44 protein-coding genes (2 of these 44 running past the window's edge) are annotated in these 57,671 nt (G+C 48.0%); 11 read left to right on the top strand and 33 right to left on the bottom strand.

The annotated features are described in order from the left end of the window. The 10 genes from INR79_RS00760 to fdhD all read right to left on the bottom strand — a co-directional run. Positions 1 to 3,763: the 5' portion of a non-ribosomal peptide synthetase gene (locus INR79_RS00760; RefSeq protein ID WP_223095557.1), read on the bottom strand. It extends 1,865 nt beyond the left edge of the window; 3,763 of the gene's 5,628 nt are visible here — the first part of the coding sequence; it begins with the start codon at positions 3,761 to 3,763; the stop codon falls past the left edge of the window. A 2-nt stretch (positions 3,764 to 3,765) separates the two neighbouring features. Beyond that, complete coding sequence (locus tag INR79_RS00755; RefSeq protein ID WP_223095555.1) at positions 3,766 to 7,140, bottom strand: non-ribosomal peptide synthetase; 3,375 nt, start codon at positions 7,138 to 7,140, stop codon at positions 3,766 to 3,768. 3 nt (positions 7,141 to 7,143) lie between these two features. Next, entirely contained in the window at positions 7,144 to 16,134 is an 8,991-nt protein-coding gene (locus INR79_RS00750; RefSeq protein ID WP_223095552.1) for a non-ribosomal peptide synthetase, read from the bottom strand. A gap of 56 nt (positions 16,135 to 16,190) precedes the next feature. Then, positions 16,191 to 18,041 (bottom strand): non-ribosomal peptide synthetase, encoded by a 1,851-nt coding sequence (locus INR79_RS00745; RefSeq protein WP_262415366.1) that lies wholly within the window; start codon positions 18,039 to 18,041, stop codon positions 16,191 to 16,193. An 80-nt stretch (positions 18,042 to 18,121) separates the two neighbouring features. Beyond that, on the bottom strand, positions 18,122 to 19,447 hold the full coding sequence (locus tag INR79_RS00740) for a glycosyltransferase (RefSeq protein WP_223095548.1): 1,326 nt from the start codon (positions 19,445 to 19,447) through the stop codon (positions 18,122 to 18,124). Positions 19,448 to 19,810: 363 nt separating this feature from the next. Beyond that, entirely contained in the window at positions 19,811 to 21,901 is a 2,091-nt protein-coding gene (gene recG / locus INR79_RS00735; protein ID WP_223095546.1) for an ATP-dependent DNA helicase RecG, read from the bottom strand. A 128-nt stretch (positions 21,902 to 22,029) separates the two neighbouring features. After that, the gene (gene envZ / locus INR79_RS00730; protein ID WP_004405152.1) at positions 22,030 to 23,337 is read right to left on the bottom strand and encodes a two-component system sensor histidine kinase EnvZ; all 1,308 of its coding nucleotides are present in this window, start codon (positions 23,335 to 23,337) and stop codon (positions 22,030 to 22,032) included. 124 nt (positions 23,338 to 23,461) lie between these two features. Continuing rightward, positions 23,462 to 24,181 (bottom strand): two-component system response regulator OmpR, encoded by a 720-nt coding sequence (ompR, locus tag INR79_RS00725; RefSeq protein ID WP_004405153.1) that lies wholly within the window; start codon positions 24,179 to 24,181, stop codon positions 23,462 to 23,464. A 199-nt stretch (positions 24,182 to 24,380) separates the two neighbouring features. Further along, positions 24,381 to 26,666 (bottom strand): FdhF/YdeP family oxidoreductase, encoded by a 2,286-nt coding sequence (locus tag INR79_RS00720; protein ID WP_223095544.1) that lies wholly within the window; start codon positions 26,664 to 26,666, stop codon positions 24,381 to 24,383. 38 nt (positions 26,667 to 26,704) lie between these two features. Then, entirely contained in the window at positions 26,705 to 27,589 is an 885-nt protein-coding gene (gene fdhD / locus INR79_RS00715) for a formate dehydrogenase accessory sulfurtransferase FdhD (RefSeq protein ID WP_223095542.1), read from the bottom strand. Between the two features lie 220 nt (positions 27,590 to 27,809). Between fdhD and greB the strand changes: the two genes are divergently transcribed. Together greB and INR79_RS00705 are read left to right on the top strand one after the other, a co-directional pair. Further along, complete coding sequence (gene greB / locus INR79_RS00710) at positions 27,810 to 28,289, top strand: transcription elongation factor GreB (protein WP_223096930.1); 480 nt, start codon at positions 27,810 to 27,812, stop codon at positions 28,287 to 28,289. A gap of 57 nt (positions 28,290 to 28,346) precedes the next feature. Further along, positions 28,347 to 30,671, top strand: coding sequence for a Tex family protein (locus INR79_RS00705; protein WP_223095540.1), 2,325 nt, complete (start codon positions 28,347 to 28,349; stop codon positions 30,669 to 30,671). Between the two features lie 72 nt (positions 30,672 to 30,743). Here the strand turns inward: INR79_RS00705 and INR79_RS00700 are convergent, their stop codons facing one another. Genes INR79_RS00700 through INR79_RS00685 form a run of 4 tightly spaced genes read right to left on the bottom strand, consistent with a single transcriptional unit; the run spans position 30,744 to position 34,687 of the window. After that, the gene (locus INR79_RS00700) at positions 30,744 to 32,510 is read right to left on the bottom strand and encodes a polysaccharide deacetylase family protein (RefSeq protein ID WP_223095538.1); all 1,767 of its coding nucleotides are present in this window, start codon (positions 32,508 to 32,510) and stop codon (positions 30,744 to 30,746) included. Then, complete coding sequence (locus INR79_RS00695) at positions 32,510 to 33,241, bottom strand: 3-deoxy-D-manno-octulosonic acid kinase (RefSeq protein ID WP_223095536.1); 732 nt, start codon at positions 33,239 to 33,241, stop codon at positions 32,510 to 32,512. Before INR79_RS00695 ends, INR79_RS00700 begins: the two co-directional genes overlap by 1 nt. Positions 33,242 to 33,292: 51 nt before the next feature. Beyond that, complete coding sequence (ubiA, locus tag INR79_RS00690) at positions 33,293 to 34,147, bottom strand: 4-hydroxybenzoate octaprenyltransferase (protein WP_223095534.1); 855 nt, start codon at positions 34,145 to 34,147, stop codon at positions 33,293 to 33,295. Next, positions 34,148 to 34,687 carry a chorismate lyase gene (locus tag INR79_RS00685; RefSeq protein WP_022552077.1) on the bottom strand — a complete coding sequence of 180 codons (540 nt, stop codon included), beginning with the start codon at positions 34,685 to 34,687 and terminating at the stop codon, positions 34,148 to 34,150. It abuts the gene before it with no gap. A 131-nt stretch (positions 34,688 to 34,818) separates the two neighbouring features. Here INR79_RS00685 and INR79_RS00680 point away from each other — a divergent pair, with 131 nt between their 5' ends. After that, the gene (locus tag INR79_RS00680) at positions 34,819 to 35,229 is read left to right on the top strand and encodes a flagellar basal body-associated protein FliL (protein ID WP_022552078.1); all 411 of its coding nucleotides are present in this window, start codon (positions 34,819 to 34,821) and stop codon (positions 35,227 to 35,229) included. Between the two features lie 63 nt (positions 35,230 to 35,292). Here INR79_RS00680 and glpG read toward each other — a convergent pair whose 3' ends face one another. From glpG to ftsY, 6 genes are all read right to left on the bottom strand, one after another. After that, the gene (gene glpG, locus INR79_RS00675; RefSeq protein ID WP_223095532.1) at positions 35,293 to 36,129 is read right to left on the bottom strand and encodes a rhomboid family intramembrane serine protease GlpG; all 837 of its coding nucleotides are present in this window, start codon (positions 36,127 to 36,129) and stop codon (positions 35,293 to 35,295) included. 8 nt (positions 36,130 to 36,137) lie between these two features. After that, entirely contained in the window at positions 36,138 to 36,458 is a 321-nt protein-coding gene (gene glpE, locus INR79_RS00670) for a thiosulfate sulfurtransferase GlpE (protein ID WP_223095530.1), read from the bottom strand. A gap of 387 nt (positions 36,459 to 36,845) precedes the next feature. Then, the gene (gene rpoH / locus INR79_RS00665) at positions 36,846 to 37,703 is read right to left on the bottom strand and encodes an RNA polymerase sigma factor RpoH (protein WP_004405181.1); all 858 of its coding nucleotides are present in this window, start codon (positions 37,701 to 37,703) and stop codon (positions 36,846 to 36,848) included. Between the two features lie 173 nt (positions 37,704 to 37,876). After that, positions 37,877 to 38,809, bottom strand: a complete 933-nt coding sequence (gene ftsX, locus INR79_RS00660; RefSeq protein ID WP_022552081.1) for a permease-like cell division protein FtsX — start codon at positions 38,807 to 38,809, stop codon at positions 37,877 to 37,879. Then, positions 38,799 to 39,473, bottom strand: coding sequence for a cell division ATP-binding protein FtsE (gene ftsE, locus INR79_RS00655; protein WP_004405186.1), 675 nt, complete (start codon positions 39,471 to 39,473; stop codon positions 38,799 to 38,801). The genes ftsX and ftsE overlap by 11 nt, the downstream gene beginning before the upstream one ends. A 29-nt stretch (positions 39,474 to 39,502) precedes the next feature. Next, on the bottom strand, positions 39,503 to 40,711 hold the full coding sequence (gene ftsY, locus INR79_RS00650; RefSeq protein ID WP_223095528.1) for a signal recognition particle-docking protein FtsY: 1,209 nt from the start codon (positions 40,709 to 40,711) through the stop codon (positions 39,503 to 39,505). Positions 40,712 to 40,792: 81 nt separating this feature from the next. Between ftsY and rsmD the strand changes: the two genes are divergently transcribed. Together rsmD and INR79_RS00640 are read left to right on the top strand one after the other, a co-directional pair. Continuing rightward, positions 40,793 to 41,392 (top strand): 16S rRNA (guanine(966)-N(2))-methyltransferase RsmD, encoded by a 600-nt coding sequence (gene rsmD, locus INR79_RS00645; RefSeq protein ID WP_223095527.1) that lies wholly within the window; start codon positions 40,793 to 40,795, stop codon positions 41,390 to 41,392. Continuing rightward, on the top strand, positions 41,389 to 41,655 hold the full coding sequence (locus tag INR79_RS00640) for a DUF1145 domain-containing protein (RefSeq protein ID WP_004405193.1): 267 nt from the start codon (positions 41,389 to 41,391) through the stop codon (positions 41,653 to 41,655). Before rsmD ends, INR79_RS00640 begins: the two co-directional genes overlap by 4 nt. 57 nt (positions 41,656 to 41,712) lie before the next feature. On the opposite strand, the gene INR79_RS00635 is transcribed toward INR79_RS00640, so the two are convergent. The 4 genes from INR79_RS00635 to INR79_RS00620 all read right to left on the bottom strand — a co-directional run bounded on the left by INR79_RS00635 (position 41,713) and on the right by INR79_RS00620 (position 44,828). Then, positions 41,713 to 42,303, bottom strand: a complete 591-nt coding sequence (locus tag INR79_RS00635; RefSeq protein WP_038123591.1) for a YhgN family NAAT transporter — start codon at positions 42,301 to 42,303, stop codon at positions 41,713 to 41,715. 332 nt (positions 42,304 to 42,635) lie between these two features. Further along, entirely contained in the window at positions 42,636 to 42,872 is a 237-nt protein-coding gene (locus tag INR79_RS00630; RefSeq protein WP_004405195.1) for a YecH family metal-binding protein, read from the bottom strand. A gap of 48 nt (positions 42,873 to 42,920) precedes the next feature. Next, complete coding sequence (locus INR79_RS00625) at positions 42,921 to 43,541, bottom strand: lysoplasmalogenase (RefSeq protein WP_223095526.1); 621 nt, start codon at positions 43,539 to 43,541, stop codon at positions 42,921 to 42,923. Positions 43,542 to 44,459: 918 nt separating this feature from the next. Next, a complete protein-coding gene (locus INR79_RS00620) occupies positions 44,460 to 44,828 on the bottom strand; it encodes a hypothetical protein (protein ID WP_004405197.1) in 369 nt (122 codons plus the stop codon). A gap of 235 nt (positions 44,829 to 45,063) precedes the next feature. On the opposite strand from INR79_RS00620, the gene INR79_RS00615 reads away from it, so the two are divergent. Next, positions 45,064 to 45,393 carry a DUF2500 domain-containing protein gene (locus INR79_RS00615; protein WP_004405199.1) on the top strand — a complete coding sequence of 110 codons (330 nt, stop codon included), beginning with the start codon at positions 45,064 to 45,066 and terminating at the stop codon, positions 45,391 to 45,393. Here INR79_RS00615 and INR79_RS00610 read toward each other — a convergent pair. Beyond that, entirely contained in the window at positions 45,390 to 46,409 is a 1,020-nt protein-coding gene (locus INR79_RS00610) for an acyltransferase (RefSeq protein ID WP_022590383.1), read from the bottom strand. The genes INR79_RS00615 and INR79_RS00610 overlap by 4 nt on opposite strands. Before the next feature lie 105 nt (positions 46,410 to 46,514). Further along, positions 46,515 to 47,234, bottom strand: a complete 720-nt coding sequence (locus tag INR79_RS00605) for an SDR family oxidoreductase (RefSeq protein WP_223095525.1) — start codon at positions 47,232 to 47,234, stop codon at positions 46,515 to 46,517. Positions 47,235 to 47,361: 127 nt separating this feature from the next. Between INR79_RS00605 and INR79_RS00600 the strand changes: the two genes are divergently transcribed. Both INR79_RS00600 and INR79_RS00595 read left to right on the top strand, forming a co-directional pair. Next, positions 47,362 to 48,192 (top strand): LysR family transcriptional regulator, encoded by an 831-nt coding sequence (locus INR79_RS00600; protein ID WP_223095524.1) that lies wholly within the window; start codon positions 47,362 to 47,364, stop codon positions 48,190 to 48,192. A gap of 122 nt (positions 48,193 to 48,314) precedes the next feature. Further along, entirely contained in the window at positions 48,315 to 48,785 is a 471-nt protein-coding gene (locus INR79_RS00595) for a Dps family protein (RefSeq protein WP_223095523.1), read from the top strand. A gap of 99 nt (positions 48,786 to 48,884) precedes the next feature. On the opposite strand, the gene arsJ is transcribed toward INR79_RS00595, so the two are convergent. The 6 genes from arsJ to rhtB all read right to left on the bottom strand — a co-directional run bounded on the left by arsJ (position 48,885) and on the right by rhtB (position 54,247). Continuing rightward, positions 48,885 to 50,102 (bottom strand): organoarsenical effux MFS transporter ArsJ, encoded by a 1,218-nt coding sequence (gene arsJ, locus INR79_RS00590; protein WP_004405212.1) that lies wholly within the window; start codon positions 50,100 to 50,102, stop codon positions 48,885 to 48,887. 97 nt (positions 50,103 to 50,199) lie between these two features. Then, entirely contained in the window at positions 50,200 to 50,688 is a 489-nt protein-coding gene (locus tag INR79_RS00585; RefSeq protein WP_223095522.1) for a cyclin-dependent kinase inhibitor 3 family protein, read from the bottom strand. 11 nt (positions 50,689 to 50,699) lie between these two features. Continuing rightward, positions 50,700 to 51,701: an ArsJ-associated glyceraldehyde-3-phosphate dehydrogenase gene (locus INR79_RS00580; RefSeq protein WP_223095521.1), complete on the bottom strand. Its 1,002-nt coding sequence runs from the start codon at positions 51,699 to 51,701 to the stop codon at positions 50,700 to 50,702. Positions 51,702 to 51,769: 68 nt separating this feature from the next. After that, complete coding sequence (locus tag INR79_RS00575) at positions 51,770 to 52,102, bottom strand: metalloregulator ArsR/SmtB family transcription factor (RefSeq protein WP_022552093.1); 333 nt, start codon at positions 52,100 to 52,102, stop codon at positions 51,770 to 51,772. A 157-nt stretch (positions 52,103 to 52,259) separates the two neighbouring features. Continuing rightward, positions 52,260 to 53,528 (bottom strand): EAL and HDOD domain-containing protein, encoded by a 1,269-nt coding sequence (locus INR79_RS00570; RefSeq protein ID WP_004405218.1) that lies wholly within the window; start codon positions 53,526 to 53,528, stop codon positions 52,260 to 52,262. Between the two features lie 101 nt (positions 53,529 to 53,629). Beyond that, complete coding sequence (rhtB, locus tag INR79_RS00565; protein ID WP_022590379.1) at positions 53,630 to 54,247, bottom strand: homoserine/homoserine lactone efflux protein; 618 nt, start codon at positions 54,245 to 54,247, stop codon at positions 53,630 to 53,632. A gap of 421 nt (positions 54,248 to 54,668) precedes the next feature. Between rhtB and INR79_RS00560 the strand changes: the two genes are divergently transcribed. Then, on the top strand, positions 54,669 to 55,664 hold the full coding sequence (locus tag INR79_RS00560; RefSeq protein ID WP_223095520.1) for an alpha/beta fold hydrolase: 996 nt from the start codon (positions 54,669 to 54,671) through the stop codon (positions 55,662 to 55,664). Positions 55,665 to 55,773: 109 nt separating this feature from the next. Next, the gene (locus tag INR79_RS00555) at positions 55,774 to 56,604 is read left to right on the top strand and encodes a Cof-type HAD-IIB family hydrolase (protein ID WP_223095519.1); all 831 of its coding nucleotides are present in this window, start codon (positions 55,774 to 55,776) and stop codon (positions 56,602 to 56,604) included. 6 nt (positions 56,605 to 56,610) lie between these two features. On the opposite strand, the gene INR79_RS00550 is transcribed toward INR79_RS00555, so the two are convergent. After that, positions 56,611 to 57,063 (bottom strand): EVE domain-containing protein, encoded by a 453-nt coding sequence (locus INR79_RS00550; protein WP_045967072.1) that lies wholly within the window; start codon positions 57,061 to 57,063, stop codon positions 56,611 to 56,613. Positions 57,064 to 57,106: 43 nt separating this feature from the next. Here INR79_RS00550 and INR79_RS00545 point away from each other — a divergent pair, with 43 nt between their 5' ends. Continuing rightward, positions 57,107 to 57,671 carry the beginning of a hypothetical protein gene (locus INR79_RS00545; protein WP_223095518.1) on the top strand. The gene runs 977 nt beyond the window's last position, so only the first 565 of its 1,542 coding nucleotides appear in the window; it begins with the start codon at positions 57,107 to 57,109; the stop codon falls past the right edge of the window.

The following is a 57,671-nucleotide window of genomic DNA, read 5'->3' as shown; positions in this document are numbered from 1 at the left end:
GAGGGAATGGGAATGTCGCCCCCAGGAACACACCGTGAACCTGTCTTCCCTGAGACTCCAACCTGCGAGCAATCTCCAGCGTCAGAGCGCCTCCGACACAATGACCGAACAGGTATACGTCCCCTTCAATGCCACTCAGGATCTCCTCCACACACAGCTCAGCTATCAGAGGCAATGGCATAAGCGATTCATCGGCTCTTGCGAAGTCGTGCCCAGGAAAGTTTAAGGCGTATAGAGAAAAGTCATCCGGTAGGCAACTGGCAAGTGGCTGATACGCAATCGGGCTTCCACCACCATAAGGGACACAGATCAGCTGTTTTTTCTTGGTTTTGCTGCGTTTTAAGCAGTGAAGTAACCCAGAATGTTCTTCTTCACCCTCACCTTCCAGATACGTCGCCAAGCCAACAATGTTTGGATGCCTGAACAAATCCGTTACGGTTAGTTTTCGAATTTGTTCAAACTCAGCATGTTCAGAGAGCGCCCGATTCAGCATGCTGATCATGCGGATGGCAGCAATGGAGTTACCACCAATATGGAAGAAATTATCCTGCGTGCCGACACGTTCGATACTCAAAACGTCTTGCCATGTGTTCACAAGCAATTGCTCTAGCGGAGAATCTGGCGGTGTATATACATCCACGGACTGCCAAACAGGTTCGGGAAGCGCTTTGCGATCCAATTTGCCATTGGCTGTGAGCGGGACATCCTCAATGGCGGTAAAAGTGGACGGCACCATATATTCTGGCAGTTGTTCTGTAGCGACGGTTTTCAGAGTTTCAAAGTCACACTCGCCATTGCCTTCTGGTACCACATATGCCGCCAGTGTTTTTACACCATTGCGCTCAACATCAATGACTACCGCATGCTTAAGCGATGGTTGCTGACAAAGCAGAGTCTCGATTTCACCCAACTCAACTCGGTACCCTCGGACTTTTACCTGAAAATCTTTGCGCCCTTTGAATTCGATGTACCCATTTTGATTCCAGCTTCCTAAATCACCCGTCCGGTAGAGCCGACCTAACGTTGGATGATCAAAGAACTGCGCCTCACTGCGAACCGGATCTTTGTAATACCCTTTAGCAACCCCTACTCCGCCGATATGGATTTCGCCAGTCGCGCCAACGGGGCAATGCCCACCAAACTCATTCAGTACCCACATCGTCTGGTTAGGCATAGCCAAGCCATAGGGAATGCTTGTCCAGTCGGGTTTCACTTCTTCAATTGGATACCAGATGGACCAGATACTGCCTTCTGTTGCTCCGCCTAGAGAGATAGGAGAGACACCTGGAATGAGGGCTTTAAGCTGATTCGGGAGCTGAAGAGGGATCCAGTCGCCACTCATCAGCACCACTCGAAGGGTACGAAGTTTGTTGGCAGTCAGTTCTGCCTCTTCCACCAGAAGCTGTGCGAGCTGAGGAACGGAGTTCCAGATGGTCACCTGATGTGCCTCAACCAGATCTGCCCAGCGGCTCGGGCTCTGAACCTCCGACTGGTCTGGAAACACAATGGCAGCACCCGCCGCTAAAGTGCCAAACAGATCGTAAACAGACAGATCAAAGCTCAAATCAGACAAGGCCAATACCCGATCGTGCGCCTGAACATTGAAAGTCTGATTCACCGCTTCAATGGTATTCATGGCGCCATCGTGGCTGATCACCACCCCTTTGGGTTTTCCCGTGCTGCCAGAGGTAAAAATAACGTATGCCAGCTCCTCCGGTTGCACGTTGGGAAGTGATTTTTGCCAGTTTTCAGGCGCAGGCTGTGATATCGCGTCATCAACAAGAATAAGCTGGTAAGCGTTCAGCCAATGCGGGTCGGTGCTTTGCTGGGAACCTTCTGCCATTTGAAGCTGATGATATTGCGCCTTTGAGATCACCAGTCGAGATACGCCACCAGCTTGCAATACATCGTGAAGACGAGATGCCGGCCAGGCAACATTAAGCGGCAAATAAGCCGCACCGACAGCCATAATCCCCAGAGTAGACACCACCTGCAGTTCACTCTTCTCGGTCAGAACCCCGATCAGCTCCCCTCTTTGAACACCAGATTGAGTCAATGCATGAGTCAGGGACAACACATGCTGGCTTACTTCCTGATAGCTGTAATCCCCTTCGGATGAGATAACCGCGGTAGCATTGGGATGGTTCTCTGCCTGCTCAAAGAAACCTTCAAACAGATTGCGCGATGGGTAGTCCGCCTCAGTGTTATTCCAGTCATTCAGCAGAGTATCCTTTTCTTCTTCTGAGAGAATATCGATTTGCCCCAGTGCTTGCTGGCTGTTTTCAGCGAACCCGTTCAGCACGCACATGAAGACCTTGATGAAACGGCGGATAGACGCTTCATCAAACAGGCTAGTCGCGAAATTGATGCTACCGTAGATGTCGTCTTCACCGTCATCCAGATACATACTCAAATCGAATTTAGCAGGGTTGGTTTTAGAGCGAACTTCGTCAAACTGAGCTTGCTTAAAAGGCAAAGGGTTCTCTTTCAGCCCTTTCTCACCAAAGCTTTGCACCGCAAACATCACCTGAAAAACAGGATGTCGGGACATATCTCTTTCTACGTTCAGCGCTTCAACCATTTGCTCAAATGGTAGGTCCTGATGCCCTTTGGCATCAAAAACCGTTCGATGAACGTCAGCGATAAAGTCTTTAACACTCTGCGAAAGAGATACATCTGCGCGCAAAGGCAAGGTATTCACAAAGTACCCGATCAGATTTGCTACCTGAGGGTAGTGACGATTGTCAGAAGGAGTACCCACGATAAGACTTTTCTGCCCAGACAACATGGCTAACGTCGTATAAAAGCCACTAAGGAGCACGGTGTACAAGGTAGTGTCTCGTTCGCGAGCGAGCTCTCGTAACTGACGAGACAGCTCTCCTTCAAAGGTAAACACCACATCTTGCCCACGATAATCCACACTGGCGGGTCTCGGGTGATCCGTAGGCAGAGCCAGATTTTCTACATCAGAAAGTTGCCGAGTCCAGTAAGCGAGCTGTTTATCTAAATTGTCACCTTGAAGATGCTGGCGCTGCCACAAAGCATAGTTACTAAAATCCAGCACTGGCTCAGCAAGATCAGGGCGCTGCCCAGAATGATAGGCTTGATAGACAGGTGCCAACTCATCAAGAAATACATCTGTCGACCAGCCATCAAAGGCGATGTGATGCCAAATCACCAGTAAGTAGTTTTTTTCTGCGCCAATATACCGAATCAGCCGCATCGGTGGCTCAGCCGTCAAATCAAACGGCTGGGCAATCTCGGTATCGAATGTCTGTTTTAATGACGCGTCTTCGGGCAGAACCTCCACTTTGATGGAGGCAGCCTCGTTTAAGTGATGCACATACGGCTGATCTTGTTCATCCGACAGATAGACAGAATTCAGTACCGTGTGGCGCTCTGCCATAAACTGAAACGCCTGCTCCAACGCCGACAGGTCAACATCATCATCCAGCTCAAACACGTAAGGAATGTGGTAAGCATCAGTACCCTGTTCAAACTGCTCAATGAAGAGCATTCTTTCCTGAGAAAACGAAAGCACATTGGGCTTTGACGGCAACCTGAGTATCTCTCTCTCCCAGAAATCGTACTTGGAGGCGACTTTATTCAACTGGAGCAACGCCAATAATTCAGGTTTATTGGCTTTGATTTCATCCAGTAATTCAGGGCACGGCTTGTCACCAGAAAACGCCAGCTTAATCGCTTCGTCTTCGACCCAGACCGACATATTGCTGGCTTTGATTCGATTGACTAGCTCATACATATCTAGATACTCATTTCGTTATCTTGTTCTTCCAGGAAGCTATGTTTCTGGTTCTCTTCAATAAACTGAGCCAGCTCACCAATGGTTTTAGTGGTGTATAAATTCACCAGCTCAAGTCGAAGGGAATGCCCGAGATAGCGATTGATCTGGCTGACCACTTTAATGGCGTTGATGGAGTTCCCCCCTACCTGGAAGAAGCTGTCATGAATGCCTATTCGCTCTGCACTCAACACCTCCTGCCAGATACCACACAACACGATTTCCAGTTCGGTTTCCGGTGCAGTGTAGCTGTCGCTGGCTGACCACTCTGGTTCTGGTAAGGCTCGGCGGTCTAATTTGCCGTTCATGGTCAGCGGAATGGCGTCAATCTGAGTGAACGTCGACGGCACCATAAAGTCTGGAAGGGAGACAGACAGGGCTTGCCTGATGCGTTCAACATCCAACACGGTATCGCTGACAATATAGGCTGATAAGTATTTTTCACCCTCTTTCTCTCGGTCGATGATCACCGCCTGCTGCACCGTTGCCTCTTCCAGTAGCACAGCTTCGATTTCACCCAGCTCAATACGGTGACCTCGGATTTTCACCTGAAAGTCATTTCGACCGATGTATTCCAGTTGACCATCGTGACGCCAGCGCACCAGGTCGCCTGTTTTGTACAAGCGCTCTTCGTGCCCTGCTATCGGGCTGGTGATGAAGCGCTCTTGCGTCAGTGCTTCTCGGTTGAGATAACCGCGTGCCAGCCCTACTCCGCCAATGTGCAGTTCTCCAGGCACACCAATTGGGCACAGCTTGCCTTGAGTGGATAGCACATAGCAGCTTTCGTTGTTTAAAGGGGTTCCGATAAGGTTAGCTTTACCTCGTTGGTACTCCGACTGAGTGCTCCAGATACAGGCTTCGGTTGGGCCATAAACCTGAATCACCTTCTGAAAACGCTGAGACAGGCTTTGATACAAGGCTTCAGAGCCGCTTTCTCCGCCGACTATCACAGTGATATGAGATAAATCGGCCGACTCAGGCAAAGCCACTTGCAGCACTGACCACACCGATGGTGTGAGCTGAAGAACATTGGTCTTCAAGGCGTGGCTGGATAGCGTGTCAGGCGCTTGATGAATGTCCGACAGGTAGACTGTGCCGCCCGACAGCAGCGGCAACCCGTATTCCAGCCCGAAGATGTCAAAGGTGTATTGCGTCAGGCTGACCAGGGAAACAGGCTTTGCGCCCAGAGACTGGTGGTATTGATGAATAAAGTCTGCGTACGCAGCGTGCGGCATCATGACGCCTTTCGGCTTTCCAGTGGTACCAGAGGTGTAGATGACGTACGCCAAGTCATTGCCTGAGATAGCTACATCCAGATTATCCGTTGATTGCCCCTCATACGCTGACGGACTGTCCACTGCAACCAGCTCCGGTAGAGCAGAAAGCTCGTTTAGCCAGCTGTCCAGCTCACTCAATTTGCTTTGCTGAGTCAGTACCAAAGGCGCGGCGGTATCTTCAAAAATGAACTGCGCACGCTCTTTCGGGTATTCCGGCGAAACAGGGACATAAGCCCCTCCCGCTTTCAGCACCGCCAGTATGGCAATCAGCATTTCACTGCTGCGCTCCATAAATAGGGCAACGGGCGTATCGGGTTTCAGTTCGGATTGGTAATGCTGCTGATGCGTCTCCCGAAGTGTGTTCGCTAACTGGTTGGCTTTGTCATTCAACGCTTGGTAGGTCAGTACTTCTTCCTGATGCACCAGCGCTACGGCATCTGGCGTTTGTTCAACCTGCGTTTCAAACAGTCGGTGCCACGTAGGTTCAACAGGAAGTTCTGAATCGGTTTGGTTCCAGTCGATAAATAACTGCTTCTCGCTGTCGGTTAATACGTCTAACTCAGCGATGCTTTGCTCAGCATTACGGACAAACCCGGCCAGAATTTGCTGATACAACGCCAGAATGCGTTCAGCAGTAGCCCGCTCAAACAAACTTACCGCATAATCCAGCCCGACTTTCAGAGCCTGATGCCCATCATCAACATGCAAAGTCAGATCAAACTTCGCGGGCGAGTAAAAGCCTTCGTCTCCCAAATCCACCGATTCAAACGGCAATGCGTCCTGACTGAGTTCTTGATGACCAAAGCTTTGCATGCCAAACATCACCTGAAACAGAGGATGACGCGACATATCGCGCTCAACATTTAATACATCAATCAATCGCTCGAATGGCACGTCTTGATTCGCTTTGGCGCTGGTCATGACTTCGTGTACCTGCTTGATGAGGTCAGACACTTTGTTGTCGCTTTTTACCTGAGATCGCAGCACCAGAGAGGTAGCAAAGAATCCAATCAGATCTTGAGTCTGAGGAAGGTGTCGATTGTCCGACGGTGTCCCCACCAAATGATCTTCCTGACCAGACAACGTAGCCAGTGCGACGTAAAACGCACTCAGCATCACCACATACAAGGTTGTGTCGTGTTCGCGCGCTAAGGATTTGAGTTGATTAGACAGCTCAGGGGAAAGTGCCAGCGATACATTGTTCCCGCGATAATCCACTTTTGATGGTCTTGGGAAATCGGTCGGTAGGGCTAAGGTTTCGAAACCAGAAAGTGTGTTTTTCCAATATTCGGTTTGGTTGCCTGTCTCATCACTTTCTAGTTGATGTCGCTGCCAGAATGCATAATCACTATAGTCGATCTCCAGCGCAGGAAATACGGGCTGCTTGCCTGCTTTTAATGCGGTATAGACTTGGGATAGTTCGCGCAGAAATATGTCTGTCGACCAGCCATCAAAGGCGATGTGATGCCACAGCATCAACAGATATTGTTTGTCTCCTACCTTGTACTGGATAAGACGTAACGGTGGCTCTCTATCCAGTTCAAATGGACGTGCAACGTCTTCGGCTAACGCCTGCTTAAATGCATCAAACGAGTCTGCCAATCGCACGGGCATTGCGACAGGCTGAGTGCTTTCATGCAAAGAGAATTGCCCCTCTTCACTCTGCTGATAACAGGACTTGAGTACCGGGTGGCGATCCACGATGTATTGAAACGCCGAGAGCAGTTGAGGTAACTGAATGTCGTCAGATAACTCCACGGTGTAGGGAATATGGTAAGCGTCCGTTCCCTGCTCAAACTGTTCGATGAAGAGCATTCTTTCCTGAGCAAAGGAAAGCGCGCCTTTGCTCTCTGAAACGGAGAAGATCTCTTTACCCCAGAAGTCGTGCTTGGAGAAAATCTGATTGTTTTCTAAAACTTCCAATAACTGAGGCTTACTCGCTTTGATGGCGGCCAGCATCTCTTCGGAAGGTTTATCGGCACCAAACGCGAGTTTGATCGCGCCATCTTCCACCCATACAGACAACTCATTGGTTTTGATTTTATTGATTAGATCTAACATGGCTTAAATACTCATTTCGTTAACTTGCTGATCTAAGAAACCCGAGTCTTGTTGGGCTTGCAGATGCACGTGCAATTCAGCAATGGTTTTCAAATTAAACAGATGAATCAGTTCTAGACGACCTCGAACCAAGGGGTGGCGATTGATCTGGCTGACCACTTTAATGGCGTTGATGGAGTTCCCCCCTACCTGGAAGAAACTGTCATGTATGCCGACTCGTTCTGCACCCAACACCTCCTGCCAGATACCACACAGCGCGATTTCCAGTTTGGTTTCCGGTGCGGTGTAGCTGTCGCTGGCAGACCACTCGGGTTCTGGTAAGGCTCGGCGGTCTAACTTACCGTTCATGGTCAGCGGAATGGCATCAATCTGAGTGAACGTCGACGGCACCATAAAGTCAGGAAGGGAAGCAGACAGGGTTTGCCTGATGCGTTCAACATCCAGCGTGGTGTCGCTGACAATATAGGCTGATAAGTATTTTTCACCCTCTTTCTCTCGGTCGATGATCACCGCCTGCTGCACCGTTGCCTCTTCCAGTAGCACAGCTTCGATTTCACCCAGCTCAATACGGTGACCTCGGATTTTCACCTGAAAGTCATTTCGACCGATGTATTCCAGTTGACCATCGTGACGCCAGCGCACCAGGTCGCCTGTTTTGTACAAGCGCTCTTCGTGCCCTGCTATCGGGCTGGTGATGAAGCGCTCTTGCGTCAGTGCTTCTCGGTTGAGATAACCGCGTGCCAGCCCTACTCCGCCAATGTGCAGTTCTCCAGGCACACCAATTGGGCACAGCTTGCCTTGAGTGGATAGCACATAGCAGCTTTCGTTGTTTAAAGGGGTTCCGATAAGGTTAGCTTTACCTCGTTGGTACTCCGACTGAGTGCTCCAGATACAGGCTTCGGTTGGGCCATAAACCTGAATCACCTTCTGAAAACGCTGAGACAGGCTTTGATACAAGGCTTCAGAGCCGCTTTCTCCGCCGACTATCACAGTGATATGAGATAAATCGGCCGACTCAGGCAAAGCCACTTGCAGCACTGACCACACCGATGGTGTGAGCTGAAGAACATTGGTCTTCAAGGCGTGGCTGGATAGCGTGTCAGGCGCTTGATGAATGTCCGACAGGTAGACTGTGCCGCCCGACAGCAGCGGCAACCCGTATTCCAGCCCAAAAATATCAAAGGTGTATTGCGTCAGGCTGACCAAGGAAACAGGCTTTGCCCCCAGAGACTGGTGATATTGATGGATAAAGTCTGCGTAGGCAGAGTGCGGCATCATGACGCCCTTTGGCTTTCCAGTCGTGCCAGAGGTGTAGATAACGTACGCCAAGTCGTTGCCTGATATGGACAAGTCAAGGTTACCCGTTGATTGCCCCTCATACGCTGACGGGCTGTCCACTGCAATCAATTCAGGCAGCGCAGGTAGCTCGTTGAGCCAGCTGTCCAGCTCACTCAATTTGCTTTGCTGAGTCAGCACCAAAGGCGCGGCGGTATCTTCAAAGATGAACTGCGCCCGCTCTTTCGGGTATTCCGGCGAAACAGGGACATAAGCTCCTCCCGCTTTCAGCACCGCCAGTATGGCAATCAGCATTTCACTGCTTCGCTCCATAAATAGGGCAACGGGGGTATCGGGTTTCAGTTCGGATTGGTAACGTTGCTGATACGTCTCCCGAAGTGTGTTCGCCAACTGGTTGGCTTTTTCATTCAACGCTTGGTAGGTCAGTACTTCTTCCTGATGCACCAGTGCTACGGCATCTGGTGTTTGTTGAGCCTGCGCTTCAAACAGTCGGTGCCAAGTAGGTTCAACAGGAAGTTCTGAATCGGTTTGGTTCCAGTCATTAATCAGGCACTGCGCTTCTTGCTCACTGATCACTGTTATCTGATCATGCAACTGCTGGCTGTCTGCCGCTACCGCGAGCAAGATTGACTCTAGTTGTTCAAGTAATCGAGCAGCCAATCTCTTGTCCAACAAAGTTTTATCAAAACCCAGTTGGATGCTGAGCGCTCCTTCTTTCTCATACGCCATGATGGAGAACGGGTAATCCATCTTATCGCTCCAGCTGCGAGGCACGGTATCCGCTGCCAAACCCGAGGCGGTGTCATCGGCGTAAGATGGGTAGTTTTCGAAAATAAACAGGCTGTGGAACAGACGCTTTCCGTCTTTCTGAAGATCCGCCAGCGGCATGCTGCTGAAACTGTTTAATTCAGCAATGCTTCGATGAATGCTTCTTAGCACTTCGGCGATGGTGGATGACTCTTCCCATGTTACAGCTAAAGGAAGCGTGTTGATGTAGAGCCCGACACTCTCTTCAATTCCGTCGATGGGAATATCGCGCCCCGACACCGTCGTACCCACAATGGTTTGCGAGTCCTGCGTTGTCATTTGAATCAACTTATGCCAGGCAAACTGAAGTGCCACGTTGGTCGTCACGCCTAGCAACTGACACGCCGATTTGAGCGAAGCAAAGTGCCCTCCTTCTAAGCGATGCGTCAGCTCTGCGGGTTCCCGAAGTGAGCGAACCTCATCCAAGTCAGCAGGGTCAGAAAGCAATACGCTTAAGTTATTCGCCGCCTGTAAGTTTCTGGCTTTCTCCTGCCAGTAGCGCTGAGATGTCGAGTACTGCGCCACTTTATGCGCCTGAACACGGTCATAAACCGTATCTTTCTTGATGCTTGCTTCTAAGCCCTGAACCAACGCATCGTAGTGCTGCTGCACCGTTTTCAGCAGGATAGGATTACTCCAACCATCCGTCACACTGTGGTGCGCGGTCTGAATCAAGGTGTATTGGCGCTCTGCCCGCTTAACCAATGCGACTCGGAACAGCCCAGTTTTTGATAAATCGAACGGCTTGCGACGCTCTTGTGCCTGCAAGTCATCGATTCGTATATGGTGTTCGGATTCAGATACCCCAGAGAAGTCATGCAGAGTAAAACGTTCACTCACATTCGCTTTATCACTGATCACCTGAACAATCTCACCATCCCAATGAAACGCCAGACGCAACGCTGGATACTGCTGTGCGGTTAACTCCCAAGCCTGTAGGTAAAGTGAGTGGTCAATGTGTCGTTCATAGTCCACCAGCACCTGAAGGCGATACGCGTCGTCATCGGGGCGGCTGATGTGATGGTAAACAAACCCTTGTTGCAAACTGCTGGCAGGGTATATGGCTTCAAGACGGGCAGATCCGCTTACGCCAGATTGAATGGCTTCAAGTTGTGGCTGGTGGAGGTTTGGACATTGGAAATCACTGGCGGTTTTGATACCCCCGGCTTTTGTCGTTTGCTCACACAGTGCTAAAACACGTTTCAGCGCAGCTTTGAACGAGTCAACAAAACTCGTGGTTTGGTTTTGGGGCAGTTGAGAAAGCACCTCAAATTTCAACCGACCGTTAAAGACCCCACCATTGATGTTCAACCTTGCAGAATCTTGGTTCTGACGACCAATCACCTCACCGGCATCATCATCTGTTACAGTCCAAAGCGCCGTTTGACCTGAGCTGTCCAGTTGCCCGAGATAGTTGAAGTAAACATCAGGCAATGAATGTGATGCCAACATGGGGGCAAATGCGCCGTAACCGATGCCTTTTTCTGGAATGGCACGTAACATCTCTTTAGTGGAGATGAGTGTGTTTGACAGCTCAGAATGCGTACATAGCCTGACCGGATAAGCCGTGGTAAACCAACCTACCGTGTGGGAGATATCCAATGATTCGTCAATCGGTTCTCGTCCATGTCCTTCAAGCGTAATGTGATGAACGGGCTGTTCAAACGTCTCAGTCATCGCATTGCTTAACGCCGTCAACAGCAGATCGTTAATTTCCGTCTGATACCCCTGATTCGCGCTGTGTACAAGCTGATGTGTCTCTTGCTCCGACAGGCTCAATTCCGCTTTGTGCTGAGGTGTTTGAGCATAATCTTCGGGTGAGTAATCGGCGACGACTCGGTTCCAGTATTCCTGCTCTGCAGGGTAGGATTCTGGGTAGCGAGCAACGGCATCTGCCCATTGGCGATAACTACTGGTTTTGTCACCTAATGTCCTGCCGTTTACCAGTGCTTGCAGATCATCCGCCAGAATGCGCCAAGACACCGCATCTATGATCAGATGGTGGAAGGCAAACCACAACCTGGCTTCGCCATTGGAGTACCCTTCTATGTATGCAGCGCGCCACAGAGGTCCTTGGGACAAGTCAAAGTCGCTTTGCCAGCAAGTCAGTTGATCCCTTATTGCGTCTTGCGTCATCGACATGGCGTTCAGCCTGCCAAGTGGCGCTAAAGTTATCTCTTTGTGGTAACTCTCCTCGGGTTTGCTATCAGAAAGATTGAATCGCGCTCTGAGAATGTCATGCTGCTTCGCCAGCTTATGTACGGCATTCTCAAGGGTTTGGTGATCCAAGCCACTGGGTACTGTCAGCATAAACGCCTGATTCCAGTGATGTGGGTTCTCAAGCTTCTTATCAAAGAACCACTGCTGAATAGGCAGCAAAGCACACTCGCCTTCTAGCGTGCCTTGTTCCGCGATGATTTGAGTAACTGGAGCGGCTTCTGACAGACGCTCGCTCAATTGGCGAACGGTCGGGCAGTCAAACATGTCTTTGACCTGAACTGAGAACCCCGCCTGACGAAGTTTGGACACGAGTTGAATGGCAATGATGCTGTCGCCACCGATACGGAAGAAGTTGTCGTTGACCCCAATGCTTTCTACACCCAGCACTTGCTTCCAGATGTGGCAGAGCGCCAATTCCTGCTCATTGTCGGGTGCCACATAGTTATTCTGGTCGACAAATTCAGGCTCTGGGAGCGCATTCCTATCTAGCTTACCTGCACTCGACAGCGGAAAAGCTTTCATTGGAACAAACGCCGCTGGCACCATGTAAGCCGGAAGTCGCTGGGATAAGTATTCGCTAAGTTCACCAAATGTCAGCGATTTAGAGGCAATGTTGGGCGTATTGGTCAGATTCTCTCTGGAAATGTCTGTACCCAAATCCAGATTAGTGATGTTCACCTTGTCTCTGCGAGAGAAGAACAGATGCAGCTTGCCTGCCTGATTCGCTTCATTGGCATGTAGAACCTTAAGTGTGTAACCGTAGCGCTTAACTTGGTTATGAAGAGCTTCGATTGACGCGATGGATTCCAATGAAACTGGTCTTGCATTCAAATTCGCCAGTACAGAACAAACCCGCTGATCTGGGTAGCCACTCACCCACAGATCTTCATATTTCAGCTCTTTTTGTTGCAGCAGATCGTCCAATTGAAAATCGGGCGTGTGAGTCACATGGCGGAACGAGTCGAGATCTGACTTTGAAGATGTTGACAAAGTTTTGTCCACTTTGATGATCACATCAAACCGGAATCGATTCATTTCATGCTCTGCGTGCCCACGCTTTGGCAGAATCTCTACTGACTGCACGCAATCAAACTGGTTCGACAATGCTAAAAAGTAAGCGGGGGCAATGGCTAACTCGGTTTCTTTTGATGCCAGCCATTTGGCTTGCTTCACCAATTGACGAGCAGGTTTGTCTGGAGAGCGGTGGGACAAGATTGCCAGGTGAAACGCTTCAAGCAGGCGCAAATCTCGGATGTCTCCTAAGAACAATTGCCCTTTATCGCTCATACCCTCAATGGCTTGTTTCAGCACTTTGTCGAGATACTGTTGACTCGGGAAATACTGAGACACCGAGTTCATCACTATGGTATCAACGGATTGCCCTTCCAGTGACAAAGCAATCTGATCTGCCGGGCAGCTTGCAAATTCACTGTTCCTCTCATAGCCCAGCACCGACGCGGCATGAGAAAGTCGCTTAATCGCATTTTCAGAAAAATCGGTGGCTATGTAGTGCTCGCACTGGCAGTGCAAAGGGTAATAAATCAGACCAGAGCCAGAGCCAATTTCCAACACGCGACGAGGGCGCAAATTAGCAATTCTGGATACCGTTGCATCTACCCACTCCCTCATCTCTTCAGCAGGGATGGGCGTTTGAGTGAAGGAGCTTTTCCAGCCGCGAATGTCGAATTGGTCAATCGCCTGATTGTCAGATTTATATTCGGCTTCGTACACGCTTTTCCAGATGGCAACCCCATCATCTTCCAGACTGCCATCGGATACCTGCGCAGCTTTTTCCGTGTAGTATCCCACCAACTTCTTCTCACCGGATTTCTCCACGGTGTGTACACACGCATTCTGAATGCTTGGGTGGGCTTGCAACGCGGATTCGATCTCTTCAAGTTCAATACGGTACCCCCGCACCTTAACCTGAAAGTCGTTGCGCCCCAGATATTCCAGATCGCCATTCTCGCGGCGGCGAACCAGATCGCCGGTTTTGTATAGCTTGTTGCGTCCCGTCTGAATGTCTTGTTGTGAAGCAAAGGGATTGTCCACAAAGCGTTCCTGTGTCAACACCTCGCGATTTAGATACCCGTCGGTTACCGCAACACCACCAATGTACAGCTCACCCGGCAAACCATCTGGACACAGTTGAAGCTGCTCGCTGTGCGGATCCATGACCCATAGCTGAACGTTTTGGATAGCCTGACCGATAGGCACGGTATCCGTCTCGTTAAGCTGGCAGTCGTAATAGCTGACTTCGATGGATGCCTCTGTCGGGCCGTATTGGTTATGCAGGCTTGCCCCGTGTTGATTGATGGCATTGAACAGGCGGATGTGCTCGGGAGTCAGTGCATCCCCGCTGCAAAATACGCGTTTTACACTGGATGGCAGAGACAGATTAGCGTGCTGAAGGTAGTGGCTCAGCCCAGTCAGCATAGGGGGAACAAAGTGAACCAGAGTGATGGAGTGATGACGAATGGTCTCCAATATCAGTTCTGGAGACTGATGCGCTTTAGGCGCTGACATGACGATGGCGGCACCTGTCCAGTTCGCCCACAACAGTTCCCAGACCGACACATCAAACGTGTAAGGCGTTTTTTGTAGAACCCGGTCATGCTCACTCAGTGGATACTGGCTTTGCAGTGCTTCGATTCGGTTGACGACTCCGTTATGCGGCACCATCACCCCTTTAGGCTGCCCGGTAGTACCCGATGTGTAGATGATGTAAGCCATGTCGCGGCTGGTGATTTGGGAATCCAAGTTCTGAACTGGCTGTTTGGCGTAGGTCTCGACGCTATCAATGCAGATGCATTCGGTTCCCAGCCCTTCTATGGTTTCTAAAACTGACTTTTCCCACGTTTGCTGCGTCAGAACGAATTGCGCTTTGGTGTCTTCAAAAATGTAGCGAGTACGCTTAACCGGGTTATCAGTAGCAATGGGTACATAAGCCCCGCCCGATTTCATCACTGCCAGAATGCCGACCACCATCTCTAAGCTGCGATCCAGATAAAGTGCGATAGGCGTGTTGGGAGATAAGCTCTGTCGGTTTCGATTCAGGTAGCTTTCTTGAAGAAATCTCGCTAGCTGGTTCGCTCGCTGGTTTAACTGGCGATACGTCAGTGAGTGCTCACCAAATATGAGCGCGATGTTGTCTGGTGTTTTTTCCACTTGCGCTTCAAACATGGCGTGAAGCGTTTTGCTGCTTTGATACGGTTTTTGCGTTTTATTCCAACGCTCCGAATCAGCAAGTAACCGAGATAAATCCAGCAGTGGCAACTGGCCAACCGACGATGACGAAGACATCTGGCATTGAATAATATGCTCAAATATCTCGCCAAAACGCGCAATGGTGCTTTCGTCAAACAGCGCGGGCTTATAGTTAAATGCCACACGTATTGAATCAGACTCATCTCGACAGATCAGGCTTAAGTCGTAACGGTTTTGATCATTACCAAGACGTTCCTCACCATAAGGGCTCCAGCCTTCTGCCTGGTATTGCTCACCTAAATGGCTTCGATGTTCACGCAACAGAAACAAAGTGCGCGCAACCTGCCCGTCCTGACTGTCTTGTGTAATGTTGAGTTCTCGGTTTATCTGGCCAAGAGAAATATCGCTGTGTTCAATCGCATCAAATACCGTTTTCTGAACGGTTTGAGCCACTTCCCAGAAGGTCTGATGCGGGTCTGGCTGAATCCTGAGTAACGCCTCTCCGGCAAACAAACCTACCAACTCGCGAAGTTCTGGACGGTTGCGATTGGTTAACGCAGACGCGATGGCGAGATCCGACTGACCTGTGATGCGGTGTAGCAATACCGAATACGCCGACAGCAAAGTGGAGTACAGCGATATGCCCTGCTCTGTGCAACGCTGCTTCAGCCATTGGGTCAGCGAAGCAGGCAAGACATGCTCCCACTGGCGTACCTCCGTATCCGCCTGAATCCCGGGCATTCGATCAAAAGGGAGCGACAGCGAAACATCACACTGATTTAACTGCTGCTTCCAATACGCCAGGTGCGCTGAACGACGATTTTGTTGCGCATCTTGTTGCAACCAGTGGGCATAGTCCCCTTGCTGAATCGGTAGCTCTGGAAGTACTGTCTCATTTGAACCGCAATGGTAGTGATGGAAAAAATCACGCTCAAAGTTTGCTATCGAGCCTCCATCAAAAATCAAATGCGAGAAAACAAAGATAACTTTGGTATCTTCACCCTGAAGGGCGTGAATTCGGAAAAGTGGTCCATTGTGTAAATCAAAAGGTTCGGCAATAAATTGCTGGATGACGTGGTTAAGATCGTTTGGGTCTGAAAGCTCAACAGACTGGTCAATGGCGTAATGAACTTCGGGTAACACACATTGCTTTAGCTTGCCTTCTTGGTTTCTGAATACGGTTCTCAGGCTTTCATGCCGTTGAACCACCTTATCCATCGCTTCTCGCACCGCATTCGCATCAAAGTTCTCTACTCTATACATACAAGGAATGTTGCTGGTCGACACCGATTCATTCAGGCTTTCCAGCACCCACATATCCTGTAGCAGCTCGGTCACCGGCAAAGTGTTAGTCTCTCGACTGACCTTTGAGATCCCACTCGTCGGTTTGAGTTTACGTTTAGCCAGAAGCTTTTTTCTTTGCTCTTGGGAAAGCGAAAGTCTTCCCTTTCTTTCACCACTCATACATTGCTCGCCTTATTGCTGACTGGTTGTTTTCATTGCTGTATTTCGATTGATGGTTACTGAGACGCCATCAGGGCTTCGATTTCTTCGTCACTCATGTCTGCCAGAATCAGATCTTCTATCCATACGGACAGATCTCGAATGGTGTTTGCGCGTGTAATGAAGTCGGAAAACTTCACTTCAATACCCAGCTCGGAATGCACCGCCCCTAGAAGCTGAATTGCCAGAACTGAAGTCCCCCCCATCGCCATAAAGCCTTGCTCACAACATATGGGAGAACGATTGAAGACTTCACACCAGAGTCTGTGAACTTCTTCTTCAATGTCAGTTTCAGGAACGGAGATTTCAGCTTCTGGCATCGAAGCGCCCGGCACATCGACGGGTTCTATTGACTGAATGGGGTACAGGGCAAGGCTCTTGCGATCCACTTTGCCATTGTCGGTCAATGGCAAGGTGGTGAGCAGCTGGATATGGCTAGGGATCATGTAATCGGGAAGTTTTGATACTAATGCTTCTCGAATTTGCCCCGAGCTGAGCGACTCGCCAGAATGGAGCACTACAAATGCAGCAATGCTATCTTTCACCAACTCAGCCTGTGAAAGGACGACTCCGACTTGCTGGACGCCAGAAACGGCTAAGATATGGCTTTCAATATCACCCAACTCAATACGATGTCCGTTGACTTTGACCTGGTGATCTTTGCGCCCCAAGCACTGATAGCTGCCATCGGGTTGGCGCACGCCTAAGTCGCCTGTTTTGTAGAGTTTCCTATTGGAGACTAAAGGATGTTGTACAAAGCTTTGGGCGGTTAACTCTGGCTTTTTCCAGTACCCTGCACTGACACCCATTCCTGCAATGCAAAGCTCCCCTATCTCACCTTCTTCAACAGGCTGAGCTTCTTCATTCAGAAGGTAAACTTGCGTATTGAGAATCGGGAGGCCAATATCCACCTGGCTTCGATGGGTAAGCTCCTGAACGCAAGACCACACGGTGGTTTCAGTGGGTCCGTACATGTTGAATAGGCGCGCGGAGGTCGCGCTTTGCAGTTTTTCGAGTAAAGGCTGCGGCAGAGCTTCGCCACCAATCAGCAGTAGATTGAGTTTGGACAGCGCCACCGTAAACATGGGGTTTTCCAAAAGTAATGTCAGATGCGATGGCGTGATTTGAAGCGCATCTACAGATTCAGTCACCTGCGCCAGTGCCGTGGCGGATTTACGTTGGTCGTCAGACACAAGGTGTACAGATAACCCCTGCAGGAGAGCAACTATCGATTCGAGCACAAAAATGTCAAAGCATACCGTGGTCAGTGACGCGATACTGGCAACACTGTCCAGACCAATGCTTTCCTGCATGCCGGCATTAAAGTTCAGTAAGTTTTGATGAGTAACACACACGCCTTTCGGCTTTCCTGTCGAACCGGAAGTGTAAATGATATAAGCCAAATCAGAAGGTTGGCTGGTATGCGCATCAAAACCCGAAGAAATGGCTTCACATTCAGAAGCACGAACCACGCAGACATCAGATTGAACGCTTATCGCATTCATACATTCCAAACCGCTCTCATCAACCAACACTGCATGGCACTGACTGTCTTCAAGCATGTATTCAATGCGAGAGCTTGGGTAATTCAGGTCTATCGGAATGTACGTCGCCCCGACTTTTAATATCGCCAGTATAGAAACGATGGTATCAATAGAGCGATCCAATAAAATGGCAACTCTGTTTTGTGGTTTTATCTGGCTACTGATAAGTAAATTGGCAAGCTTGTTTGCTTTTTCTTCTAATTGGCTAAAGCTTATTGCCTGATTATTAAAGACCACTGCGTTATTGTCTTTCGACAATAGCACTCTTTGTTCAAACAATCGTTGAAGGCTTATATTTTGATATTGATCACAACCATCAATCATATTTGTTCCACGTAATATTATTCATAAATGTAAAGCTATCTCTTTGAAATAACCTTTAAGAAATATCTGAATACCGGTATTTAATTATTCGCTTTAAGCCTTCGCTCTAGCAGTGCTCTTTTATTAATTTTTCTTTTTATCGCAGGATTTACTGAATTAGATTCTGGTTGAGGTCTTTTTTCTGATAACTCAGGTGGCGACACGTATCCGCTTTTTTCAGATACCAAAGTTTCAACCAGATGATTGATTGCTGAAAACGGCTGCTCCTGATTAATATGATGAGCCACCTCAACACATCGCTCATTCAACAAGCCAGAACTAAGTTCATCGATAGATTGTCGAAGCGTTTCTACATTCCAGTCAGATTGCGGCAGGAATCGACCGACTCCCAATGATTCAACCCTTCTGGCGTTATCAGGTCCGTCAGTCATATGAGCCATGACAAGCTGGGGGACACCTGAAGCTAGGCACTGAGCGGTACTGCCAATTCCGCCATGGTGAATAACTAAAGAGCAATGTGGAAACACCTTATCAAAAGGCAATCTTCTGGCTCTCAAAACCTTCGAAGGCAAAGTATTAGGGAGTAAGTGGTCGTGTTCTGTCACGACGATAGCCGCTCGGTCATATCGCTCACAGGCCTCTATCGCGATTCGATAAAAATCTCTTGAAATCAGTTGGCTGGTTCCACCCGTAATTAATATAGGGTTAGGGTATTGAGACAGAAAGTGGGCAATGCTGTCCGGTATCTCATTGGATTCGTCAGGTTGAGGTAACGGAAAACCAATGGCTTCAGGTGCTAACTGCCCCGAGATTTCAGATTTCCACTCTGAAAGGTGACTCCAGAGTGCCAGACTGTGAGGTACTGAGCACTGGTAATCCAGCCATGTGGACTGGGTACTAAGACCAAGTTCACTTCTTAACTCATTGATTTCACGGTCTGCTAACGCTTTAAAGCTTTGATTGATGAGCGTCATGTAGCTTAAATTGCTTGGGGCAAGATACACGTTGACGTAAGGAATCTTGTGCACCTCAGACAAGTGCATGGCAGCAATACTGGAGCGACAGCGCCCAATGATCACGGTATCAGGCTCAGCAGCCCATTTGACCATAATATTGAATTCTTTAAGGCGACGCTCTGGGCTTAAATATTGATTCCGAAAAGCTTCGAATTGTTGTGGCTGGGTGAAGGGTTCAAGGAAATCTGGTATAGCCACTTGCAGCTGTTGGTATTCCTGCTCACTTTCCCAAGCAGTAAAATTCAGCCCAGCTTCGTCAGCCCAATCCTTATAACCATAATGACTGAAAACACGAACTTGATGTCCCTGCTTTTTTAAATACACGCCCATTCGAATAAAAGGAAGTATATCTCCTCCCACCCAATGGCTAGCCAGTAATATATTCGCCATTTAATGTTCCAAGCCCATTTATAAATACCAAAACTAATAACAACACTATTATTTTGATTTATTTTTTACTGCGAAAAATATCACCAATAAAATTAGGGTTACATTAAGTTTGGATGAAAGTTAGACACACTTAACAATTATAAATTACTGTTCCAATGGTTTATCTATCTTGAGATTTATATTCTAGACAAAAGAAAAAAGCCGATATAAATCCGGAAAAGAAAAGCTTTACATCAATATATAGGAATAAAAATAAATGTAATTACCATTTATTTGACTTAGATTATTTTTTATTGACTAATTAAATAACAAAAAGGCAGCCATGATGCTGACTGCCTATTTTGATAAAAATAGTAATAACTATTACGCGTTTGAATAAAGCTCTCTGTCGCCCAACCAGCGGTCTATGATAGCTTGAGCATTGTTTGGATATTGCTCGTGCAGGTGTCTGGCAATACGCTGAACTTCCGGGATCATTTTTTGGTCCCGCACTAGATCGGCAATCTTAAAGTCTGCCAATCCGGTTTGTTTGGTTCCAAGCAGTTCACCCGGTCCACGAATTTCCAAATCGCGCTGTGCAATGACAAACCCATCGTTACTTTCTCGAAGCACACCCAAACGCTTCTGGGCTGTTTTTGAAAGCGGTGAGTGATAAAGCAGTACACAATGGCTGGCAACCGACCCTCGCCCAACTCGTCCTCGTAACTGGTGAAGTTGTGCCAAGCCTAGCCTTTCTGGGTTCTCGATGATCATCAAGCTGGAATTAGGCACATCCACCCCCACCTCGATGACTGTTGTTGCCACCAGCAGGTGAAGTTCATTGCTTTTGAACTGCGCCATAATGGCTTGTTTTTCAGCGGGCTTCATTCTGCCGTGCACCAACCCGACTTTAAGTTCAGGCAGTTGAAGCTTCAGCTCTTCGGCAGTATCCGCGGCGGCTTGCGCTTCTAACACTTCGGATTCATCAATCAGGGTACACACCCAGTAGGCTTGCTTGCCATCAAGGCAGGCACTGCGAACCCGGTCAATCACATCTTTGCGTCTGGTGTCTGGGATCGCGACGGTTTGAATGGGAGTTCGCCCTGGCGGTAGCTCATCGATAATCGAGGTTTCCAAATCAGCATACGCCGTCATGGCTAGGGTTCTTGGGATTGGGGTGGCGGTCATGATCAACTGATGCGGATAATAGCCTTGTTTGGTGCCTTTCTCCCGCAACTCCAAACGCTGATGTACCCCAAAGCGATGTTGCTCATCAATGATCACCAGTGATAGGTTCTTGAATTCCACATGTTCCTGAAACAGTGCATGAGTCCCCACCACCATTTGTGCTTCGCCACTGGCAATAGAAGCCAGTTCTTTCTCTTTGGCTTTGCCTTTTAACTTGCCAGCCAGCCAACCCACCTTAATTGGTTCACCGTTCAGCTTTATTTGTTCAAACCAGTTGGCAAAGTTGATGGCGTGTTGCTCTGCGAGTAACTCGGTTGGTGCCATCAAAGCGACCTGCTGCCCATGCTCCAGAGCCCGAACCGCCGCAAGTGCAGCAACCAGAGTTTTACCGGAACCTACATCCCCTTGTACCAATCGCATCATTGGATGAGGCGTCTCTAAATCCTGCTCGATTTCCTTCACCACGCGCTGCTGTGCCCCCGTTGGGCTAAATGGCAATAGATCCAGCAATTGCTTTTTGAGCCCATCCACATTTGGCAAAGGCAACGCGGCATCCAGTTGGGTTTTGCTTCGAACCGCCAGCATGGACAGGTTTTGCGCCAGCAATTCTTCTAAAATCAGACGCTTTTGAGCGGGGTGCTCGCCTAAGTCAAAGGCTTCTAAATCAATCGAAGGAGAAGGTCGATGGATAATATGCAGCGCTTGCCCCATGGTCATCTGATTGTTGTACAGACCGGAAGGAAGCAGCTCAGTGACAGCGGCTTTGTCCAGCAATTCCAGAGCCTGATCAGTCAGGTTACGTAGCGTGAGCTGACGAAGCCCTTCCGTCGTCGGGTAAACTGGCGTTAACGTGGGTTCGGTTTCGGCTTTTTGATCCGCCGCGTGGAATTTGTATTCGGGGTGAATAATCTCCAACCCGTTAGCGCCACGCTTTATCTCACCGTAAGCGTGTACCAACTTACCGTTAGAAAAATTGTTCTTCATCCCTGCGGTGAAATTGAAGAAACGCAGAGTAACGGTGCCATTGCCATCGCTAATTTTAACTACCAGCATTTTTCGACGACCAAATATGGTGTCTACTCCCATGACTTTCCCCTGCACCGCCGCCCATAGCCCAGGGTGGACTTTCGCCATGGGATAGACTCGGGTACGGTCTTCATAACGGGAAGGCAGATGAAACAAGAGATCCTGCACATTGTGCAGCCCAACTTTGGCAAGCTTTTCTGCTACTTTCGCACCCACGCCGGAAAGCTCAGTCAGTGGAATGGCAGATAACAGTTGGGACATAGGAATGCTCTCTTGCTCAGAAAAGTAAACGTGGATTCAGAGAGTTAGTTTGACTTGCTATCGCAAGATCTTCAAGGGGGCTGAAAACAACAGAGCCTCGATTTTCGAGGCTCTGTCTGCTGCGCGGTTTATTTCGCGGTTGGGAAGCTGATCTGGACTTTTAATCCGCCTTCGCTGCGGTTGTTGACCACTACTGAACCATGATGCTGGCTCATGATACGTTTCACTATCGCAAGCCCTAACCCAGTACCTTCACTTCCTCGGGCGGTATCGCCTCGGGTAAAGGGTTCAAACAGCTTGGCAATCTGGTCTTTTTCGATGCCGGGACCATTATCTTCCACACAGACCCACGCCAGCTTGTTATCTGCAGTCATGCCGGAGCTGACCTTAACCCAGCCGTCTCCATAGCGAATGGCGTTGACCACCAAGTTACTGATCGCACGTTTGATGGCGATCGGGCTGCCGAGCACAGGTTTACTGTCTTCAAAGAAGTCGGTTTCGACCTGAATTTCGTAGCCGCCTTCTGAGCTTGCTACTTCTTTCGCAATGTCGCTCAAATGAATTGATGTAAACGACTCTTTGTTAACCGGCTTCAGGTAATCCATAAACTGGCTGATGATCTCGTTACACTCTTCCGTGTCGCTGATGATGCCTTCGGCAAGGTAAGCATCTTCCGGAGACATCATCTCTGTTGCCAGACGTATTCGGGTGAGCGGAGTACGCAGGTCATGACTGATGCCCGCCATCAGCAACGCCCTATCGCCTTCTAGTTCCTGAATACCACGGGACATCTGATTAAAGGCTTTCGCTACTGCTTTTATCTCCGTCGCTCCACGCTCCGGAACAGGCGGTGGGATCTCTCCACGGCCTACGCTCTTCGCGGCACGCTCTAACGCCATCAGAGGGCGGTTTTGCAAACGGATGAACAACCAGCCACCCGCAATAATCAATAAAGCACCAATCAGGCTATTGCGGAAAAACGGAGCAAAGTCTTCTTCCTGCAATTCAGAAAGAGGAATACGAATAAGAAATCCGGGAAGCGACTCAATTTTTACCCAAAGAACATAGCTTTCGTCTGACAGAATCAGGCGAACGTGACTTTCCCGATCCAATGCAGTTGTCATTTCCTGACTCATAAGTTCGATTTCAGTCGCGCGGTCATACTCTTCCACAATGGCTTCGTCCAGAGTATGCATGGTAACGCCAAGCTGCTCTAACAGCTTTCTACGCTGAGGGGCATCGAGTGTCACCCCGGATTCAAGCTCTACACTTTCATCCAGCATCAGGTTCATTTCGTAGGCAAGAATACGGTTGAACTGTTGCAGGCTGGGCAAAAGCGCGTAGTTGTAGACAGCAAAATAAGAGAACACCTGACTGGCGATCAGCAAAGTAAGAAACAGAAAAATACTTTGGGTGCGGGAGCTGCGTAATCGCATGGAAGGCTCCTTGGGATGTTTGTTGTGATTAGGGTCTGAAGACCTATTGTGATGAAAAAAGTTAGGGAGTAAGTTCGTCACGTTTGTGTCGTCTTTACTCCCTATCTTAACGGTTTAGTTAGGATTACATCTCTTTGCCGTCTGGCACAAATACGTAACCTAGTCCCCAGACCGTCTGAATATAGCGTGGGCGGCTTGGGTCTTCTTCCAGCATACGTCTCAAACGAGAAATCTGAACGTCGATGGAACGTTCCATTGCTGAGTATTCACGTCCACGAGCCATGTTCATTAGCTTGTCACGAGACATCGGCTCACGGGCATTGGTTACCAGTGCTTTCAACACGGCAAATTCACCGGAAGTCAGAGGCATAGGCTCTTCACCGCGGAACATTTCACGCGTGCCAAGGTTAAGTACAAAATCACCAAACTCGATCACTTTGTCTTCAGCACTTGGCGCACCCGGAGCTTCAATCGTCTGACGACGCAATACCGCACGAATACGGGCAAGTAATTCACGAGGATTAAACGGCTTTGGCAGGTAATCATCGGCGCCCACTTCCAAACCAACGATACGATCGATTTCATCGCCTTTTGCCGTCAGCATCAGAATAGGCAGCATGTTGTTGGCATTACGCAGACGGCGGCAGATAGACAAACCATCTTCGCCTGGCAGCATCAAATCCAACACCATCAGATGAAAGTTTTCACGTGTTAGCAGACGATCCATCTGTTCGCTGTTGGCAACACTACGCACCTGAAAACCTTGTTCAGATAAGTAGCGCTCTAACAATGAACGTAAACGAGCATCGTCATCTACCACTAGTATTTTGTAGTTCTCTTGCATAGATCTTACTTCCGCTAACAACTTTTAACATCGCCATAAAGGTAGCATTGACTGAGCGTTTTTCACTCGATCAATTGTTACACTTTATTTCCTCGCTTCATATATGAAACATCTATAGAAGCACGAGTATATACTTTATCTCATACGGACAGCGAGAGAATATTGTCAGAGAAATCTTCTTTATCAGAGAATTATGCTTCTACATCACAGAAGATGATTCTATTTTTTCAATTGTCACAGGAATGGATTTCGAAATCGGGGTAAAACTTAGCTCCCCATGACTGTCTAACGCCACCAGAGGATTGGTTTCTGGGAAATACGCTGCCAGATTGCCTGCCGGAATATCGTAAGGCACCAGCTTGAACTTGCTGACTTTTCGCTCAACATCATCCCCCCAACAAGCCGTAATGGTTACCCGATCGCCCTCTTCCAGCCCGAGCAGTTTGATATCTGAAGAATTAATAAACAACACTTTACGTTCACCGGTAACGCCTCGATACCGGTCATTAAACCCGTAGATGGTGGTGTTGTACTGGTCATGCGATCTCATGGTTTGTAACACAAAAACGGGAGTACTTTTTTTCCTCGGCTTCGCCCACTTGATAATAGAGTCAGGCAACTCGTGAGAATGAAATGTCGCTCTATTGCTCTCCGTCATCCAGATCCGCTCTGCCGCTCGGTTACCAAGATAAAACCCGCCAGGCTCTTTGATGCGCTGATTAAAATCGTCAAACCCGGGAATGGTGCGCTCGATTAAGTCTCGGATTCGGTCATAGTCTTCGGCTAACCAAAGCCAGTCGACCGGACTTTTCCCCAGCACAGCATTAGCCATACCAGCCACGATGACAGGTTCAGAGCGCATGTTGGCGGTATCGCTTTCGACTACCCCTCCAGACGCATGGACCATGCTGAATGAATCTTCGACTGTCACTTTTTGTGCCCCGTTTTTTTGCAGGTCGATGTCCGTACGCCCCAAACAGGGCAATAGCAAGGAGGCTTTTCCGGGAGTCACGTGAGTGCGATTCAACTTGGTTGCAATATTCACCGTTAATTCGCAGGACGCCAGAGCTTTGAGAGTTCGCTCTGTATCCGGTGTCGCCGCAGCAAAGTTTCCACCTAAAGCGATGAAGACTTTGCTTTCTCCATTTTCCATCGCCTGAATCGCTTGCACCGTGTTGTGCCCTGCTTTTCTGGGCGGATTAAATCCAAACTGCGCTTCAAGAGAATCTAACAAAGCGGCAGGGGCTTTTTCATCAATCCCCATGGTTCGGTCACCCTGTACATTGCTGTGACCACGAACCGGGCAAAGACCGGAGCCTTTCTTGCCAATTTGCCCACACAGCAACTGAAGATTAGCCATCTCCTGAATGGTTTTCACCGAGTGATGGTGCTGGGTAATGCCCATCGCCCAGGTCAGAATCACATTTTCACTTTGCTGATAAATTCGCGCTGCCAGCTCTATCTCATTTTGCTTAAGCCCGGATTGTTCGGTGATTTTGTCCCACGGAGTCGCTCGCACGGTATCTAGGTAAGTCTCTAAACCAAGAGTATGGTCCTTTATGAATTCCGCATCAAACACCGACGACGGTGCTCTTTCTTCCATCGCCAGCAAAGCTTTCACCATTCCACGCACCACCGCCATATCGCCACCCAGCTTTGGCGTGAAGTAATGATGAGTCAGCTGAGTTCCACCGCCTGTCAGCATTTCATCCATGGCTTGAGGATTGGTAAACTTTTGCAGCCCCCGTTCTTTCAAGGTGTTAAAGGTCACGATGTTTGCCCCTCGCAATGAGGCACTCCTTAACGTATCCAGCATTCGAGGGTGATTGGTCCCTGGGTTTTGCCCAAATACAAAAATGGCGTCCGCATGTTCGAAGTCATTCAAGGTGACAGTACCCTTTCCCACACCGATCGACTGTTTTAGCGCTACACCACTGGCTTCATGGCACATATTGGAACAGTCCGGGAAGTTGTTGGTGCCATAGGCGCGCACAAACAACTGATACAGGAATGCTGCTTCGTTACTGGCTCTGCCGGAGGTATAGAACTCTGCCTGATTGGGGTCAGGTAAGGCTTTTAAATGTCTGGCGATGAGTTCAAACGCTTCTCCCCAGCGAATTGGCTGATAGTGGTCGGATTCTGCGTTATAAATCATGGGCTCTGAAAGTCGTCCCTGATCTTCCAAAAAATAGTCGCTCTGCTTGGCAAGCCATGAGACAGGGTAAGTTGCAAAGAAATCGGCTCGCACACGTCGGCTGGTCGCTTCCCAGTTCACGGCTTTCGCGCCATTTTCACAGAACTTAAAGCGGCGATTTTCTTCTAATTCACCCCAAGCACAACCGGGGCAATCAAAACCATCGTGCTGATTGGTGCTGAGTAAGTTACGAATATTGCGAATGACGCTTTCACTTTTCATTAAGTGCTGAGTCGTGCTCATTAAAGCACCCCAGCCGCCCGCATTACCTTTGTATTTTTTAACTGTCATGACTGACTCCGATATCCGTATCAGATATGTCTCATTTTCTACATACTTTCCGACAAACGATGCTCACCGCAATAGACGTTAAAAGACGCTTGCTGACAAAACCCAATCAATGTCACCCCAAAGCGATGCGCCATTTGCACTGCAATGTGAGTAGGAGCGCCGACGGAAACCACGACGGGGATTCCTGCTACTACGATCTTTTGCATCATCTCGATGCTAATTCGCCCACTGAGCGCTACCATTTGACCTTGAGCTTCAAGCTTACGGTCACGAGCCCTCAGCCCTACCAATTTATCCAGCGCATTGTGTCGACCCACATCTTCCGCTATCGCCAGAAACTCTCCCTGCTCATCAAACAATGCGCATCCGTGCGATGCCCCCGTTTGAGCAAACAGTGCCTGATGGGATTTCAATATCTCGGGCAACTTGGTGACGACTTGGAGATGCAACCAGCCAGACTCCCCTTGCAGGGCAGGAACCCCACGAGTTTCCAGCCAACGAATTGAAGATTTACCGCAGATCCCGCAGCTTGAATAGGAAGGTGAGCGCGTCAGGTCATCAAAATCCACAACGACCTTGCCTGATATCTCTACCGCACACTGATTCCTGCCATCCGAGTCTTCATTCAGATTGATGCTTCGAATGTCCGCAGCGCTCGTTACTACTCCTTCTGCCAGCAGTAATCCAGTCACCATTTCTTCGTCTTGTCCCGGTGTTCGCATGGTCGACATCCAGAGCTTTTCGTTGATGGTATCTTCTGATTTCTGGCGCAACCAGATTGCCAGCGGCTCCTCAACGACTAGGGTGTCAGTCTGAGGAGTAGCATGACCACGGCTGATTTTGAGTCGATTGACACTTCTGACGGATTCGGAACTTTGCTCTCTCACTTGAACGACGGAACCTGTTGCTCTAATTTTTGTCATTGCTGGCTCATTTTCTATTCCATACATAAAATGAAACAGCAAATGACGTGCTACGCCACATCAGAGCATAAAAAATGGGCACTTGATGTCGAAATCGCGACATTCCGTGGCTGAAATTAAATCCCATGTCAAAATTACTCAAATCCCATAAGTTGATGCATTCCATTTGAACCGACTTGTGGTACAACAGACCCTAACTTCGGATACCGCTCAAAGCTGGATGAAAACAAACTTAATTACCCGCGAAGGCTACAACCGCCTGAAAGAAGAATTGGATTTTCTGTGGAAAGAAGATCGCCCGGAAGTCACCAAGAAAGTGACGTGGGCAGCCAGCCTTGGCGACCGCTCAGAAAACGCCGATTACCAGTACAACAAAAAACGTTTACGCGAAATTGACCGCCGGGTTCGCTACCTGCGCAAAAGACTGGAACAGGTCAAAGTAGTGGATTACGCCCCTCAGCAAGACGGCAAAGTCTTCTTTGGTGCCTGGGTAGAAGTCGAAAACGAAGCTGGCGACGTTAAACGCTTTCGCATTGTCGGCCCTGATGAAATTTACGGTGGAGTGAAAGATTACATCTCCATCGACTCGCCCATGGCGCGAGCCCTACTAAAAAAAGAAGTGGACGACGAATGCGTGGTCCGCACTCCTGAAGGTGAAAAAGAATGGTTTATCAATGCCATTCAGTACGACCAGAGCTAAGCTTCTAGACGTATCGACCTTTCCTACATTCTAAAGAATAACTAAGAGTACACACGGATGAGCCAAGCTATCTGTCAAACCATTGCTCAAGAACTCAGTGTTCGTACCGAGCAAGTCCTTGCCGCTGTTACCCTGATCGACGATGGCAACACGGTTCCATTTATCGCCCGTTACCGTAAGGAGGTGACGGGTGGATTAGATGACACTCAATTGCGTAACCTCGACGCACGCCTTTCTTACCTGAGAGAAATGGATGAGCGCCGCCAGACCATTCTGAAATCGATTCAAGAGCAAGGCAAACTTACCTCCGAGCTTGAAGCAGAAATCAACGGCGCTGACAGCAAGACTCGCCTTGAAGACTTATACCTGCCTTACAAACCCAAACGTCGCACCAAAGGGCAAATCGCCATTGAAGCTGGTTTAGAGCCACTCGCGGACACCCTTTGGCAACAGCCAGAGCACGATCCGGAAAGCGAAGCCAGTAAATACTTCAATACTGAAAAAGGCATTGAAGACACCAAAGCCGCTTTGGATGGTGCTCGCGCCATCATCATGGAGCGCATTGCAGAAGATGCAAATTTGCTAGAGAAGGTACGTATGTACCTGAATAAACACGCCGAGTTGAGCGCGCGCGTTATCGAGGGCAAAGAGCGTGAAGGTGAGAAGTTCAAAGATTACTTCGAGCACGATGAAGCGATCAGCAAAGCACCTTCACACCGTGCTCTGGCTATGCTTCGCGGTCGTAACGAAGGTTTCCTGCAATTGGCAATGAATGCCGACCCGCAACAGGAAGAAGGTCAGCGCGGTTCTTACTGCGAATCCATCATTGCCGAGCATTACGGTATCCACCTTAGCCAAGCTCCTGCCGATAGCTGGCGTAAGCAAGTGATCAGTTGGGCGTGGCGCATTAAAATTTCCATGCACATGGAAACCGAACTGATGGCAGCGCTAAAAGAGCGCGCAGAAATCGAAGCCATTGAAGTGTTCGCCACCAATTTAAAAGACCTGTTGATGGCGGCGCCAGCAGGACCTCGTGCCACTTTGGGTCTTGACCCTGGCCTGCGTACAGGTTCAAAAATTGCGGTGGTGGACTCCACGGGTAAAGTGCTGGCGACAGACACTATCTACCCTCATCCACCTCAAAAGCAATACGACAAATCTGCACACGTGGTAGAGCAATTGGTTCGCCAGTTCAATGTTGACCTGATTGCCATTGGTAACGGAACCGCTTCACGTGAAACCGACGCCTTTGTGGCAGACGTCATCAAACGCGACAACTTAAAAGTGCAGAAGATCATCGTCAGCGAAGCGGGTGCTTCGGTGTACTCCGCATCGGAATTGGCGGCGAAAGAATTCCCGAATATGGATGTGTCACTACGTGGTGCAGTGTCGATTGCCCGTCGTCTGCAAGATCCACTGGCAGAGCTGGTGAAAATCGATCCGAAATCCATTGGTGTCGGTCAGTATCAGCACGACGTCAGCCAAAGCCTGCTGGCAAAACGTCTGGATGCCGTGGTGGAAGACTGTGTAAACGCCGTGGGCGTGGATGTAAACACCGCTTCTCCGGCGCTGCTTACTCGCGTTGCAGGGCTATCCAGCACGCTGGCACAAAACATTGTCGACTTCCGTGATGAGAATGGCCGCTTTGAAAGCCGCACAACCTTGAAGAAAGTCGCGCGCCTTGGTCCTAAGGCTTTCGAGCAATGTGCCGGTTTCCTTCGCATCATGGATGGAAAAAACCCGCTGGACGCGTCTTCGGTTCACCCTGAAGCCTACCCGGTAGTGAAATCCATCGCGGAAAAGAATCAGAAAGACGTCAAAGGTATGATTGGTGACAGTGGTTTCCTCAAAGCGCTGAAAGCCGTTGATTACACTGACGACACGTTTGGTTTACCGACGGTTACCGACATCATCAAAGAGCTCGACAAGCCAGGGCGCGACCCTCGTCCTGAGTTCAAAACCGCGACGTTCGCGGACGGTATCAATGCAGTCTCGGATCTAGAGCCGGGCATGGTGCTGGAAGGCGTGGTCTCTAACGTGGCAAACTTCGGCGCCTTTGTGGACATCGGTGTCCACCAAGATGGTCTAGTACACATATCTGCACTGACCGATCGTTACGTGTCTGATCCTCGCGAAGTGGTGAAAGCTGGTGACATCGTCAAAGTGAAGGTGATGGAAGTGGACGTTCAGCGCAAACGCATCGGGCTTTCAATGAGGCTGAATGACGAGCCGGGACAAGACAACCGGAGCTCTCGCCCTTCTGGTCAGCGCCAAGACAGAAGCAATCAACGTAACCGCAACCAAGGGCAACGCAACGAGCCTCAAAACGGTGCAATGGGTGGTGCATTCGCTGCTGCCTTTGCTAATGCGAAGAAGCGTTAATTATCTCCCAAGGTGAAAATAGAAAGGCGCTGAATTCAGCGCCTTCTTTTATTCCTCAATGATTCGCAAAGATTACTTAGCCTTTCGGAACGTATAGTTACCTTTGATTTTTCGCCACAATCCAAACACATCGGTTCTTGGGAAAATCGCAATTCGCCTTATTTGATAAGGATCCTGATGGAGTGCATGGGGACCGGAATTGGTTGCGACACTGAAGTCATAACCCAATTCTTTGCTAATGCGTTTTGTGTCTTCGTTATGGTCACCATACGGGTAAGCAAACGAAGTCAGCGACTTACCCAGTAGCGCTTCCAGCTCTTCTTTGTTGGCTTTGATTTCATGCCTCTGCTGCGCTTCATCCAGTTGGCTGAGCTTCGGATGCGTCAGTGTATGTCCACCCACTTCGACCAAACCAGAATCCGACATCTCTTTTAGCTGCTCACGAGACATCAACTCCACTTTGCGATCCGGTGTCTCTACCCCTTCCACATCCCAGCGGTTGTAGGTTTCGCCCGTCACCGCATAAAGCACCGCTTTGAAGTTGTACTTTTTCAGCAAGGGCAACAGTAACTCGTGGTTGTCTTTGAACCCATCATCCACGGTTATCATGATGAACCGCTTACCCGGAGACAGCCTGTGAATGAAACCCTTGTCTTTCAGATCTTCAAAGGTAACGGTTTCAAAACCCATCTTCTTAATCAGTTGGAAGTGCTTTTCAAGCATGTCGATATGCATGAATGTACCATGGATGCCTTTTTCCGAGTCGTCTCGAATAAAGCGGTGATACATGATGATCGGCATCTCTTTTTGCAGCTTGGTGACCGTGACATCCTGATAAATTCCTTCAAGCTGCTCAACAATAGAATCCAGCTCGTAGTTCTCTCGGATGGTGCGCGATACATTTTCATCGCAATGAGGTTGACTCACAGCCTGCTCAACCAGCGCCGGAACTTGAGTAAAGTCGATATCAAGATCTTTCGGTCCAATGTCACCAAAGTTGGTCGACATCGCCGTCTTGATGTTCTCCTGATTCACCAAACCGACCAAGCTGGCTTCTCCAACCGCTAAGGTTGGTCGACCGCAAAGCAGCGACTCCATGGCAACCCGGCCAGCGCCAATAACCAAATCCGATTGCGCCAGCATGGAAACCACGTCGTTGGTATAACCGGTAAATTCAACCGTCTCAGTAAAAGGTTTGAACCGTTCTGTCACCTCGCTTCCCGTCACCACTTTTACGTGGTACTTGTCGGTATCCAGACACTCTTTTAGCAACTGATAACACAAGTCGCCTTTCGGACCGCTCAAGCGACCGATAATCGTGATAACAGGCTTGGCATTCTGAGGCGCTGGCACCCATTGAAATTCGGAGGTATTGATGCCGTTTCGGCTGACTTCCAACTGCGCCTCGGGTACCTCAAGCTCATCAATAAGCTGCTTTTGAATCGCTTCACACACCGGAAGCGCTTTGTCGCCCATGGCGTGGAACCTTTTACGCGAAGCATGGACAGGCTGGCGACCATGAACGGTGGTCACCATTGGGGTGTTGGTAAGCTTGCAGGCAATATGACAGCTCCAGCTTGATGCTCGGGAATGTGCGTGCACCAATTGAATTCTGTGTTTTTTAATCAGATAGATAAGGTAGCCAACGTGCCAGAAGCGACGAAATACACTTCGCTTGTTGAAGCGAAGCTTAAAGAATTCCCCTTTGTGCGGCTTAGTCAGGGTATCGGATACGTATTTTACGTTGTGACCCAGCTCCGTGAGTTTGTCGCCGACTGTTGTGGCGTAGACTTCCGCGCCTGTGACTTCAAGCTGAGACAGCGCCATTAGGATATTCATTATTTGTTTTCCATTGCAGCATTCGAAGCAGTTAACTGGTAGCCCGCTACCAGGTCATGCCAATCAGATTGTTTCCAAAGAATGGAACGTTTTTTCTTTTCTTTTTCAAAGGATCGCAACAGGCGCGCGAGATTGCTTTCTTGCCAATCCGTCCCTGACTGAGTAGCACATTTATCAAAATCGATCAGCCAGACATCGCTCTTCGCATCAATCAGGATGTTGTGAATATTCAGGTCGGTATGGTTCACGCCTGCGTCGTGCATCTTTCTGATTTCTTGCCCAATGCGACGATAAACATCCGAACTCAGCGGGTGTTCGACCAATAACGCCACCAGATCTTTAGCGTCTTTGACTTTCTCAGTCAGGATATCTGCTCGGTAGAGAAATCCCTTTTTCGTTGCCTGCGCGGCAATGGGTTTGGGCACGCGAACGCCAGCTTGGCTTAATTCGTCCAGCACCTTCAATTCCTGATAGCAGCGCGTGTTTTCCCAACCAGAGAACCAGTAATCGTCCCGTACTAACTTGCCGAACAAGCCTCCGCGATAGTAGTGCCTTAGCGCCGCCTCTTGACCTTCAAGATCTAAAAACAAGGTGGTTCCTCGCCCTTTGGCACTGCCAATCACCTTACCGGAGGCTTTCCAATATTCAGGATCAAATAAATGATGCTCCGGTTCTGCCAGAGCATCATCAAACCAAATAATCTGATTGTCGGAACGAAAGGATTTGAGCATGGTTGTCTACTGAATGTTTAAGTAAGTGGACAGTGTAGCGAATTCAAACGATTAGAAGTAATAAATCGCCAACCCAATGGTGATAGCCATCCCAACATAGTTGTTGTTGAGAAAGGCTTGAAAGCACGCATCACGCTCTCGATGTCGCATCAAGTGTTGCTGATACACAAACAATACACCTGTCGCCAATACTCCCCAGTAGTAGCCGCTGCCAAGTTGTAGCCACATACCCAGAGCAATCAAAAGACCAACGGAAATCAGTTGAAGAATACCAATAATCAGTTTGTCGAAACGTCCAAACAGAATCGCCGTAGATTTAATGCCGATTTTCAGGTCATCGTCGCGATCCACCATGGCGTACTGGGTGTCATAAGCCACCGTCCAGAGCGCATTGATAAGGAAGACCAGCCACACTTGCGGCGGTAATTCACCAGACTGCGCCGCCCACGCCATGGGTATTGCCCAGCTGAAAGCAAGCCCTAAAAAGAGTTGTGGTAAGTGGGTAAAGCGCTTCATAAAGGGGTAAATAAACGCGAGTACGATGCCCACAAATGAAAGCTGAATGGTCAGGCTGTTCATGGTCAAAACCAGAACGAAAGAAACCAATCCTAGCACGGTGAAAAGTGCCAGAGCTTCTTTCGCACTCACTAGTCCGGAAGGCAAAGGTCTGTTTTGCGTGCGTTTCACATGACCATCAAAATTGCGGTCCGCATAATCATTAATTACACACCCCGCAGAACGCATCAGAAAGACGCCTGCGATGAACACCAATAATACGTCCCAACGAGGAAAGCCTTCGGCGGCAAGAAACAGCGCCCAAAGTGTCGGCCAAAGTAACAACAGAGAGCCAATCGGGCGATCCAGTCGCATCAGTTGGCAGTATGCCTGAGCCTTCGCCTTTAGCATTTACACCTTCTCCTTGGTATAGATTGGTGCATCGGGTAAAAACAGTTCCGCCACCAGCATAGGTTTATGATTCATCCAAAGCGTCGAACGCCTTGCCATCAGTTCTCCATTAGGCAGTTTTGCCCAACCAAGCTCCAAACCATCACGATGCACGTTTTCAGCACTGAACACTGTAAGCCCTAGTGGGATGGTCCCCTGACGCGCGAGATCAGATTGCTGACCTTCCAATGAAGAGGTTGGAATTAAAGTACGCCCAATGACCCAAGGCGTGCTGTCGCCAGACAAAACGACTTCACGTAATAGGCACGATTCCGCAGGCAAACGCTGAAGCTCGTCCCCCGTTAAATGGTCAGTGTCTATTGTGCTGTTATTTAACAAATCAACATCAAGTTTATTGCAACGCTCGGCGAGCAAACGCGACAGCGATCCCGACTCCAACAACCACTGTTTTGAGTGTTCATCACGAAAGGAAAAGTGCTCGGGTTTCTGCCAGGTAACTGATTTCAGTGCGGTTAAGTACAACGATTTCAACTCATCCATACCATTATTCTATTTGACGCATTACAATAAAGCGTGATGCTGGAAAAATTTCTTTTATTTTGGTCACTGTTGACCCAGTATTGTAACAGACTATCGATCCCCAAGTTACCCATAAAAAGAAAAGACCCATTATGATTCGAAATCTTATAAAGCCATTTATCTTAGCTTTTGCACTGCTCTTTTCGGTTGCGGGAGCTGCTGAAGAAGAAAAGACCGGACCGCAATTTGCGTACTACACATTGCAACCGGACTTGACGACTAACTTCCACACCAATGGTAAGAAGCTTGGATATCTACAAGTTCGTATAGATATTATGGTGCCTGATGCGACCTTTGTCCCGTTGCTTGAGCAACATACTCCTCTGATTCGAGATGCAGTCATTGAACTGCTTGGAAAACAAGGGGAAGACACAGTGAAGTCTTTGTCGGGTAGAGAAGAGCTGCGCAAACAACTGATGGCGCACTTGAATGAAATATTGCTTCCCGAGACAGGTAAAACCGTGGTGTCAGATCTGCTGTTCACCAAATATCTATACCAGTAAGAAAGACCACTCAGAAAGCTAGATGAGAAGAGGCGTGAAAGCGCCTCTTTTTATGCGTGATTTTTACTTCAATACACGTTTAGTGTGCGCGTCAACCAGCCCCATAACACAGCCAGCCACTAAGCCCATCACATGTGCCGTGTTGGCGATTGCCATAAAAGGCTGGGCAAATCCGAAAATAAGCCAAACCAACATAAAACCAACTATCGGTTTAGCGATCGTAACCCCAAGATGTGGCGCTTTCCAACTGAGCATCCAAATGTATCCGAGCAGGGCATACACCACTCCGGACAAACCGCCAAAGTTAGGACCGGCGACAATAAACTGCCCAAGACCAGAAACCGCTGCGGATACTAAAAAGATTTGAATGACTTTGCCACTACCCAGCTTTCGCTCGATATCGCCACCAAGCTGCCACCACCAAAGAACATTAAACACGATATGTAAAACAGAGAAGTGCAGAATGGCATGAGTAAACCAACGCCAGATTTCAAATGCTTGCTGAGAAGATGCCGGGAAATGAAAGAGCTCTAAAAGTGCTCGTTCAAAACCAATAATTTGAGCAAAGAATATGACCCCGCAAACCACCATCCCAATCATAGTAACCGGACCGGCTTTTGCAGCAATCATGGAACCGACAGAGGGAGAATGGTAGCGAAACTGGCGCTTTCGACTTTCCGCCACTTTCCAGGAAGCTTCTGAATACTTGGGATCGCCGGGGTCACGAATAAAGGCAGAAAACTCAGCTTTGGCTTCTTCTGCGTCCTGATCATGCAACAGCCACAAGGCAAAGCGCCCTTCGCCCTCTGGCATCATCTCAACCAAGATATCTCTTGATGCCATATAATCAATATAGGCTTGACCCAGTCTAGGGTTGTCTACTTCCGCCAGTCTTATCACTTATTGTCCTATGCCGTCTCAACAGAGAGTCCGCTTCTCTGCCAAGCTTCAAAACCACCATCGACGCTATACACTTCCTCAAAACCCTGATTCACCATGTATTGCGCTGCACCCTGGCTACTCACACCGTGATAGCACATCACCAAAATAGGCTGCTCAAACTCATGCTCATTCATAAAAGACACAATCGTATCGTTAGTCAGGTGAAATGCGCTCGGTGCATGTGCCAGAGCAAACGACTGAGGGTCACGAATATCCACCATCACTGCTTCGCCATTTTCTAATTTCTGCTGTGCTTGTAAGACATCAATATGCTTAAACTGCTCCATTGGATTCCTTATTATGTGACGTTCTTTGAGTAAACTTTTTTATGACCTCAAGTGTAACGTATCCAAAGGCAAAGTTAGACTTGGAAGTAATAAGGTTATCCACGGCTGTGTAATTTTGCACCATTTGTGGAAAACTCTGTGGATTGCGTTGATAAAGTGTTTTTTGGATCTTAGATCCACAATATGTAGTGATGATCTTTGTTTTTCTGTGTGTAAGAGTAAACATATCCCCATAGGACAAAAGGGTCTTCACACCAATATACACCCGTATTTCTCACTTATACCGAAAGTTATTTTCACAGAGTTATCCACAAGCCAGCCTTATTTGAAAGATCAAAAAAGCCGGGTCCTTTCGGATCCCGGCTTTCTAAAAATTTAAGAACTAAATCAGAACTCGCCTACTGCCAGCTTCAGCTTCTTCATCGCGTTCTTTTCGAGCTGACGAATTCGCTCTGCGGAGACACTGTAAGTATCTGCCAATTCCTGAAGCGTCGCTTTCTGATCATCTAACCAACGTGAACGCACAATGTGCTGGCTGCGTTCGTCCAATGTTGCCAAAGCGTGGCTAAGACGGTTGTTGGTATGCGTTTCCCAGTTGGATGCTTCTACGTTTTCAGCAACATCAGAATGCTTGTCTTCGAGGTAAAGCACTGGCGCTGAGTAAGCTGCAGCTGAATCGTCGTCTTCGGTCGGCATTTCGAACGTGGCATCTTGTGCAGCAAGACGAGATTCCATCTCACGCACCTCTGAAGGCTCTACACCCAGCTCACGAGCCACGGTTTCTACTTCACCGTTATTAAACCAGCCAAGACGTTTCTTGTTCTTACGCAGGTTAAAGAAAAGCTTACGTTGCGCTTTAGTGGTCGCAATCTTAACGATACGCCAGTTACGCAGTACGTATTCATGAATTTCAGCTTTGATCCAGTGAACAGCAAAAGACACCAGACGAACCCCAACTTCAGGGTTAAAGCGTTTCACCGCTTTCATCAATCCGATGTTGCCTTCCTGAACCAAGTCAGCCATTGGAAGACCGTAGCCAGAGTAACCTCTCGCCACGTGAACAACAAATCGAAGGTGAGAAAGAATCAGCCCTTTCGCCGCGTCAATTTCGCCTTTGTAGTGTAATCGCTCGGCCAGTTCACGCTCCTCTTCAGCGGTCAGCATTGGGTAGCTGTTCACTGAACGGATATAGCTGTCTAGGCTATCTTGTGTAACTAGAGCCATCGGATACGCTTGCTTAGTCATTCAATTCCTCATTTGTCTCTGAATTTAGAGCAATGGTTAATTTAAACTCGCCTTCTTGAACTCAAAATGAACAAATCCAAGAGGGGGAAAGTTATTATCCATAGTTAAACGTCACTGGCAAGTCAGAGATCTTGTCTGCAACGCCATTCGCCACAATATATGACTTAAATTTGTTACACAGGTTCAATTTCTCTCAAGTGGCGTTGAGCGGAAAGCTTTGCAGCCACTAAACCGAGTGCCGTTCCTATCATCAGTAAGATGACGGTTTCATCCCAGTTCAACCCGATCAAACGGAACTGGCTGTCGTATAGCACAGCGAGGTCTTCCACCGCACCATTCAAAACAATAGTAATAATTGCAGTTAAAATCCACGCAGCAATCGCGCTGATACCACCAAACCACATACCAGTATACAGATAGGGTCTTAATATAAAGCTATCGGTAGCGCCGATGAGCTTCATGACCTGAATTTCTTCTTTGTGCGCCAGCACGTTGAATCTTAATGTGTTACCCACAATCAAAAAGACCGCACCTAACATCAACACGCCAAGCGCTGCTGCCAGAATTAACGCCAGATTGCGGATTGCGCCTAGTCTTTCTAACCAGTCTTCGTCCATGCGGACGTCCGTCACTTCCGAGTAATTTTGAAGCTTGATGGAAAGCTGAGATAACTCAGACTGGTCAGTTACGTTTGGAGTAATAACCAACACCGCAGGGAGCGCGTAATCGTCCAGCAATGACAAAGCCTGTTCCAGACCCGCGTGCTGGCTCATGTCTTCCAGCCCCTGTTGAGAAGACACGTATTCCACCGCTTTTATTTCAGTGAAACCTTCTAACTCGTCTTTCAGCACCATGATACGGGCTTCGGGGGTCTGTTCGATCAAAAAGGCGTTAATTTGGGAAGAGGTATTCATACCCTGCGCCGCAACGCTGAGGTTTTTTCCGACCAGATACAAACTTGCAGGCAAGGTTAACGCCATTGCAATGACGGCGAAGGTCAGCATGTTGCCAAGCGGTCTCTTCAGTAATTCGACTAAAGATGCTTTGGCCTGTTTGAAGTGCAGCTTTAGAAAACCATCGGTTTTTGGTCGATTATTAGCGCCCATAGGAATCTACCTCACTCAAAAAGCCTTGATTCAGCTCCAGACGGCGATACTGAGGACGCGTATTCATCAAATCGACGTCGTGAGTGGCAAACAATATGGACACACCTGCACGATTGAATTCATCAAACAAACTCACCACTTTGTTCGATAAGGTCTGATCGAGATTACCTGTAGGCTCATCCGCAAGCAGCAAAGTTGGGCGGTTTACCACGGCGCGGGCAATACCAACGCGTTGCTGTTCACCACCAGATAGTTGATTAGGCAGGCAACGTGCTTTGTCGAGCAATCCGGTTTTATCCAGCGCGGCTGACACACGACGCTTGATTTCATTTTCAGAAACAGACTCGATACGCATCGGGAGGGCGACATTGTCGTAAACGGTTCGATCCATCAGCAGACAGTGGTCCTGGAACACGATACCGATATTGCGGCGCAAGAAAGGTATATCATTGTTTTTTATACGAGTAATGTCGTGCCCGTTGAAGCTTATCTTGCCATCGGTAGGGCGTTCTATCGCACAAATGAGTTTGAGCAGGGTACTCTTCCCTGCTCCTGAATGCCCACCAAGAAAGGCCATTTCTCCGCGGCGCAGGTGGAAGTCCACCTTTTGCAGAGCTTGTCTGCCGCCACGATATGCTTTACTGACTTGCTGAAACCTGATCACGCGTGCTGATTCCTATCTGTTCGCCGTATTTAATCTTCTCGGCTAAATAGTGCATCAATAAACTCTTGCGTTTCAAATGGTCGCAAGTCATTGATACCTTCGCCTACACCAATATAGCGAATTGGAATCTTAAATTGATCAGCAATGGCGAAAATTACGCCACCTTTGGCAGTTCCATCAAGTTTTGTTAGCGTAATGCCCGTAATTGGTGCTACTTCGCTGAACAGTTTTGCCTGACTGATGGCGTTTTGCCCGGTACCCGCATCAAGCGTTAGCATAATTTCGTGTGGAGCTGAGCCATCAATCTTCTGCATCACACGCACAATCTTGCGAAGCTCTTCCATCAGGTTGCTCTTGTTTTGCAAGCGACCCGCAGTGTCGGCGATCACCACGTCTACACCACGCGCTTTCGCTGCTTCAATGGCATCGTAAATCACAGAAGCACTATCGGCACCCGTGTGTTGGGCGATCACAGGGACATCATTACGCTGACCCCATACCTGAAGTTGTTCTACTGCTGCAGCGCGGAAGGTATCACCCGCGGCTAACATGACTTTCTTGCCCTGAGACTGGAACTGTTTCGCAAGCTTACCGATGGTGGTCGTTTTACCAACGCCATTCACACCTACCATCAAGATCACGTAAGGGGTCTTGGTTGTATCGACTTCAAGTGGCTGCTCAACGTGGCTCAGGATGTCTGCCATTTCTTCTTTCAGCAGACCATAAAGCGCTTCGCCGTCTTTTAAATCGCGGTGAGAGGCTTTTTCCGTCAGGCTGTCGATGATTTTCACTGTGGTGTTCATACCCACATCGGCAATCAGAAGCTGCTCTTCCAGCTCTTCAAACAGGTCTTCATCGATCTGCTTGCCTTTGAACATGCCAAAGAAACCTGCACCGATGTTTTCTTTGGTGCGACTCAGGCTACGCTTCAGGCGAGTGAAGAAGCTTTCTGTTGGCTTTTCCTGCTCAATCACTTCAGGTTTAGCGGGCTCCTCAACGATTTCTTCCGTTGTCTCTGCCTGCTCGGGAATGTCCTGCGTGTCTTCTAGGGTTTCATCCACTGTTTCAGTAACAGCTTCTTCCTTAATTTCTTCAGCGACAGGAGGCTGTGATGGGGTTTCTGGCTGCTCTGTTTGTTCTCCAGCGCCATCTTGCGTCTGTTGGTTGGCTTGCTGGTTTTGCTCTTCTTCACCAAAGCCCAGCCAAGACAATAATCCGCGTTTTTTCTTACCTGTCATCGGGGTTCCTAAATAAACATCAAAAACTTTCTGGTACACTTGACCGCGTATACTATCACTTTATTCTCGGTCAAAAAATCTATGGCAAGACGTCGTCAGTCAAACTCATCACAAAAAAAACAATCCAGTGGCTTTGTCAGAATCATCAGCGGGCTTTGGCGCGGCAGAAAACTCCCTGTTCACGATGCTGAAGGGCTGCGCCCAACTACCGACCGAGTCAAAGAAACCTTATTCAACTGGCTGGCTCAGGATGTCCCTCAAGCAAAGGTTTTGGACCTATTTGCAGGTTCGGGTGGACTTGGGTTCGAAGCAGCAAGCCGTCAGGCGAGCAGTGTCACTATGCTGGAAATGAATCCTCAGGCACACAAGCAATTGCTTGCCAATATTCAAACGCTGAAGACAGATTCTATTGAAGCCATTCATGCCGATACGTTGGACTTTTTAAAACAGACCGGCTCGGCACACGATGTGGTGTTTATAGACCCGCCTTTTCGAAAAGACCTGTTGGACGCTGTGATACATTTGCTTGAACAAAATGGCTGGTTAAGCGCCAATGCGATGATTTATATTGAAGCGGAAAAAGAGCTGGCTCTGGATTCCATTCCGGCTCATTGGCAGCTGTACCGCGAGAAAACCGCGGGGCAGGTTTGCTACCGTTTGTTTGAAAGGGAAGAGAAATGAAGATACTTCTGGTTCTTGCGAAAGCAGCCATCGCGTTTGTCTGGCTGGTCCTGTTGGTGAATATTTTTCATCCGTTTCCAGGAAAAGCTGCCATTGCTCTGTACATCATGACCGCATTTCTGTTCATCATGCATGGTTTACAGATGTTAATTTTCATTGGTGCGTTTGGCGATAAAGTTCAAACCACGCGTTGGGAAAAATGGTCGATATTGCTGTTTGGTATTTTCTCGCTATTGGATATTCGCCGAAAATACATGATGTAATAAAAGGAAGCCGCAACAGATGTTGCGGCTTCTTTGTTATTAAGCTGAGTGATTAGATTAGGCAGCCTTGAAGTATGAGCTAACACCATCCAGAAACATTTGGGTGGAGATGATCACCAGAAGCAGTCCCATCAAGCGCTCGACGGCTTTTAGACCACGTTCTCCCAACAGTTTATGGAAGAAATCATAGAACATCAGAATCAGGAAGCTGGCACCCCAGGCAATCATTACCGCTCCTGACCATTCCCACAGCCTGTCCGGAGCCTGGTTAGAAAGAAGTAGCAACGAGGCGATCACCGAAGGTCCTGCAATCATAGGGATGGCGATAGGGACAATGTAAGGCTCTTCACCTGCGGCAAGCCCGGTTACACCACCTGGCTGTGGAAATATCATTCGAATCGCGATGATAAAGAGGATGATCCCCCCAGATATGCTTAACGTTTCCGGCTGGACATGCAGGAAGTTCAGAATTTTCTGACCCGCAAACAGGAACAGCATCAAAATCAGCAGCGCGAAGAACAGTTCCCGAACCAGTATTTTTCTTCTTCGCTTAGGGTCCAGATGTTTGAGTATGGACAGCAAAACCGGAAGGTTGCCGAGTGGGTCCATAATCAGAAACAACATGACAGCAGCGGACAAAATATCCATCAAAAATCTCAAGTCGACATCAAATGCCGACAAGTATATACCCAAGTAACCTCAAGATGCTCGGTTCAGCGAGAATTAACTGGCTTTTCAGACAAGACACCGATTTGAAGATCTAGTAGTTCTAAATCAAGAATCGGTAACGCAGTATGAAAGCCAGTTAAACTCGCCCTTGGGAGCCCATATTCTGTCTCACTTCATCGTCAAAGAACTTGGAAAGGACCCATCATTCCACTGCGTTCTCTTCCTTGAATTGAAACAGAATATGAGGCTCTGAATCCTGCTTCTTGAGGTCACTTGGGTATATGCCTCAATTGGACTTAGTTGCATTTTGTTTAGTGGGAGCAGACTCGCGCTGCGTTCAGAGAAATAAGTTCACCTTCAATAAACACTTTCTGCCTTTGAATGAAAAACTCCAATAAGGCTTCAATGGTCATGCCTTCTTTGCTGCAAGTATGAAAAGTCGCATCCGCACCGAATTCTGCTTCAATTTTCTGAGTGAGAGCTTGAATGGTAAGTGGTTGCTCGGCAAGAAGGTTAAGCACTTGGTGTGCATGAATAGATTGGGACATAAGACCTCCGGATTACACTGATGAAGGTTCAGCGTAATGGAAGCTCAATCAGGCTGTTTGATGTAACGCAAAGATAATGGATAAAGCGATGAAAAACAGCGCAACAAAGTAGCTGACTGATCCCCAGGCTTCTCCGTTCTGAACGGGCTTTCTGTAATGGTGGAGAACAAAAAGCATTTGTGACGCCAGTAAGACCAAACTGCCAATAAAGCCAATCAGGCTAAACAGGCTCATTTGCGCCAGCCAGACTTCTCCCGAAGCCCATAGCAACTGAACCAGCACCATTCCCATCAAAGTCACAGGGGCAAGTAGTGTGTCGAGCTGCGGAAGCATTAGCAGAAATACAATTACACCAGACGCAAACAGGAAAGCTGGTAACCACCAAATGATCTCGCTATCAAGCTGGGACCAGTATGCACCACTAATAGCGGCAATCCCAACAAGGTCGGAGGCAAACGCAACTTTGGATGTGGGCAGAGTCAGTCCACGAACCAGGTCGCTCAGGCACAGGGTAATAAAGCCTCCTAGCATCCATTGCGTTGCATCTGCATTCGGTGCAGTTACCCAAATAGCAATGCACAGCAATGCCGCAACAAGCGGTCGGAAGATCGCGTTACTTTTATCGCCGGAGCTTTGGGTTGCAATGTCTAGTAGGTTGGTTTGCTTCACGTGCTATTGACCTCTTAATAACCGTTCGCCAAATTCAGCTACTCTTAAAGTAGAGGGTCAGTGTAGAGAGAGCTCAAATGAAGTCCAGAGACAAATGCTCAATATTCGATCTGGATTAATCTTCAAACAGTAAATAAGAACAGGCATTCAACATACTGACACATAACATTAACAACGTTTGTGAATCTCTCGCCTTGCATCACTCATTGACATTTTCTCTATAAAAACACTATTCAAATAGAAAAAAATCACATTTTGAACTTATAAAACCAATCTAAAAATAAATTTAACTTATTGTTTTTTAATGAATATAAATGGAAATCATTAAGAAGAACTCTCTAAGAAAGACACGGAGGCAGTATGTCATTCTTAATTAAATCTATCTTAATGACCACCATGTTGTTGATATCTATTCTCAATTAAAAACAACCCAGTACATAGAAAACACCGAAAACAACGTTTTATTAGACCAACAACGATCAGTTCCACTCTAGACCTCATTTAAACAAGACAACTATTAGAGCAAAATAGAAACAAAATAAAACCATTTAAATACAACAATTTAAATCAAAATTTCAAAGAAAAACCAAATATCGAACAAATATAAAACAACAAAAACCTGACATTAAAGTGACGATTTTCGGTCACTTTAAGAATAGAAAACTTATACTTTTGAAAATCAGATCAAATAAAACTTGATCAACCCCCAAAAGTAATGCTATTCTTTTTGTCAACGGTTAAATAAAGATTTTTAGGAGCAGTGTTATGATTACACCTTCCCAAAGACAAGGACTTGTGATGATTGCAGTAGTTGTTGGTTTGATGACGCTGCCAATGCTTTACGTATAAGTTTTTGACTCATACCCCAACGAAAAAGGGTGACGCAAATGCGTCACCCTTTTTCGTTTTATCTGTATTTTAAAGATGCTTACTTAATTCTTGCCAATGTGCGTAGTAAAAGCTCAGCGCAGCTAAGGTGATCAACACCATCAAGCTGAGTGCGACTCCCCATATGAATCTCCCACTTCTTGGGGTCAGTTCCTTTTCACACTCATCACAAAGCTTTAAAAACTGCCCCGGATTATCCAGATCAATATCATTCTCATCATTCACCAATGAATCCCGGGTGGCAGCGACTGAGCGAAGTTTGTCGATCACATCGTGAGGCAAACGTTCTTCACAACTGCTGATGAGCTGATCCATATTCGCGCCAGATGCGTGATACTGCTGGCGCAGCAGCTTTTCCAAACGACGGGTTCGTATCACGACTTTTTCGATATCTGACATAAGAGTGCCTCCTTACAGAGAAGTACCGGACTTTGTCCATGCCTCTAAACCAGTTTCATAACTGATGACAGTATATAAGTACCTAACTCGCTGTTTTATGGCTATCCTCGTTTGAATTTAGCGCATTTACGGCAACAAATTCTCTAGCTAGATCACGCTTTGTGCCGCACTTATATGACGAACACGCCTCTGAGAGTAAAATTGAGCTCCATTGTGTTTCAAAGATGATACTCACATGCCTGTAACTCTATTCGCTCTTCTACTTGTACTGGCTATTGCGGCTGGCTGGTATTTTGTTCGCTTTCAGAAACAACACACGTTAGGCGAAGATGCGCCTGAGCAGAAAGCCGAAGTCACGGTTTTGGACAAACAAATCATTGATGTCCCCGACGCACAGCCCGGCGAAGAACCTCAAGAGTATTGGATCTATGTCCAGAAAGGGAAAGTCGGACCTAAACGCGAATTTCAGATTGGTGTTCACTACTATCAGGCACTGAATCCGGGCGATAAAGGCACACTGACCTATCAGGGTCAGAAGTTTCTTCACTTTGCGATGAAGCGCTAAGGCACCAACCACCGCGTATATCGCGTCCTGGACAACCCCCAACTTAAGGCAAGGGCACCCGAAAAACCGATCACCGTCCACACTGGAATGATCCAAAGAGCATGGTTGCCCTCATACCAACGCCATTGATATAAAGGTAGCAAAATCAAGGGATGTACCAGGTATATCCCTAGACTATGGCGGCTTACGAAAGACACGACCTCTTTAGTCTTCCGGCTTAAACTTGGTGCAAGATACCTAATTAACAAAAACAGCGCGGCGGCTTCCACTACTGTGTTAATGGTTTTGTAAGACAGCCACCTTCCTACTCGATACTGCTCCGCTTCTAAACTGAGAGTCACAACTTGATAGGCGTTACACAAGATAGCTGCAATCGCTATGGCGCACATCAGCATGACCGACGATCCAGAAACGCGCTCTTGAGCAAAAAGCAGATACCCCAACAACAAGTAACCAGAGAAAAGCCACAAGTCGTTTGACCAAAGACCATCAATGTAAAACAAGTTTAGCGCCGTCGTTGAAAGCCAGACCACCAGCAATGCAATCAAGGGGGAATGATCGGCATGCTTTGCTAAATGAGCAAGAAACGGCGCGACAAAATAAAGAGGGATGAAATAGTAAAAGAAGCCAAGATGGTAATAGGTTTCGTGACTGAAAAAGCCCGTGATTTTTTCCTGAAATAGTTGCCAGTCTATAGAACCTGTTGGAGACAAAGACGCAACCCAGGCAAAAAAGAATGACCAGACCAAAAACGGCAAGACCACTTTCACGACTCTTCGTTGAACGTAGTAACGCAAGTCAAACGGTCGACGATCACTCAACAACAGCGCACCTGTGATCATAATGAATATGGGGACAGCCCATCGAATCGCACTGTTTATACTTGCAGCACTCAACCAATGAGAAAGTGGCGCGTCTCCCAGCATATGTCGATATGGACCCAATACGTGAATCGCCACCACAGCGATGGCAGCGACGCAGCGTAAAAGGTCCAGATAAAATACCCGTTGTTGCATAAATCTCCCCCGATTTGTCATGAAATATATCAGTAAAATCTCGAGGGGAAATCAGTCTCACCGTCAGAAGAATGTGAAGGTTTAGAAACAGTTATCTACATCACATTATGCAGGCTGGCGAGTAGCCGCAATTACGATCTCACGCACACAAACGTTCTGTGGCTGGTTATAGGCATAGCTGATCGCATTCGCAATGTCTTCTGGTGCAATCACACCGCCCATACCTTCTTTCCAGTCTTCATAACCCGCTTTGATTTCGTCGCTTGTGGTGTGGCTTAGCAATTCTGTTTCAACGGCACCTGGAGCAATGGTGATCATTCGAACGCTGTCATCAGCCACTTCTTCGCGGATATTTTCTGTAATGGCGTGCACTGCAAACTTAGTCCCGCAGTACGCAGCATGGCTTGGGAAGGTTTTGCGGCCAGCAATACTGCTGATGTTAATCACGGTGCCCGATTTGCGGGCTTTCATTTTCGCCAGTACGACGTGAATGCCATTGAGCAGCCCCATCACATTCACATCAAACATGGTTTTCCACTCTTGAGGATTTTGCTCATGAGCATTGCCCAGTAGCATCACACCTGCATTGTTGATTAAACCATCGACAGGACCAAACTGCGCTTCTGCTTCTTCGATGGCCGCTTTGAAGCTTTCTACATCAGTTACATCGACTTTACGACACAAGGTGTTAGGCAGGTTTAACGCTTCAAGCTTTTCAATGCGTCTCGCCAGAAGAAGCAATGAGTAACCCTCTGCAGACAGCTTTTTCGCGGTCGCTTCCCCAATACCTGAACTGGCACCTGTAATAACGATTAATTTGGACATTTTCTTTCTCTCTGTTTGTTTCACCGGAACGAAGGACACTATATGGATAAGAGAAATAAATGATAAATATCGTTTTCTGAGGTTTATGATAAGTTTGAGTTATAGATAAAAAGAAAACGAGTCGATTATGGATTTGCGTCTGCTGAAAAGCTTTGTTGCCGTTTATGAAGAAAAGAACATCACACTGGCAGCCGAGCGCTGCTTTGTTTCCCAGCCTTCTATTTCTAATGCTATCAAACAACTTGAAGAAGAGCTGGATACATCTCTCTTCGTCAGGCATAAAAAAGGGGTGGATCTCACCGATGAAGCCCACCACTTATACCCTTTGGCAATCCGATTGCTTCACGACGTGCAGAAGCTGCCTACCTTGTTCCAGGAGCGCAACCAATGCTTGCCTATCAGGCTGGCCACTTTTCCAGACATCAGTCAGTCTGAACTGGCAAAACTGCTGGCTAAGCTTGCCAGACACGCCCCGAGCCTGCTGGTAGAACTGGTGGATCATAATGCCGATTACGATGCACGTATTTCGTTAGATATGTTCCAGCAGGAGGACGAGATCTTCTCTCCGCTTTGGGAAGAGGACTACGTGCTCTGTATGCTGCCAGAGCACCCGCTCGCCAGACAGGAGTCGGTTGACCTTAATCAGTTGCATCAACACGACTTCGTAGAATGTCCGCCTTGTGAAGCGCACCAACAAACGGTCGGTCTGCTTGCATGCGATGGGTTAGCCGTTAATTTAGTTGCCAAAGCGGAACACAAAACCCAAGTCATGCACCTAGCACAAGCTGGGGTTGGGATTTCATTTCTTCCGACTGGCGTCCTGGAAGCCTCGAATATGCTGATCACCAAACCGCTTAACGGCCCTAGAATGTTCCGCCGTGTCGGGCTCTGTTATCCCACCAACACCAGCCTGAACCCCGCACTTCAATTGGTGCTGAAAACACTCAATCGAAATTAGGACCTATTTATAATAGCTTTTGACTATTGATTTTATAATTACAATCGATTTTAACGAACAGCAGAAAGTCGCTATTCTACTCCCATAGACAGAAAGAATACTGAAAACATTGGGAGAGCATCATGAATACGACACTTATCGGTTTAGACCAACAACAATCTGAAGACCTGGCAAAAGCGTTAAATACGCTTCTAGCAAACTACCAGGTTTTGTACATGAACAGCCGTGGTTACCACTGGAACATTAAAGGGCACGCTTTCTTCGAATTGCATGAAAAATTTGAAGAAATTTACACTGACCTACAAACCAAAGTGGATGAAATTGCCGAGCGTATTCTGACTCTGGGTCATACTCCTCTTCACAGCTTCACTGAATATTTGGAAGTCAGCACCATTGCAGAACACACACAAGCATTTGATGGTGAAAGCACCATGAAAGGTTTGGTGAAAGGCTTTAGCCAGCTTATCAGCCAGCAACGTGACATTCTCGGGCTTGCCGGAGAAGCAGAAGATGAAGGTACAGCCGCCCAAATGAGCGACTACATCCGCGAACAGGAAAAGCTGGTCTGGATGCTGAACGCTTGGCTCCAGTAAGACAAGATTCAAACCTAATCCTTGCACTTTTTCGGGTGACACCCGTTTTAGAGTTCCCCTCTTTAACCCGGCTTAACGCCGGGCTTTTTTGTTTTTCAATTAAGCGGTGACAGGCTTATGCTTTGGCAATTTAATGCTGATTATTGCTGTCAGGACGAGGAAGCCAAACGACACCCACAAACACGCAGCCAGTCCTGCAACTTGGAATACCCAGCCAGACAATACCGTGCCGATCAGTCTGCCCATGGCATTTGCCATGTAGTAGAAACCAACGTCCAGCGATACCCCATCGCCTTTGGCATAGCTGACAATCAGGTAAGAGTGGAGTGACGAGTTCACGGCGAACACCGCACCGAATATCATCAAACCAATCACGATCACCCATTGTGGGTGCCATTCCATCTGCACTGAATACGCAATCACACCAGTGATCACCGCCAGCAGCAGCGCCCAATACAACGCCGCGGAACCATCTGGAACCCTGCCCTGCGCTTTGCCTGTGATTTTGGGCGCAAACCCTTGAACAAATCCATAAGCGATCACCCAGCTGGCGAGAAAACCTCCCACCCATAGGTGGTCCCAGCCGAAAACAGAGCCAAGATAAATGGGAAGTGCGACCACAAACCACACGTCACGTGCACCGAACAAGAACATGCGCGCCGCAGACAAAATATTGATGCTCTCGGATTTAGAGAAAATCTGGCTGAACTTGGGTTTATTTTTCGCTTTACCCATGTTGCTTTCTAACGCAATCAAGCTGCCAATCAATACACAGAAAAGAACAGCCGCCATAATCAACACAGCAGATTTAAAGCCGACAAGCGAAAGCAGTAACCCACCAATAAAGAAGCCCGCCCCTTTGAGCGCGTTTTTAGAACCAGTGAGAATCGCGATCCACTTATAAAGCGCACCTTGATTTTCATCGGGCACCAGTGTCTTGATGGCGCTCTTAGCACTCATCTTATTCAGATCTTTTGCGATACCAGACAACGCCTGCGCCGCCATTACCCAAGGTATGGTCAGCCAGCCTGCGGGTACGGCTAACATCGACAGAGCAACTATCTGCATGCCCAAGCCGATGTTCATGGTGCGATTTAGCCCAAGCCGGGCACCGAGCCAGCCGCCAATAAGATTGGTGACAACGCCAAAGAATTCATAAAAAAGGAAGAGAGAGGCAATGGCTAATGTGCTGTATCCCAAGTCATGGAAATAAAGCACCACCAGCATTCGAAGTGCACCATCCGTGAGGGTAAAGTTCCAATAGTTAAAGGTCACCAACATGTATTGGCGTACGCTTTTACTCAAGCCTGAAAACATGACAACTCCCAAGATTTAGGATTGGTCGATCTAATGTGGAGGTTAAACAAGCTTTTGGATCATGATGATCCAAAAGCTGTATAAGCTGTATAAGCTGCTAACCTGCGACGCATTCGATGTAATCAACCTGAACGGGTTTGGTGAATGCACCTGGGCGAAGAGCCTGTACTTCGCGGATAATGTCTGCAAGTTCCCAGCCTTTTTCCAGAAGAAGGTGCGCAGCAAACAGACCTGTTCTGCCCGATCCTCCCATACAGTGCAGAGCCACTTTACTACCTTGATTCAGTATCTTGTGCAGCTCTGGGCTGGCTTTTTGCCATTTCGCTGTAAATGCATCACTGGGTGCGCAGTCGTCTTCTATCTCTATCTGGAACCATTTCATTCCCAGTTTTTCGGTAATGTCACCCAGCTCACTGACTGCTTTGCTGGCTAGCTCGGCGTTATCCAATGCCGTCACAACGGCTTGCACGCCTTCATCTTTAAGCTGTTGAAGAGACGCCTCCAGCGCTACGCCTTTGGTGCCAGGGCAAGGTGTCAGTACCAAGCCACCCGATTCAAGATCTAAATTCCAGGTAGGATGTGTCATTGCTACTCTCCTTACGCCAGACCAACATTGCGAACCAACTCAGCGGTACGCGTGGCGTAGCCCATTTCGTTGTCATACCAAGCGTAGATTTTCACCATGCGCGTTCCCACAACCATGGTCGATTGCGCATCCACAATTGTCGAACGTTTATCACCTCGGTAGTCAATCGACACCAACGGGCGCTCTTCAAAGCCCAGAATACCTTTTAATTCGCCTTCCGATGCTTCTTTCAGAAGCGTATTGACTTCTTCTGGCGTGGTGTCGGTTTTCACATCGAAAATAATGTCGGTAAGAGAGGCATTAGCCAGAGGAACACGTACCGCATGGCCATTAATCTTACCTTTCAGCTCTGGGAAGATTTCCACAATCGCTGTCGCGCTGCCTGTGGTAGTTGGGATAAGGCTCATGCCACAAGCGCGAGCTCGGCGAAGATCTTTGTGAGGCGCATCCAGAATGGTTTGGGTATTGGTCAGATCATGAATGGTGGTAAACGAAGACTGCTCAATACCCAGCTTTTCATGAATCACTTTCACCACAGGGGCAATACAATTTGTGGTGCACGAAGCTGCCGTCACAATTTTGTGTACTGCAGGGTCGAAGATCTCATCATTCACACCCACCACAATATTGGCGATGCCTTCTTCTTTCACCGGTGCAGATACCACAACACGTTTGACACCTTGCTCAAGGTATTGATTTAGAAAAGAAGTTTTGCGGTGCACGCCAGTGGCTTCAATCACTACATCACAGCCAGACCAATCTGTGTCTGCAATGGATTGATTTTGCGAAGTGGTAATACGCTGCCCCTGAATCACAATATCCGTGTTCTCTACCGATACTTCATGGTGCCAGCGACCTTGTACTGAATCGAACTCAAGCAGATGCCCAAGTGTTTCTGCATTACCCGCAACATCATTGATGTGTACAAATTCAATTTCTGGCCAATCGAAAGACGCTCTTAGTGCTAAGCGACCAATGCGTCCAAAACCGTTTATACCTACTTTAATCGTCATCGTTCTTTGTCCATTCAAAAATTTAGATAATTGGTCTGTTGACCTAAGTTTAATCCGTTGCAAAGCCGTTACTGACAAGGCCTGTCTGCACGCTGCAACCGCTCAATGTCTGATTGATATTGCGTTTTTAAGCACTCGGATTTGGCAATGCCCTCTATCACGTTGGAGAGCCACCCCGGAAGATCTGCAGCGATTCGGTAATATACCCACTGACCTCGGCGCTCATCCACCAGCACACCGGACTGCCTTAACTGCGCTAAGTGTCGGGAAATCTTCGGCTGACTTTCTTCCAGCGCATCCATCAGTTCACACACACAAAGGCTACCTTCTCGAGATAGCAGCAACAGGCACCTCAGACGGGTTTCGTCTGACAGCATTTTAAAAAACAGGTGGGGTAACATGGCTTAATCTCAACATATTCGCATATCCATATATATTAAAAATCAAACCGATTGGGTCAAGCAGTTTTTCTTGAATTCACGGAATTGTCATAAAAGAGTGAGGTTGCTCCTGAATGAATTCACTCAGGAGCAGTAAAGTCGAAGTTTATCTTTTGCCTTAAGAGCAGACGGCTTTGGGTGGAGGCGTCAAGTTGGTATTTTTGAGGATCATGGTCTGCATATGTTCGCTCCACGTCATGGCTTCGTGCAGTTCATTGCGAACATCATCAACTTTGAGTTTCAGAGACTGACAAAGGGTTTCTACGCCATCCCAGTCTGCATTTTCAAAGCGCTCTTCAAGAGTTAAGAGTTGCCCAAGAGGCCCCTGTCTTTGCAGTAAAGCAATGTTGATTTCTGCACACAAAGGCAGTTGTTCTAACAAGCTGTCCATCGAGTGGTCGAGGAAAGAGTCGAGTAGAGAAAACAGACCAATGATAAAGGCTTGATCGCGCTGGCTATCAAACGGTTGATAGCGTGTCATCAGGTGACAGAATCTGGCGCGCTGCAAGGAGAGTTTGTGCAACTCAAGTGGCTTCTTGTTGGAAACATAAGATGCCACAACCAAAGAAACAAACTGCTTAAGCTTATCTTGCCCCAGATACACCAGCGCCTGACGAAAAGAGGAAATCGGCACAGAAATACGCGGCGTCATACCATTCACAAACCGAAGAAGCTGGTAGCTGAGCGTTACGTCCTGCGTCACCAGTAGCTCGACTCGGTCATAATCCACGTCTGCCTGACACACTTCCTGAAAAAGCTCCAGCGCTAGCATTTGTTCAGGTTTTACCGCCCGATTGCGAATCACTTCTGGTTTACTAAAGAAGAAACCCTGGAAGAAGTCGAAACCCGCTTCCCGTGCCGCTTCAAATTCCTGATAGGTTTCTACCCTTTCTGCCAGAAATTTGCATTTCGATCCTGCCGCGATTTTCTGACGAACGTATTCACAGGCTTGCTCCACACCCACCTGCATCAAGTCGATTTTGATGATTTTGGCGTAAGGGACGAAGCGCTCCCACTCAGGACCTAAGTCAAAGTCATCCAGAGCGATGGCATAACCGTGTCGGTGCAGATAGCGAATCGCTTGTAGAAGCTCCTCCGTCGGGCGGCAGGTCTCCAGCACTTCTACAATGATCTGCTCTTTGGGCAGCGCCATAGGAAGCAGTCGAACAAGGCTTTCGTGAGGGAAGTTGATGAAATAGCGCGAGGCTTTAGACGTCACTTTACTGCCAAACGACAGGAAGTTTTCGACAATCAGTCGATAAGTCGCTCGGTTGGAGTCAACGTGAGCGGGAAACGCGTTGTGTTCCCCATCTCTGAACAGGAGTTCATAGCCTATGGTCTGGCATTTATTATTGAGAATAGGTTGCCGAGCAACATAGGTATACATAGATAATTACCCAAAACCACAAACTGAAGGTATCACTGGTCCGAGAAGATACCGTATTTCGACATATATCGGTAGTCCAAATTGTTAGAGTCTGTTGTGCATTAAGCTCTTGCTGTCGCTAGCAAAGCTCCGCAACCGATAAACATCGAGCCAAATATCCGGTTCATTTTGGACATCACCTTTTCAGATCGAATCAGTTTGCCAAACTGCGCAGCCATTCCCGTGTAAAAGAGCATCACCAATACATCGATAATAATCGTGGTTACTCCGAGTATAGCCAGTTGAGTAAACTGGTCCTGAGCCGGATCGATAAATGGTGGAAGCAACGCAACTAGAAACACAATGGACTTTGGATTGGTCAAATTAATGAAGACTGCGTTCCTCATTAACTGCCATCCCGATACCGTTTTTTGCTCTTCAGATATCTGTAAGCTCGCGGTTTCACGCCACTTTTGGATACCTAGCCAGATTAGGTATGCCACACCGACCCACTTGATCACGGTGAACGCGATCGCAGACTGTGCGACCAAGGTGCCTATCCCTGCTCCCACTAAGACGATATGAAAACTAAGCCCAATTTGTAAACCCAAGATTGCTGGTAACGACTTACGCATCCCATATTTGATACCATTGCTGATCGAGTTCACAGTTCCTGAGCCCGGAGCGAAACTAAATATCGTCGCAGTTGCGATGTACATCAAAAGAATCTGGAGATCCATTCTTACAACCTTTTACCCCAGCCATCTGGCTCTTCAATATGATTGAAACGCTCAAAATCTGAACACGTATTTACCGCAAATGAACTATCGACTCTACATCTAAGCGTCATTTAAGAATATACCCAAGTGACCTCAAGATGCAGGACTCAGAGCCTCAGATTCTGTTCCAGTTCAAGGAAAAGAACGCAGTGGAATGCCCCATCCTTTCCAAGTTCTTTGACGATGAAATGGGACAGAATATGGGCTCCCAAGGGCGAGTTTAACTGGCTTTCATACTGCGTTACCGATTCTTGATTTAGAGCCACTAGATCTTTAAATCGGTGTCTTGTCTGAAAAGCCAGTTAATTCTCGCTGAGCCGAGCATATTGAGGTCACTTGGGTATACAATATAGAGATACACAGGCATTCAATAGAGACAACCATGAGCGAAACCGCTTCTTCACATTACCCATTCAGTCAGGAAGACACATTTTCGCAAAATTACGAGCTACAGATTGCGCCTTTTTGGCAACAAAGGCAACACGGCTATGCGAAGGGTAAAAACCAGCGCCAACTCTATTGGGTGTCGTTTACTTCACCAGAGCACACCAAAGCCATTGTGGTAGTAAACGGAAGAATTGAGAGCACCTGGAAGTATCAGGAGCTTTTCTTTGATTTGTTCCAACAGGGTTATGACGTGTATTCCTATGACCATCAGGGACAAGGGCTGTCGGACAGGCTGCTCGATAACCCTGAGTTAGGGCATGTGGTCGAATTTCAGGATTACGTTGAAGACCTAGATTTGATGGTGTCGCAGTTTCACGTGGAACGTTACGAGGAGTCCTTTCTGCTCGGTCACTCCATGGGAGGGGCCATCATCGCACGCTACTTACAGACGCATCCGAGCGCGCCTTTTCAGGCGGCTGCGCTCAGCGCCCCCATGTTTGGACTCAATCTTTCCTGGTACATGAAGCCTATTGCCAAAACGCTGAGCCGCGTCATTTCCTCTTTTTCAAAAGCCCCTGACTTCGCGCCCGGGCAAGGTCCGTACTGGATCAAGCCGTTCGAAAACAACCCATTAACCTTCAGCAAAACCCGCTACACCTGGTTTCGTGAACTGTATGAAACCATGCCACAACTCAAACTGGGCGGGCCAAGCAGTCATTGGGTCTGGCAGAGCTTAATTGCGGCGCAGCAGTGCGTAAAACACGCCGCCGACATTAAAACACCTTTGCTGTTGCTGCAGGCTGGTGACGATATTATCGTCAGTAACGAGGCTCAATCAGCCTTCATCAATAACCTGAAGCACGCCAATTTACCTAACGACAAGCTGATATTGCCTGACTCCCGCCATGAGCTGCTGTTTGAACGTGACCACATTCGAAATGTTGCTCTGTCTAAAATTCTAGGCTTTTTCCAGTCAAAACAGAGTACTTAAATCGAAACAAAAAAAGAGGAAATGGGGAATTACCCTCTTTTTTGTGTGTCTCCTGTTTTACACTAAAGCTGTTGATAATTTACCCAACTAAAGAGATCTTCTATTCCCTATGACTAGCAACGTAAGCCACTCCGAATTTCAAATCGTCGCCTCCGATCTGGATGGCACTCTGCTCGCCCCTAACCACCAGCTCAGCGAATTCAGTAAAACCACTCTGAAGTCACTGCACGAGAAAGGGCTTCATTTTATTTTTGCAACAGGCAGACACCACGTTGATGTGGCAGGTATACGCGGTCAGGTTGGTATTCCCGCTTACATGATCACGTCAAACGGAGCGCGTGTTCACGACACAGAAGACAACCTGGTGTACAGCCAGAATGTGCCTGGCGCCCTGGTGCAACCCATCATAGACATCATCAAAGAAGACAGAGAAATCATCATTCACATGTATCAGGACGACCTCTGGTTGCTGGACAGAGAAGATGAAAAGCTAAAGAACTTCCATGAAGAATCTGGATTTACTTACCAGCGATTCGACGTTAATCAAGCTCCTACCGACGGTATTGCAAAACTCTTCTTTACCTATCCGGATCACGAGCATCTGGTGCAATACGAAGAAGCCTTAAATGAGCATTACGGCGATAAACTGAATGTCGCGTTTTCAACGCCTTGGTGCCTTGAAGTGATGGCTGCGGGGGTATCCAAAGGTGATGCACTCGAAGCGGTAGCAAAGCAACTCGGGCTGACTTTGCAGGACTGCATTGCATTTGGTGACGGCATGAACGATGTTGAAATGCTGCAAATGGCGGGTAAAGGTCTGGTAATGGAGACGTCTCACGAGAAAGTGAAGAAAGCATTACCGAGTAATGAAGTCATAGGGAGCAACGCGAACGATGCAGTTGCTCACTACCTTGAAGATCATTTGCTTTCTGTTAGATAAATCATCTTATTCTTGATCCAGAATCGTCTGCCACTCCTGCTCTGATACAGGCATGATGGACAGGCGATTCCCTCTCTTCACCAACGGCAACTCCGAAAGATCAGTTAAGGACTTTAGCTTCGCCAGCGGAATCAGGCGGTCAAGTTTACGTACAAACTCGATATCCACCATGACCCATCTAGGATTATCCGGGTCTGATTTTGGGTCAAAGTAATCGCTTTCAGGGTCAAACTGAAAATGATCCGGGTAGGCTTCTTTCACTACTTTCGCAATCCCAGCGACGCCAATATGCTTGCATGAAGAGTGATAGATAAAGACCAGATCGCCGAGTTTTACCTCGTCACGCATCATGTTTCGTGCCTGATAATTGCGCACTCCCTCCCAACACGACACATTTTTAACCCTAAGGGTATCAATAGAAAACTCGTCAGGTTCAGTTTTAAAGAGCCAATATGACATAATACCTCTCACTTTTTCGAAGGCTGGCTTAAGGTTAATTTTAATGAAATCCCTGTTTTTTACGACTGTTGTTGGCGGTATTTTGCTTTTGCAAGGCTGTGCTCAGACTGAAACTCCAAAAGCACCCGCTAAAATCACCAAGCCAGTGACCATTGATCAGCCAGAAATCATGCCACAAACCTTTATGCTCCACGGAGAAATGGTACTAGGGCATGAAACCCGAAGCCTCGCTCCCTGTGGTGGAAAGCAGCAATACTGGCTGGACATGCCCGTTGATACATTTCAGCGAGTTGAAGGCTTGGTGAGCCGCCCCTATCAGCCTTTGTACGCTGAACTTATCGGCTACTTAGCACCACCGCCACAAGAAGGGTTTGCGGCAGACTTCACCGCTCGTTTTGTGGTAACTGGCGTTAATCACGTGAGCGCCGAGTCGCCTTCTCGCTGCGCCAAACCGCTCCATCCGACTTTTGCCTCTGGTCATGCTCCCGCCTGGAAAGCTTCTATCGAAAAAGACGCACTTCGAATTTCTCAAATTGGAAAGCAAGACTCGCTCGTGCCTATCACCCGAACAGCCATCACACCCAATAAGCGAGAGTACTTCTCCGAAG

It is taken from the genome of Vibrio sp. SCSIO 43132 (assembly GCF_019904195.1).
Classification (GTDB): Bacteria; Pseudomonadota; Gammaproteobacteria; order Enterobacterales; family Vibrionaceae; genus Vibrio; species Vibrio nigripulchritudo.
The sequence above is the reverse complement of the archived record's forward strand: the minus strand, read 5'-3'. Positions and strand labels throughout refer to the sequence as shown.

Coding starts and splice junctions, on each gene's coding strand:
- INR79_RS00755 (WP_223095555.1), bottom strand. CDS start 7,140: ATGTTAGATCTAATCAATAAAATCAAAACCAATGAGTTGTCTGTATGG.
- INR79_RS00750 (WP_223095552.1), bottom strand. CDS start 16,134: ATGAGTGGTGAAAGAAAGGGAAGACTTTCGCTTTCCCAAGAGCAAAGA.
- INR79_RS00745 (WP_262415366.1), bottom strand. CDS start 18,041: ATGATTGATGGTTGTGATCAATATCAAAATATAAGCCTTCAACGATTG.
- INR79_RS00740 (WP_223095548.1), bottom strand. CDS start 19,447: ATGGCGAATATATTACTGGCTAGCCATTGGGTGGGAGGAGATATACTT.
- recG (WP_223095546.1), bottom strand. CDS start 21,901: ATGTCCCAACTGTTATCTGCCATTCCACTGACTGAGCTTTCCGGCGTG.
- envZ (WP_004405152.1), bottom strand. CDS start 23,337: ATGCGATTACGCAGCTCCCGCACCCAAAGTATTTTTCTGTTTCTTACT.
- ompR (WP_004405153.1), bottom strand. CDS start 24,181: ATGCAAGAGAACTACAAAATACTAGTGGTAGATGACGATGCTCGTTTA.
- INR79_RS00720 (WP_223095544.1), bottom strand. CDS start 26,666: ATGACAGTTAAAAAATACAAAGGTAATGCGGGCGGCTGGGGTGCTTTA.
- fdhD (WP_223095542.1), bottom strand. CDS start 27,589: ATGACAAAAATTAGAGCAACAGGTTCCGTCGTTCAAGTGAGAGAGCAA.
- greB (WP_223096930.1), top strand. CDS start 27,810: ATGAAAACAAACTTAATTACCCGCGAAGGCTACAACCGCCTGAAAGAA.
- INR79_RS00705 (WP_223095540.1), top strand. CDS start 28,347: ATGAGCCAAGCTATCTGTCAAACCATTGCTCAAGAACTCAGTGTTCGT.
- INR79_RS00700 (WP_223095538.1), bottom strand. CDS start 32,510: ATGAATATCCTAATGGCGCTGTCTCAGCTTGAAGTCACAGGCGCGGAA.
- INR79_RS00695 (WP_223095536.1), bottom strand. CDS start 33,241: ATGCTCAAATCCTTTCGTTCCGACAATCAGATTATTTGGTTTGATGAT.
- ubiA (WP_223095534.1), bottom strand. CDS start 34,147: ATGCTAAAGGCGAAGGCTCAGGCATACTGCCAACTGATGCGACTGGAT.
- INR79_RS00685 (WP_022552077.1), bottom strand. CDS start 34,687: ATGGATGAGTTGAAATCGTTGTACTTAACCGCACTGAAATCAGTTACC.
- INR79_RS00680 (WP_022552078.1), top strand. CDS start 34,819: ATGATTCGAAATCTTATAAAGCCATTTATCTTAGCTTTTGCACTGCTC.
- glpE (WP_223095530.1), bottom strand. CDS start 36,458: ATGGAGCAGTTTAAGCATATTGATGTCTTACAAGCACAGCAGAAATTA.
- rpoH (WP_004405181.1), bottom strand. CDS start 37,703: ATGACTAAGCAAGCGTATCCGATGGCTCTAGTTACACAAGATAGCCTA.
- ftsX (WP_022552081.1), bottom strand. CDS start 38,809: ATGGGCGCTAATAATCGACCAAAAACCGATGGTTTTCTAAAGCTGCAC.
- ftsY (WP_223095528.1), bottom strand. CDS start 40,711: ATGACAGGTAAGAAAAAACGCGGATTATTGTCTTGGCTGGGCTTTGGT.
- rsmD (WP_223095527.1), top strand. CDS start 40,793: ATGGCAAGACGTCGTCAGTCAAACTCATCACAAAAAAAACAATCCAGT.
- INR79_RS00640 (WP_004405193.1), top strand. CDS start 41,389: ATGAAGATACTTCTGGTTCTTGCGAAAGCAGCCATCGCGTTTGTCTGG.
- INR79_RS00635 (WP_038123591.1), bottom strand. CDS start 42,303: ATGGATATTTTGTCCGCTGCTGTCATGTTGTTTCTGATTATGGACCCA.
- INR79_RS00630 (WP_004405195.1), bottom strand. CDS start 42,872: ATGTCCCAATCTATTCATGCACACCAAGTGCTTAACCTTCTTGCCGAG.
- INR79_RS00620 (WP_004405197.1), bottom strand. CDS start 44,828: ATGTCAGATATCGAAAAAGTCGTGATACGAACCCGTCGTTTGGAAAAG.
- INR79_RS00615 (WP_004405199.1), top strand. CDS start 45,064: ATGCCTGTAACTCTATTCGCTCTTCTACTTGTACTGGCTATTGCGGCT.
- INR79_RS00610 (WP_022590383.1), bottom strand. CDS start 46,409: ATGCAACAACGGGTATTTTATCTGGACCTTTTACGCTGCGTCGCTGCC.
- INR79_RS00605 (WP_223095525.1), bottom strand. CDS start 47,234: ATGTCCAAATTAATCGTTATTACAGGTGCCAGTTCAGGTATTGGGGAA.
- INR79_RS00600 (WP_223095524.1), top strand. CDS start 47,362: ATGGATTTGCGTCTGCTGAAAAGCTTTGTTGCCGTTTATGAAGAAAAG.
- INR79_RS00595 (WP_223095523.1), top strand. CDS start 48,315: ATGAATACGACACTTATCGGTTTAGACCAACAACAATCTGAAGACCTG.
- arsJ (WP_004405212.1), bottom strand. CDS start 50,102: ATGTTTTCAGGCTTGAGTAAAAGCGTACGCCAATACATGTTGGTGACC.
- INR79_RS00585 (WP_223095522.1), bottom strand. CDS start 50,688: ATGACACATCCTACCTGGAATTTAGATCTTGAATCGGGTGGCTTGGTA.
- INR79_RS00580 (WP_223095521.1), bottom strand. CDS start 51,701: ATGACGATTAAAGTAGGTATAAACGGTTTTGGACGCATTGGTCGCTTA.
- INR79_RS00575 (WP_022552093.1), bottom strand. CDS start 52,102: ATGTTACCCCACCTGTTTTTTAAAATGCTGTCAGACGAAACCCGTCTG.
- INR79_RS00570 (WP_004405218.1), bottom strand. CDS start 53,528: ATGTATACCTATGTTGCTCGGCAACCTATTCTCAATAATAAATGCCAG.
- rhtB (WP_022590379.1), bottom strand. CDS start 54,247: ATGGATCTCCAGATTCTTTTGATGTACATCGCAACTGCGACGATATTT.
- INR79_RS00560 (WP_223095520.1), top strand. CDS start 54,669: ATGAGCGAAACCGCTTCTTCACATTACCCATTCAGTCAGGAAGACACA.
- INR79_RS00555 (WP_223095519.1), top strand. CDS start 55,774: ATGACTAGCAACGTAAGCCACTCCGAATTTCAAATCGTCGCCTCCGAT.
- INR79_RS00550 (WP_045967072.1), bottom strand. CDS start 57,063: ATGTCATATTGGCTCTTTAAAACTGAACCTGACGAGTTTTCTATTGAT.